Genomic DNA, 54,422 nt, shown 5'->3' with positions numbered 1-54,422 from the left:
CGGGGCGGTCGAAGCAGTTCCGCAAGGGCATCACGCAGCTCGAGCAGGAGGGCGTGGTGCAGGTGCTCGTCTCGGAGGTGCGCGGCGACGGCAACCCGATCCTCGCGGCCGTCGGCCCCCTGCAGTTCGAGGTCGCGACGTTCCGTATGGAGCACGAGTTCTCCGCGCCCATCCGGATGGAGACGCTCGGGCTGGGCCTCGCCCGTGAGGTCGCCCCGGCCGACCTGGACACGGTGGCCGCCTACCCGGGCGTCGAGGTCGTGCGTCGTGGCGACGGCACGCCGCTCGTGCTGCTGCGCGACGTCTGGCACGCCCGCGCGTTCGAGCGCGCGCACCCCGGCGTGCCGCTGATCCCGCTGGTGGCCAGCGGGGTCTGACCCGGGCCCGGCGCGTCCGGCCCTGCCTGCCGTGGCGTGTCGGTGGTGCGCACTACGGTCGTGCCATGACGACGCCCCACCCGACGCCGTACCGGCCCGCGGCCGAGCCGCCGCCGGGCACGCCCGGCTCCGCCCGCCCGCCGCGCTGGCTGCCGCGCGCGCTCGTCATGGCGGTCGTCGCCGTGTTCCTCGGCATCTTCGTGTGGAACGCGATGGGCGCCCTCGAGGGGCTGTTCGTCAACGTGCTCATCGCCGTGTTCATCGCGCTGGCGCTCGAGCCGCCGACCGTGTGGCTCGTGCGGCAGGGCTGGCGCAGGGGGCTCGCCGCCGCGACGACGCTCCTCGGCTCGCTCGTCGTGGTGATCGTGCTGATCGTGCTGTTCGGCAACCTGTTCGTGCAGCAGCTCGTGGCGCTCGCGCAGTCCGTGCCGCGGCTCTACGCCGGCCTGCAGACGTTCGTCGCCGAGCGGTTCGACATCGTGGTGCCGAGCTCCGACAACCTGCTCCGCCAGGCGATCGACGAGTTCGGGGACGACGTCGCCTCCGGGGCGCTCCTCGTCGGCACGACGCTGGTCGGCGGCCTGCTCGCGACCCTGACCATCCTGCTCGTGTCGTACTACCTGCTGGCCGCCGGACCGCGGTTCCGGGTCGCCGTCTGCGGGTGGCTCACGCCCGCGCGGCAGCAGGAGGTGCTGCACCTCTGGGAGGTCACGCAGGGCAAGGTGTCGGACTACATCGGCTCGCGCGTGCTGCTCGCCGCCGTCTCGACCGTGGTGACCTTCGTCTTCCTCGCGATCCTGCAGACGCCGTACGCCGTGCCGCTCGCCGTCTTCGTCGGCGTGGTGTCGCAGTTCGTGCCCACCATCGGCGCGTACCTCGGCGGCGCGCTGCCCACCATGGTGGCGCTCACGGCCCAGGGCTGGCCGCAGGCGGTCGCTGTGCTCGCGTTCGTCATCGCCTACCAGCAGTTCGAGAACCTGTACCTCGCGCCCAAGGTGTCGGCGCGGGCCCTCGAGATGAACGCCGCGGTCAGCCTGCTCGTCGTGCTCGCGTTCGGCGCCGTCTTCGGCGTGCTCGGGGCGTTCCTCGCGCTGCCCGTCGCCGCGACGATCCAGGCCGTCGCGACCACGTACTTCCAGCGGCACGAGCTCATCGAGTCGCACATGTTGCACGACCCGGAGTCGGTCCGCGGAGACTGACCCCCACCCACCGAGGTAGTCACCTGGCGAGGTAGTCATGCGGGGCGCCTCGGCAGGCCGCCCCGCCGGGTAGAGTCTCCTGCGGCCCGCGTCCTGCCGACGCGGCCTCCCTCACCTCGTGCGCAGTGCCGCGTGCTCCGTCCTGTCCACCCGGGACCGGGCCTCGCGGCCGCGGTCCCCGGGGCGTGCGCGCCCTGACCCGCCCGGAGGAACCGCGTGTCCGACTCCGCTCCAGACGCCCCCGTTCGCACGCCCGCGCCCGGCTCGTTCCGTGCCGCGTTCCGCTCCGCGCGGACCCTGCGCACCGAGGTGCTCGGCGGGCTCGTGGTGGCGCTCGCGCTCATCCCCGAGGCGATCGCGTTCTCGATCATCGCCGGCGTCGACCCGCGGGTCGGCCTGTTCGCGTCGTTCACGATGGCTGTCACCGTGGCGTTCCTCGGCGGGCGCCCCGCGATGATCTCGGCAGCGACCGGCGCCGTCGCACTCGTGGTCGCGCCCGTGGTGCGCGACCACGGCGTCGACCACCTGATCGCGACCGTGCTGCTGGCCGGCGTCATCCAGGTGGCGCTGGGGCTGCTCGGCGTCGCGCGGCTCATGCGGTTCATCCCGCGGTCGGTGATGGTCGGGTTCGTCAACGCCCTCGCGGTGCTGATCTTCCTGTCCCAGGTGACACACCTGGTCGGCGTGCCGTGGATCGTCTACCCGCTGGTCGCCGCCGGCATCGCGATCATCGTGCTGCTGCCGCGCTGGACCACCGTCGTCCCCGCGCCCCTGGTCGCGATCGTGCTGCTCACGGGCGCCGTCGTGCTGGCGGGCATCGACGTGCCGACGGTGGGTGACGAGGGCGCGCTGCCGGAGTCGCTGCCGAGCCTCGTGCTGCCCGACGTGCCGGTCACGCTCGAGACCCTGCGCGTCATCGCGCCGTACGCGCTGGCCATGGCGCTCGTCGGGCTGCTGGAGTCGCTGCTCACCGCCAAGCTGGTCGACGACATCACCGACACCCCCTCCGACAAGAGGCGCGAGGCCTGGGGCCAGGGCGTCGCCAACGTCGTCACCGGGCTGTTCGGCGGCATGGGCGGCTGCGCCATGATCGGCCAGACCATGATCAACGTGAAGGCCTCCGGCGCGCGCACCCGCCTGTCGACGCTGCTGGCCGGCGTCTTCCTGCTCGTGCTCGTCGTGGGGCTCGGTGACGTGGTCGCGATCATGCCGATGGCCGCGCTCGTCGCCGTCATGATCATGGTCTCGGTCGGCACGTTCGACTGGCACTCGGTCCGGCCCTCGACCCTGCGCCGGATGCCCCGGTCGGAGACCGCCGTCATGCTCGCGACCGTCGGCGTGACGGTGGCGACGCACAACCTCGCGTACGGCGTCGTGGTCGGCGTGCTCGTCGCGACGGCGCTGTTCGCCCGCCGCGTCGCCGGGCTCACCACGGTGATGCGCGAGCAGCGGCCCGACGCCGAGGGTCGCCAGGTCTACGTCGTGCGCGGCGAGCTGTTCTTCGCCTCGTCCAACGACCTCGCCGACCGGTTCGACTACGCCGGCGACCCCGACGAGGTCGTGATCGACCTCAGCGCGGCCCACGTCTGGGACGCGTCGACCGTCGCGGCCCTCGACGCGGTGCGCACCCGCTACGCGGCCCGGGGCAAGACCGTGGTCGTCACCGGGATGAACGACGACTCGGCCGCTCGCCACGAGCGCGTGGCCGCGGTGCTGGGCGCCGGGCACTGAGGGCCGGCGCCCGCGTCACGGGTGCGTCGAGGTGACCTCGATGATCGAGTCGAGGTGATCCAGCGCGACCTGGAGCTCGGCGATCTTGCCGCGGATGCGGTCTCGCTCGGTGTGCAGCATCGCGCGCTGCTCGGCGTCGGTGTGGCCGGTGTCGAGGCACGGCAGCAGCTCGGCGATGTTCTTGCTGGTCAGGCCCGCGGCGTACATCTGCTGGAAGAACCGCACGTTCTCGATGGCCTGGCGCAGGTAGAGCCGTTGGCCCGACGGGCTGCGCCGGGCGGTGAGCAGGCCCTGCTCCTCGTAGTACCGCACCGCACGCACCGACACCCCTGCGCCCCGCGCGACCTCGCCGATACGGATCAGCCGCTCGTCGGCCGGTGCGTCCCTCCGCCCGGCCGCGGTCTCCACGATGGTCATGCCCGCACCCTCCTGCTGGCCCTACCTCTGACGTCTACGTCATCATCCTAGGCCCCGCAGTCAGCGGGTGGTGGGGTCGAGGAAGGCCAGGAGGCGAGTCGTGAACCAGGTGGGGCGCTCCAGCGGCAGGCCGTGGCCTGCGCCGGGGACGATCTCCAGCTCGGCGCCGGGCAGCTGCTCCTGGAGGGCCCGCAAGCCGCGGACGAGCGGCTTCACCTCGCGGTCCCCGGCGAGCAGGAGCGCCCTGCCGGGGTAGGCCGACCACGTCTGCGGGGCTCGGAACGCGGCGTTCGCCGCGAGCACCGCGACGAGGTCGCGCGTCGGCAGGGCGCGCACCGTCCGGAGGTAGTCGTCGACGAGGTCGTCCGGCACGAACATCGACCGCGCCTGGAGCCGCGCGAACCAGCGCTGCCTGCCGAGCGGCGCCGCGGCGCGCACCAGGGCGCGGCTCGCGGCCTCGAGCGGCATCGCCGCGGTGAGCGCGCTCACCGCGACCACGTGCCGCACCAGGTCGGGGTGCGACGTCGCGAGCGCGAGGGCGAGCTGGGCGCCGTACGAGAACCCGACGACGGCGACCTCCCGCCCCCGCGCGTGGGCGCGGACGAGGCGCGCCAGGTCCTCGACCAGCTCGGCCGACGAGGTGAAGGGGACCCCGGCGCTGTGGTCGTGTCCGGGCAGGTCGGGCGCGATCACCCGGTACCGCTCGCGGAGCACCGCGACCTGGTCGCGCCACATCCATGCGCCGACGCCGGCACCGTGCAGCAGGAGCATCACCGGTCCGTCCGGCGGCCCCTCCTGGGTCGACCACAGCTCCGCCACGTGCGCCTCCACCCCGGTCCGACGACTCCGTCGGTCAGCCTAGTGGCAGGTCAGACGAAGATCTCGCCGTCGCGGGCGACCACGCGGCCCCGTGCGAGGACCAGGGCCCGGCGCGGGGCGCGCACCACGGCGTCGGGCACGTTCTCGGCGTCGACCAGGACGACGTCGGCCGGCGCGCCCGGGACCAGGTCGTGCACGTCCCGGCCGACGAACCGGGCGGCGTCGCGGGTCGCGACCTCGGCGGCGGTCGTCAGGTCGCCGTCGTACCGGAAGCCGGACAGGCGCGCGAGCTGCGTGGTGAGGGCGAGCAGGTCGCCCGTGCCGTACGGCGACCACAGGTCGCGGATGCCGTCGGTCCCCAGGCCGACGGCGACGCCGGCGTCACGCAGCGCGTGCAGGGGCAGGGGTGCCGCGCCGATCGGGGCGACCGTGGTCATCGTGACGCCCGCCTCGCCCATCGCGGCGACCAGGTCGGCCTGCCGTGCCGGCGCGAGCTGGCCGACGGCGAACCCGTGGGCCACGTTGACCCGCCCCTGGAGGCCCGCGCGCAGGGTGCGCTCGACGATCAGCTCGATCTGGAACGCGCCGAGCTCGCCGCCGTCGTGCAGGTGGACGTCGACGCCGACGCCGTGCCGCTCCGCGATGCCGAACAGGCCGTCGAGCTGGCCCACGGGGTCACGGTCGATCGAGGCGGGGTCGAGGCCGCCGACGTGGTCGGCGCCGGCGGCGGCCGCCTCGTCGAGCAGGTCGAGCACGCCCGGGCGGCGCAGCACGCCGTCCTGCGGGAACGCGACGATCTCGGCGTGCACGGCACCGTCGAGCGTGGCGAGCGCCTCGCGCACCACCTCGATGCCGCGCAGCCCGACGCCGAGGTCGACGTCGACGTGGGTGCGGACCGCCGTCGTGCCGGTGCGGACGAATTCGCGCAGGACGGCGAGCGTCACCTCGACGCCCGGGATGCCGAGCTCGTCGCGGTGCGCGCGCTCGTGCGCGATGCGGCCCTGCGTGCCCGGCTCGCCGCCGTAGCTCACCCAGGGCTTGCCCCACCACGACTTGTCGACGTGGGCGTGGGCGTTGACCAGGCCGGGCAGGGCGAGCAGGCCGTGGCCGTCGAGGTCGGTGCCCGACGCCGCGGCGGCCGGGTCGTGCGGCACGACGGCGGTGATGACCCCGTCGGCGAGGTGGACGTCGGACCGGTCGCCACCCCAGGGGCGGACGTCGCGCAGGACGGTGGGGGAGGAGGGCATGGCACGATGGTATACCAAATGCCTGTCGGCCCCGGAGGTCTGGGAGGATGGCTGCATGCCCACGTCGACGCCCCTGCCGGACGACGGGTTCGCGCCCGAGTCGGTGCGCGTGGCGGGCGTCGTGCGCGAGCAGATCGTCGACGGCACCCGCCCGCCGGGCAGCCGGCTGGTCGAGCGGGACCTGGCCGCCGAGCTCGGCGTGAGCCGGATCCCCGTGCGCGACGCGCTGCGCACGCTCGTCGCGGAGGGGCTGGTCACGCCGCGTCCGCGGAGCTGGGCGGTGGTGCGTGAGTTCACCGACGCCGACGTCGAGCAGCTCCAGGAGGTCCGCGAGGCGACCGACCCGCTGCACTTCCGCCTCGCCGCGCTGCGCCGCACGCCGGACCAGCTCGCCGACCTCACGACCGCGTGGGAGCGCGAGGCCGACGCCGCCCGCCGCGGTGACGCCCCGGCGGCGCGCCGTGCCGCGGCGGACTTCCACGAGGCCGCGGTGCGGGCGGCCGGGAACCCGGTGCTCGCCGAGCTCCACGCCGTGACCGCGAGCCGGGTGCGCTGGCTGCTGGCGCAGCACGCGGATCTCGTCGCCGTCGCCGACGAGCACCGCGCGCTGCTGGAGGCGGTGCGGGACGGCGACGCCGAGGGCGCGGCACGCCTGGCGCGGGAGCACCTCCGGACCAGCCGCGCGGAGGCGGCGCGGCGGGAGTGAGGGGGGCGGCTCAGCCCCGCAGCGCCGCCTCCGTCTCCGCCGTGACCAGGTGTGCGTTGATGTGGGCGCCCGCGAGGGCTCCGGCCGCCGCCGACGAGCCCACCTGCGCGGACGGGTCGGTCACGTTGCCCGCGACCCACACGCCCGGCACCTCGGTGGTGCCCGCCTGGCCGCTGACGACGTGGCTGCCCAGGTCGTCCGGCAGGTCCTGCACCGGCAGCCCGAGCGCCTCGAGCCCGTCCAGGCGCGCGTGCATCCGCGTGGCGACGGCGAGCACGCGCCGCGCCACGAGCTGCCCGTCGGCGAGGACGACGCCGGCGAGCCGGCCCTCGGCGTCGGACAGCACGCGGTCGACCGGCGTCTCCACGATCCGGACGCGGCGGGCGGCCAGTCGCGCGCGGGCGTCGTCGTCGAGCGGCGTGCCGTTCGCCAGGTAGACGAGATCGTCGGTGAGCTGGCTGAACAGCAGCGCCTGGTGCACCGACGCCGGGCCGATCGCCAGCACGCCGATCGGCTCGTCGCGCACCTCCCAGCCGTGGCAGTACGGGCAGTGCACGACGGCGCCGCCCCAGTGGGCGGCGAGCCCCGGCACGTCGGGCAGCACGTCGCGCAGGCCGGTGGCGACCAGGAGGCGGCGGGCGGTGAGCGTGTCGCCGTCGGCCAGGGTGATGCTGAAGCGCAGGTCGCCGTCCGGCCCGGGCGCGGCGGGCTCGGCCTTGACGACCTCACCGGACCGGATGACACCGCCGTACCGGCGGACCTCGGCGCGACCCTGCTCGAGCAGCTCGGCCGGGGGCGTGCCGTCGCGGGCGAGCAGGCCGTGCACCGCCGCGGCAGGGGCGTTGCGTGGCTCGCCGCCGTCGATCACGACCACGGACCGGCGGGACCGGGCGAGCATCAGGGCACCGTTCAGCCCGGCGGCGCCGCCGCCGATGACCACGGCGTCGACGAGGGTGGTCTCAGGCATGTCTCTCCTCTCGGGTCCGGGCGCTCGGGGTGGGCGCGGGGACACGGTCGACGGTAGGCGCGCATTGCCGCAGGAACATAGTCTCTTGCGTATGACGCAAGAAGATGGCGAGCTGGACAGCCTCGTGCGCAAGCGGATACGCGGGCTGCGGCTCGCGCAGGGCTGGTCGCTGGAGGAGCTGGCCCGCCGGGCCCGGGTCAGCCAGTCCACGCTCAGCCGCATCGAGAACGGGCAGCGTCGGCTGGCCCTCGACCAGCTCGTCACCCTGGCCCGCGCCCTCGACACCTCCCTCGACCAGCTCGTCGAGACGGGCACCGACGACGTCGTCGTCAACCCCACGATCGACGCCGCCCGCGACCTCAAGCGCTGGCCCGTCCGGGCCGACCCCGGCCTGACCGTCGTGCGGCAGCGGCTCACCCGGCCCGCCCCGGCCGACGCCTCGCGACTGCGCGCCCACCCCGGGCGGGAGTGGCTCGTCGTCCTCAGCGGGACGGCGATCCTGCTGCTCGGCAACCGCCGCCTGCGGGTCGAGACCGACCAGGCCGCCGAGTTCCCGACGATGCTGCCGCACGCGATCGGGGCCGAGGGCGGGCCGTGCGAGATCGTCGCGATCTTCGACCGCGACGCGCGGCGCGGCCACCGGGACCTCCACGCCTGACCCGGCCCCAGAAGGTCCCCCGCGACCAGGTCAGGCACTGGGCAGGCCGTAGGCTCGGCGCCCGTGATCGTCACCGCGCTCGACGGGCTGCCCGTGCGGCTGCGGGAGCCCCACGACCTCTCGTTCACCGCACGCTGGGGCACCGCCTTCGCCGTGCTCGACCAGCAGGACTCCGGCAACCTCTGCCTCGGTGTCGACGGCCCCGAGGGCCGTGTCTTCGTGAAGTACGCGGGCGCACCCACCGCCCGCTACGACGGCGACGTCGCCACCGCCGTGGCCCGCCTGCGCCGGGCCGGCCACGTCTACCGCGACCTGGCCCACCCCACGCTCGTCCCGCTGCGCGAGGCGGTCGACGTCGGCGCGGGGCACGCGCTCGTCTTCGACTGGACCGACGCGACACCGTTGGGACGCCAGTACGGGCGCAGCGCCGTGGTGCGCACCCTCCCGACCTCCGTCCGGACGGACTGCGTCCAGCAGGTCTACGACTTCCACGTGCACGCGGCGGCACGTGGATGGGTCGCCGTCGACCTCTATGACGGGTCCGTGCTGCTCGACGTCGCCCACGGCCGCGTCGTGCTGTGCGACCTGGACTTCTACGAGCGCGCACCGCTCGTCAACCGCATGGGTCGCATGTGGGGTTCGACGCGGTTCATGGCGCCCGAGGAGCTCGAGCTCGGCGCCGTCCTCGACGAGGCGACCACCGCCCACACCCTCGGGGCGCTCGCGCACACCTTCCTCGGCGACGACGCGACCAAGGACCGCTCGGCCTGGGCGGGTTCGTCCGCGCAGCTCGAGGTCGCGGCGCGGGCGCTGCGCCCGCGCCGGGAGGAGCGGTGGCCGTCCGTCGCCGCGCTCGCGGAGGCGTGGCGTACCGCGTCGTGAGGCGGCACGCGGGTCGACAATAGGCGCCATGCCTCGTCGCCGGTCACGCCGCCAGGACCCCGCCAACCTCAGCGACGCCGAGAAGGAGGAGCTCGCCGAGCGGCTCAGGGAACGTGTCTACGTGACGTTCGCGGTGCTCGCCGTCGTCCTCACGCTCCTCGCCCACGCCCACGGGCTCACGGCAGGCACCGCGGCGACGTCGCTGACCATCACCGCCGTCGGCACCGTCGCCGCCGCCTGGCTGGCGCAGCTCATCGCCCAGCTCGCCGCGCACGGCGGGTTCCCCGACCGCGCGCACCTCGTGGCCATGACCCGCACCAGCGCCGGCGCGCTCGTCACCCTGGTGGCGCCACTGCTGGCGCTCGCGGGCGCGGGTCTCGGGTGGTGGGAGGTGACGACGGCGCTCCGCGTCGGCACGGGCGTGCTGATCGCCTCGCTCGTGCTCATCTCGTGGCTCGGCGTGCGACGGGTGCAGGTGCCGTTCCCGGCGCGGGTCCTCGCGCTCGGGGTGCTCGCGCTGCTGGCCGTGGGGGTCGTGGCGCTGAAGCTGCTGGCGCACGGGTGACACCCTCGTCCGGAATCCGCTAGCCGTCCCACCCCGCACGGGGCGAGGATCGACCCGTGACATCCTCTCCCCGCTCCGGCGCCCTGGCCTTCTGGTCGAACCTCCCGACCGACGGCCGCTGGCTGCTCTCGACCGTGGTCGTCCAGTTCTTCGGCCGCGGTCTGACGCTCCCGTTCACGATCATCTACCTGCACGAGGTCCGCGGCTTCTCGCTCGGTCTCTCGGGCACGCTGATGGGCCTGATCGCGGTCGTCGGCCTGCTGATCACCGGGCCGGCCGGCGCCCTCGTGGACCGGTACGGCGCACGGCGCGTGATGCTCTTCGGCCTGGCGTTCGCCGTCGCGGGGTACTCGGTGCTCGCGTTCGCCACCACGCCGTGGGTCGCGGCGGCCGGCCTCGCGCTGTTCGGCGTGCAGCTCGGCATCGGGTGGCCGTCGGTCAACACGCTCGTGGCGACCATCGTCGAGGGCGACCTGCGGCAGCGGTACTACGGCGTCAACTTCGCGCTGCTCAACCTCGGGGTCGGCGTGGGCGGCGTGGTCGGCGGGCTCGTCGTCGACGTCGAGCGGCCCGGCACGTTCGTCGCCGCCTTCCTCGTGAACGCCGCGACCTTCCTCGCGCCCGTCGTCGTGCTGCTGGGCCCGCTGCGCCACCTGGACGGCCGCGTCGAGCGGCCCGACGACGCCGCACCGGCCGAGGGCTACCTGACGATCCTGCGGCGCCCCGAGGTGCTGTGGCTGTCGGGCCTCGGGCTGCTCGCCGCGTTCGTCGGCTACGGGCAGATGGAGGGCGGCTTCCCGGCTTTCGCGCGCCAGGTCGCCGAGGTCTCGACCCGCACCGTCGGGTTCGCGTTCGTGGTCAACACGGTCGCCATCGTGGCGCTGCAGTTCTGGGTCATGAACCGCGTCAGCGGACGCCGCCGCACCCGCGTGCTCGCCGTCATGGCCGGGGTGTGGGCGCTCGCGTGGCTGCTGCTCGGCGTCACGGGGATCTTCCCCGGCGGCACGACGGCGGTCGTCATCGTGCTCGCCTTCCACGGCATCTTCGGGCTGGGCGAGACGCTCATGCAGTCGACCCTGCCCGCCCTCACCAACGACATCGCGCCCCCGCACCTGCGCGGCCGGTACAACGCGCTCGGGTCCGGCGCGTTCCAGGCCGGCACCATCGTGGGCCCGGTCGCGGCGGGGTTCCTCCTCGAGCACGGCCTGGCCGGCGGGTTCATCGGCGTGGTCGTGGTCGGGTGCCTCGGCATCGGCGCCATGTCGTTCGCCGTCGGACGGCGGATCACGCCCGAGGTGAACGGGGTCCGCCCGGAGACGTCGCCGACGTCGGCCTGACGTCACCGACCGACAGGCTCAGGCCCTGCCGACCACCAGGTGCCGGGCCCGGAAGCCCAGCAGGCGCTCGGCGGGCGCGAGGTCGATCGGCACCTCGTGCCCCACGAGCGGACGGGTCAGCGGCACGTCCGGGTGGTACCGCCGCACGAGCTCGGCGGTCGGCACCGGGGACAGGGTGTCGGGCGCGGCCACGTAGACCACGCGGGCACCGCCGCCGTCGTACCGCAGCGCGAGCCACGCGGCCTCGGCGGCGTCCCGCGTCTCGAGGTAGGCCCAGAGGTTGCGTGCGCCGAGCCCGGGGTCGCGCGCGACCTCGTCCGCCCGCGCCTGCAGCCGCTCGTCGACGCCGCCCACGAACGGGTACCGCAGCGCCACCACGGACAGCCCGTACCGGCGCGCCACCATGTCGGCGGTGAGCTCGTCGGTGCGCTTGGACAGCGCGTACGGGTCGGCGGCCTGGTCGGGGGTGTCGGCGTCGACCGGGAGGGAGACGGGGTGCAGCTCGAACGGCGCGAAGGCGGTGCCCCACGCGGACTGGCTGCTCGCGATGACGGCGTGGCGCACCCCGGCGCGGCCCGCGGCGTCGAGCACCGCGAACGTCGCCAGGGTGTTGGTGCCGAACACCACGTCCGCCGGGTCGTGCATCGGCGTCGGGATCGCGGCGAGGTGCACGACGGCGTCCGCACCCTCCACCGCGCGCGCCGCCACCGCGGGGGACCCGGCGTCGCCCACGACGACCCGGTCAGCCGCCAGGTCGCCGGGATCCTCCAGGACGAGGGCGGTCGCGGCGACGCGCTCGCGAGCGAGGACGTCGAGGACGCCCCGCCCGATCCGCCCCGCCGCGCCGGTCACGAGAACACGCTGCAGATTGCTGATGACGTCCTCCTCCGAGAGCCCGAACCCGCAGGCTACGCCCCGCCGCGCGACACGCCCCCTGCGCCGCCCCGGACGTCAGGGCCGGAGCCGGAAGATCGGGAACACACGACCCTCCGCCGTCTTCTCGTACTCGGCGAAACCGCTCGACATCACCTTGAACTGCTCCCACAGCGTGTCCCGCTCCGCGCCGGTGACCTCCTCGACCGTGGCCTGCAGCGTCTGCACGGGCTCGCCGGGCACCTCGATGTCGACCTTCTCCGCACGGCGCAGGCCGTGCACCCAGGCCGGGTCCTTGGGCGAGCCGCCGGCGGAGCCCACCACGTGGTAGGCGCCGTCCTGCCGCAGGCCGGCGAGCGGCGCGACCCGGATCGTGCCGTCCTTGCGCGGCACGTGCACGAGCACGAGGCCGTCGCCGAACGGGGGGTTGTCCACGTGGCCGTTGTTGGCCCGGAACGTGTCGATGATCTGCTGGTTGAAGTCCATGCCGTCGCCAACACCCCTGTCGGCAGGCTTCATCCCGGCCCGCTCGATGCGTAGGGGTGGATCCCTGACTTTCGTTGCCCTTTTCGCCCGCCCTCTCCAGGCTGTGTCCAGGCACCACGCTCGTGGGCCTGTGGTTGCGCTCCCGCTCGGGCGCGCTTGCACCCCGGAGGCAAGAATGCACAGTCGCATGTCAGCCAGAAGCGCGCCGATCGCCCTCGTGGCGGTCGGCGCTCTTGTCGCGACGACAGTGGGCGTGGCACCTGCGCTCGCGAGCACACCCTCGACGGCGAGCCCCCAGCCCGCCGTCGCCACGGACGTCCCCGAGCGGGCCGCCGACAAGATCTCGCCGGCGGTCCAGCAGCGGTTCGAGGCGAAGCGGTCCAGCGACTTCTGGATCCAGTTCGCCGACACGCCCGACCTGGCGCCCGCCAAGGACATCGCGGACTGGGCCGAGCGCGGGCAGTTCGTCTACGACGCGCTGACCAGCACCGCCAAGGAGTCCCAGGCCGGTGTCGTCGCGGACCTCGAGGCCGCGGGCGTCGAGTACGAGTCCTACTGGATCACCAACGCCATCCTCGTCGAGGACGGCACGGCGAAGCTCGCCACGAAGGTCGCGGGCAGCCGCGAGGTGGAGCAGGTGCACGAGCGCTTCTCCGCCCAGCAGATCGAGCCGGTCGAGCGCAAGGAGCCGACGAAGAACGCGCCGCTGGCCACCGAGTGGGGTCTCGACGCGATCAACGCGCCCGACGTGTGGGCGCAGGGCTACACGGGTGAGGGCATCACCGTGGCCAACATCGACTCGGGCGTCGACGTCGAGCACCCGGCGCTGCTGCAGCACTACCGCGGCTACCTGGGCGACGACGGGCTGAGCAACGACTACAACTGGTTCGACGCGGGCGGCTTCTGCGACGGCGCGCCCTGCGACGTCGACGCGCACGGCACGCACGTCATGGGCACCATGGTGGGCGACGACGGCGAGGGCAACCAGATCGGCGTCGCTCCCGACGCGGACTGGATCGCGGCCAACGGCTGCGCGAGCTGCTCGGACACCGACCTGCTCGCCTCCGGGCAGTGGATCCTCGCGCCGACGCGCGCCGACGGCTCCGACCCGGACCCGGCGCAGCGCCCGCACATCGTGAACAACTCGTGGGGCCAGGTGCAGCCGGGCCTCATCGACGACTTCATGTCCGAGGAGATCGACGCCTGGGAGGCCGCGGGCATCTTCGGCGCCTGGGCAGCGGGCAACGCCGGCGAGGCGGGCTGCCAGTCGACGTCGTCCCCCGGTGCGAACCTGGCCACCTACGCGTCGGGCGCGTTCGGACCCGACGGCGAGATCGCGACCTTCTCGTCACGCGGCCCGGGTGAGGACGGCGAGACCAAGCCGAACATCGCGGCCCCCGGCGACGGCGTGCGCTCGTCGGTGCCCGGCGGTGACTACGCCGAGTTCAGCGGGACGTCGATGGCCTCGCCGCACCTGGCGGGCGCCGTGGCGCTGCTGTGGAGCGCGGCACCGGCCCTGATCGGCGACATCGAGGGCACGCAGGCCCTGCTCGACTCGACGGCCGTCGACGTCGACGACGACTCCTGCGGCGGCACGCCCGCGGACAACAACGTGTGGGGCGAGGGCAAGCTGGACGTCGAGGCTCTCGTCTCGAACGCGCCGATCGACGGCTTCGGCTTCCTCACCGGCACCGTGACCGACGCCGACGGCGAGCCCGTCGCCGGCGCGAGCGTCCTGGTCGGCGAGCGCTCCGACACGACCGACGCGGCCGGCGCGTTCCGGCTCGGGCTCGAGGAGGGCTCGCACGAGGTGACGGTGTCCGCGTTCGGCTTCCTCGACGCGACCGAGACCGTCGAGGTCGTCGAGGGCGAGGAGACCACGCTCGACGTCGCCCTGGAGACCGCGCCCACCACGACCGTGACCGGCACCGTCACCGACGGCTCCGGGCACGGCTGGCCGCTCGACGCGCAGGTCACCGTGCAGGGTGCGCCGAGCAGCGTCGCCGCCTGGACGGACCCGTTCACCGGCGAGTACTCGATCGAGCTGCCGCAGTCGGCCACCCACACCCTCGTGGTGCGCCCCGCCGTGACGGGGTACGGGACCCTCACGACCGAGGTCGCGGTGGGCACCGAGCCGACCACCGCCGACGTCGCGCCCGAGGCGCTCGCCGAGTGCACCGCGCCGGGCTACGCCATGACGGGTGCCGGTGCCACCGAGGAGTTCGAGTCGGGTGACGTGCCCGAGGGCTGGACGGTCGAGGACCTCGAGGGCACCGAGCAGGTCTGGACGTTCGACGACCGGTTCGGTGCGACCAACCAGACCGGCGGCGAGGGTCTCTTCGCCGAGGTGAACAGTGACGGCTACGGCCCGGACGGGACGCAGGACACGACGCTCACGTCGCCGTCCTTCGACATGAGCGGGCTCGAGAAGCCGCTGCTGACGTTCGACCAGTCGTACGGTGCGCTCGGCGACTTCGCCGACGTCGACCTCAGCCTCGACGGCGGGGAGACCTGGGAGACGGTGCTGCACCAGACGTCCGACGCGCTCGGGCGCACCGTGGTGGCGCTCCCCGGCGCGGGCGGCCGGTCCGACGTGCAGGTGCGGTTCCACTACGGCGACGGCGCCTGGGCCCTGTGGTGGCAGATCGACAACGTCGGGATCGGCTCGTGCGAGCCGGTCGAGGGTGGCCTCGTGGCCGGTTTCGTCAACGACCTCAACACGGGCGACGGCGTCGACGACGCCACGGTGACCGCGGGCGAGGCGAGCACGACGTCGTCCGACCCGGAGAACCCGGGCGTGGGCTCGGGCTACTACTCGCTGTTCACGCCCGCGGGCGAGCAGCAGGTCACCTACGCGGCCAAGGACTACACCGACGGCGCGGCGACGGTCACCGTGACCGCCGACGCGATCACGCGCCAGGACGTGGAGCTCGCCGCCCCGCTGCTGAGCGTCTCGCCGGGCTCGATCGAGCGTGAGGTCCGGCTGGGCGGCACCCGCTCGGGCCGGTTCACCGTGACGAACGAGGGCACCGCTCCCGCGGACGTCGAGGTGGCACCGCGGTCGTCCGACTTCGAGATCCTCGGGTCGACGTCCCGCACCGGCGTCATCCAGGGCGCCACGCAGGACGTGACCGAGGTGAGCACGGCGACGTCCGGCACGTCGTCCAGGGCCGCACGGGGTACCGACGGGTTCGGCCGGCACGGCACGGCGGGGCAGGCGGTGACGCCGGCCGCGCCGCCGTCGCTGCTGGCCGACGGCACGACGATCACCCACTCGTCCTCGCAGGACGTCGCGCCGGGCAACTCCGTGGCCTGTACGGGCGGCCAGACGAAGTGGCTGCGGACGTTCACCCTGGAGGACTTCGACATCCAGGGTGAGTTCGCGGTGACGAACGTGTCGTTCGGCGTGGAGACCGTGTTCTCCGCGACCGAGGGGACCGTCAACCTCTACGAGCTCGACGGCGACTTCGAGTACGCCAACATGGAGCTCCTCGGCACGGCCGACGTCTCCCTGGAGCCGCAGGAGCTCACGATGGTCGACGTGCCGGTCACCGGGACGGCGTCGGCGGGCAGCACGCTCGTCGTGGAGGTCGTCGACGAGGCCGGTGCCTGGTTCATCGGGTCCAACGCCGAGCCGGAGACCGCCCCGTCGTACATCGCCTCGGACGACTGCGGCACGCCGGAGCCGACCGAGGTCGCCGACCTCGGGTTCCCGGACATGCACACCGTCATGAACGTGACCGGCGAGACGACGGTCGACGTGCCGTGGCTCGACGTCCAGCCCCCGGCGTTCTCGCTCGAGCCGGGCGAGTCGGCCACCGTGCTCGTCGACCTCGACAGCAGCCGGGTCGACCAGCCGGGCACCTACACCTCGGGGGTCGTGGCCGATGGCGGCACGCCGTACTCGGAGCCGCGCGTCGACGTGTCGCTGACCGTCACGCCGCCGCCGAGCTGGGGCAAGATCGCCGGCACGGTCACGGGCGTGACCTGTGACGACGAGACCGTCCCGCTCGAGGGCGCGTTCGTGGTCATCGACGGGTCGGAGTACGACGTGACGCTCGTGACCGGCCCTGACGGCGGGTACGCCCGCTGGATGGGCGTCTCCAACAACCGGCTGAGCCTGCTCAGCTCGGCGACGGGGTACCCGCCGGAGTCGAAGAACGCGCGCATCGTCAAGGGGCAGACGGTCGTGCACGACTTCGAGCTCGACGAGTACTGCGGCTGACCGTCGCGTGCGCTGAGCTCTGCTGCATCAGGGCGCGGCCCGGGGGGCTTGACCCCGGGGCCGCGCCTTGTCCGTCGGCTCCGCCGGTCCGCTTCGAGAACGACCTCAGGGACAGGTTTCGGGCCCCGAGCGTCCCCCAGGTCGTTCTCGAAACGGACCGTACCGGGTGAGGACGGCTAGATCGCGTCCCAGGGGACCGCGGCCAGGCGGGCGGTCAGCGGGGCCAGATGGCGGGCCGGGTCGGGGAGGGGCACGTCGTCGACCGAGGCGACCGGGACCACGCCGATCGAGTTGACGAGGAACGCCCCGGCGAAGCCCGGCAGGTCCGCGGGCAGCACGCGGCGGCGGGACGACGGGGTCGTGGCCTCGACGAGGCGCATCGCCGTGCCGTGCAGCTGCGGGCCGTCCGGCCAGACCACCGAGCCGTTCGCCTCCAGGAACCCGATGTTGGCGATCGAGGACTCGGCGACGGCACCGTCGGGCGCGGTGAGCAGCGCATCGTCGAACCCCTCCTGGCGCGCACGGCGGGCCCACTCGAGCTGGGCGAACGAGCCGAGGTGCTTGAGGTGGGGAAAGGGGCGCAGGTAGGGCACGGTCCGCAGCCGCTGCGGCGCCGTGGGCGGCTCGTGGGGCGCAGCGACGGACACGACGACATGCTCGGCGTCGCGCAGCATCACGCGCACCGAGGCGTCCGCCGTGCCCGCCAGCGCGTGTCGCACGAGGCCCCGGACGCGGTCGCCCGGCAGCGGCCGAGCGAACAGCTCGCGGTGCGCGGTGTCGAGCCGGTCGAGGTGGTGCTCGAGGCCCTGCACCGCGCCGCCGCGCACCTGCATCGCGGTGAAGTGGCCGTAGGTGCCGAACAGGTCCTCCGGTGCGGCGGGGCGGCCGTCGGTCTCGATACGCACGCACGCGACCCTAGGGCACGCGCGCGACGTCAGCCGAGGATCCCCAGATGGAGCGCGCGGAGGACGGCGTTGGTGCGATCCCGTGCCGCGAGCTTGAGCAGGATGGCAGAGACATGGTTCTTGACCGTCCCCTCGACCAGGCAGAGCGCCCGTGAGATCTCGCGGTTCGACAACCCCTCGGCCACCAGGCGGAGCACCTCGAGCTCCCGCTCCGTGAGCGGCTGGGCCGCGGGCGCGTCGTCCGCTGTCGTCGGCCGGGAGCGCAGGGCGCGCAGCATGCGGCTCGTGATCGACGGCGCGACGAGGGTCCCGCCGTCGGCCAGCGTGCGGACCGCGCGCGTGAGCTGATCGACCGTCACGTCCTTGAGCAGGTACCCGCGCGCGCCCGCCCGCAGGGCGTCCAGCACGAGCGTGTCGTCGTCGAACGTCGTGAGCACCAGCACGGGCACCTCGACGCCTCGCTCCTGCAGGGTGTTCAGCATCCAGAGCCCGTCGTAGCGCGGCATGCGCAGGTCCAGCAGCACGACGTCGGGCTGCGTCGCCGCGACGACCTCCAGACCGGCCTGGCCGTCGTCCGCCTCGCCGACGACCTCGACCTCGGCGATCTCCAGCAGGGTGCGGATGCCGTGCCGCACCAGCGTGTGGTCGTCGACGAGCACCACCCGGGTCACGTCGGCACCCGCGCGGTGACCCGGAAACCGTCCGAGCCGTCGAGCTCCACCGCGCCGCCCAGCGCCTCGAAGCGCTCGGTCATGCCCCGTAGGCCGTTGCCCGGTGTCAGGTCGTGGAACCCACGACCGTCGTCCGCCGCGGTCAGCACCAGACCGGGCGGGCGTGCCGCGACCTCGATCCGCAGCGCCCGGGCCTCGGCGTGCCGCAAGGTGTTCGTGACGATCTCCTGGACCGCGCGGACCACCGCGGACGTCTGCTCCTCGTCCGCCCGCACCTCCGGCTCGACGTCGACGCTCACCTCCAGGTCCGGCAGGTCGCGCACCACCTCGTGCAGTGCCTCCCGCAGGTCGGACGACGCGGCCCGCAGCTCGCTGACGGTGTGCCGCACGTCGGCGAGCAGGTCGCGCGCCACCTGGTTCGCGCGGTCGACGTGCGCACGCGCCTGCTCACCCTCCCGGTGCCGTGCGGCCTCCAGCTCGAGGGTGAGCACCGTGAGCTGGTGACCCAGGAGATCGTGCAGGTCGCGCGAGATGCGCAGGCGCTCCGCCGTCCGTGCCGACTCCGCGAGCAGCACCGTCGCCGCACGCAGGTCCACGTGCGCCCGCGTCAGCTCCTGCCGCAGCCGCTGCTCCCGGAGGAGGGTCGCCGAGCTCAGCATCGTCGCGACCTGGATCAGCAGGTAGAAGCCGACCGTGACCAGCGTGTCGAGCGGGTCCCGGTCCGCGCGCACCATGGCCGTCGCGATCACCACCGTGCTCAGCCCCGCCACCACGAACCCGACCCGCAGCGGCACGACGTACACGCTCAGCGCCGCGACGACGACCAGGAGGATCGGGAGCAGCCCCAGCCGCGGCGCGGTGAGCACCACCGCCCAGGCCGCGACCACGCCCACCCCGAACACGACGTACCGGGCCCGCCCCTTCTCGAGCACGATCGAGACCAGCAGGGCGAGGATCAGGACGCCGAACAGCAGCGTCCACGCGGCGCGCGGGATCGCGAGGTCCACCGCGCCGAACAACGCCGGCGCGCCGACCCCGACCGAGACGGCCAGCATGGCCAGTCCCGACCACTCGTCCGTCGTCAGTCGTCGCATGCCGACAACCGTACGGTCGCCGGCGCCCGTCGGCAGGTGCCAAAAGTCATGCTGTGGATACCTGACCATCGGCACAGGTGGAGGGCGCTCCCCGCCACATAGCGTCGCCGCCATGAGCACACCGGACACCAGCACACCGGCCGTCGTCGCCACACGGCTCCGCAAGCGCTACGGCGGCACGACGGCGGTCGACGACGTCAGCCTGCGGATCGAGCAGGGCGAGGTCGTGGGCGTGCTCGGCGTCAACGGCGCGGGCAAGACCACCACCGTCGAGCTCGTCGCCGGGCTGCGCCGACCCGACAGCGGCAGCGTCCGGGTGCTGGGCCTCGACCCGCACCGCGAACGCGGCCGCGTCCGCCAGGTACTCGGCGTCCAGCTCCAGCATGCCTCCCTGCACGCCGCGCTCACCGTCGCCGAGCTGGTCGGCCTGTACCGCACCTTCTACCCGCAGCCACGACCCACCGCCGAGCTGCTCGAGCTCGTCGGCCTGACCGAGCAGCGGACCGTCCGGTTCGAGAGGCTGTCCGGCGGTCAGCAGCAGCGGCTCTCCATCGCGCTGGCGCTCGCCGGCAGGCCGCGCGTCGTGGTGCTCGACGAGCTCACGACCGGCCTGGACCCCCGGGCGAGGCGCCGGATGTGGGCCGCCGTGGAGAGCCTGCGCGACGAGGCGGTCACCGTCCTGCTCGTCAGCCACACCATGGAAGAGGTCGAACGCCTCTGCGACCGCGTGCTGCTCCTGGACGCGGGCCGCGTCGTCGCGTCGGACACCCCGGCGGGCCTCGTCGCGTCGTCGGGTGCGGACACCCTCGACGACGCCTTCGTCGCCCTCACCGGAAAGAGCCTGGAGGTCGTCGAATGAGCACCACCCACCCGCACACCACGACGGTGTCCGGCACCCCGCCCGCGTGGCGGCCGGGGCTCCGGTCCTGGCTCGTCCTGACCGTCTGCGAGGCGAAGATGGTCGTGCGCGACACCGCGGGCCTGGTGGTCCCCCTGGTGCTGCCGCTCCTGATCCTCGTGATGAGCGCGGCACCGGCGGCCGACCAGCCTGTCACGGGTGGCTACACGGCCCTGGACGTCTACGTGCTGCCGCTCGTGCTGACGGTCGTGCTCGGCACCATCGGCGTCATCAACATGCCGAGCTTCCTCGCCTACTACCGGCGCACCGGCATCCTGCGCAGGCTCTCGGCGACACCGGCCTCCCCGGCCATGGTGCTCGTCGCCCAGGTGGCGGTGAGCGCGGTGCAGGCGCTGATCGGGCTCGCCGGGGCGCTCGCCGTCGCGTTCGGCGTCTTCGGCGCGCACCGTCCCGCCCACCTCGGCACCGCCGTCGCCGTCTACCTCCTCGCGATGGGTGCGATGTACGCCGTGGGCATGGTCGTGGCGGCGCTCGCCCCGACGCCGAACGCCGCGGTCGCGATCGGTCTCGTCGCCTTCTTCGCCCTCGGGGCCCTCGGCGGCATGTTCGGCGGCGTGTCGAGCCTCCCTGCTCCGCTCGCGACCGTGGGCGAGTGGCTGCCGTTCGGTGCCACGGTCGCAGCCCTCGGCTCCGCCTGGGTGGGCGCACCCGTCGACCCGGCGCACCTGCTCGCGCTCGCGGCGACCGTGGTGCTCGGCTCGGGCATCGCCGCGACGTTCTTCCGGTGGTCGTGACGTGACGGCGACGCACGTCGTGGACGATGGTCCGATGAACGACGAGTTGGTGCTGCGCGGGGGCCTGGTGGTCGACGGGAGCGGACGCGAGCCGGCGCGCGGCGACGTGCTCGTGCGCGGCGGACGCATAGCGCAGGTGGGCGGCCGTGCCGACGCGCCCGGCGCGCGCGTGGTCGACGCCGACGGGCTGGCCGTCGCCCCGGGCTTCGTGGACATGCACGCGCACTCCGATCTCGCGGTCCTCGCGGACAGCGAGCACCTCGCCAAGGTGACGCAAGGCGTGACCACGGAGGTGGTGGGGCAGGACGGGCTGTCGTACGCGCCGGTCACGGACACGAGCATGGCCACGCTGCGCGCGCAGATCGCCGGCTGGAACGGCGAGCCCCCGGGGGTGGACTTCGCCTGGCGCACGGTGGCGGAGTACCTCGCCGAGGTCGACCGGCGGGGGAGCGCGACCAACGTGGCCTACCTCGTGCCGCAGGGGACCGTCCGGATGAACGTCGTGGGCACGGAGGACCGCCGGGCCACGCCGGACGAGATCGAGCGCATGCGCGCCCAGGTCGACCAGGGCATGCGTGAGGGGGCGTTCGGTCTGTCGTCGGGACTCACCTACGTGCCAGGGATCTTCGCCGACACCGACGAGCTGGTCGCGCTCGCCGAGGTGGTCGCGCGGCACGGCGGGTTCTACGCGCCCCACCAGCGCTCCTACGGCGCGGGTGCGCTGGACGCCTACGCCGAGATGGTCGACGTCGCCCGCCGGGCCGGCTGCGCGCTGCACCTGACCCACGCCACGATGAACTTTCCCGAGAACCGCGGCCGGGCCGGTGAGCTGCTGGCGCTCGTCGACCGTGCGCTCGAGGACGGCGTCGACGTCACGCTCGACACCTACCCCTACCTCCCGGGGTCCACCACGCTCTCGGCGCTCCTGCCCAGCCGCGCGGCGGTGGGCGGACCCGAGCGGACCCTGGACCGGCTGCGCGACCCGGCCGAGCGCGCGTGGATCGCGCACGAGGTCGAGGTGGCGGGGAGCGACGGCTGCCACGGCGTGCCGGTCGACTGGGACACGATCGAGATCGCCGGGGTGCGAGATCCCGCGCTGGGCGGCCGGGTGGGCCGGACGGTCGCGGCGCTCGCACGCGACGAGCAGCGGCCGCCCGTCGAGGTGTTCTTCGACCTGCTGCTCGCCGACCGGCTCGGCACGAGCATCCTGCAGCATGTCGGTGACGAGCAGAACGTCCGAGAGATCATGGGGCACCGTCGGCACACGGGCGGCAGCGACGGCATCCTCGTCGGCGCCAAGCCGCACCCGCGTGCCGCCGGGACCTTTCCGCGCTACCTCGGTCGGTACGTGCGCGAGGAAGGGGTGCTGTCGCTCGCGGAGATGGTCGTCCACCTCGCGACGCGCCCGGCCGCGCGCCTCGGGCTGGGCGACCGAGGGCGGGTCGCGGAAGGGTTCGTCGCCGACCTGGTCGTCTTCGATCCCGACACGGTGGCCGACCGGGCGACGCCGGACGAGCCGCGCCGGACCGCTGCGGGCATCCCGTGGGTGCTCGTGGGCGGCACACCGGTGATCGAGGACGGGGCGCGCACCACGGCGCGGCCCGGGCAGGCGCTGCGGCACGGTGCGTAGACCTTCCACCCGCGCTCCCGCATGCAATATATTGCATGTGTCGCCGACCCGGAGGAGCACCTATGGCCCTGTCCGACTTCCCCCGTCACCCGCTCACGTTCGGGCCCAGCCCCGTGCATCCGATGCCGCGCCTCACCGCGCACCTCGGCGGCGGCGTCGAGATCTGGGCCAAGCGCGAGGACTGCAACGCCGGGCTCGCCTACGGCGGCAACAAGACCCGCAAGCTCGAGTACCTCGTGCCCGACGCGCTCGCGCAGGGCGCCGACACCCTCGTCTCGATCGGCGGCTACCAGTCCAACCACACGCGGCAGGTTGCCGCCGTCGCCGCGTCGCTGGGGCTGCGGGCGGTGCTCGTGCAGGAGAACTGGGTCGACTGGCCCGACACGGTCGCCGACCGCGTGGGCAACATCCTGCTCAGCCGCGTCATGGGCGCCGAGGTGCGGCTGGACCCTGCCGGCTTCGGCATCGGGTTCAAGGACTCGTGGGCGCGCGCCGTCGCGGAGGTGACCGAGCGAGGCGGCACGCCGTACGCCATCCCGGCCGGCGCGTCGGACCACCGGCTCGGGGGCCTCGGCTTCGCGCGATGGGCGTACGAGGTGCAGGAGCAGGAGCGCGAGCTCGGCGTCTTCTTCGACACGATCGTGGTGTGCGCGGTCACGGGCTCCACGCAGGCGGGCATGATCGCCGGGTTCGCCGCGCTCGAGGAGGCCGGCGGCCCGCCGCGCCGGGTCGTCGGCATCGATGCGAGCGCGAAGCCGGAGGAGACGCGCGACCAGGTGGCGCGGATCGCGCGCGCGACCGCGGAGCTCATCGGTGTGGGGCGGCCGCTGCGGGAGGACGAGATCACCGTGCTGTCCGGCTGGGCCGGGAACGCGTACGGCATCCCCGTCGAGTCCACCCTCGAGGCCATCCGGCTCACCGGGCGGCTCGAGGGCGTCATCCTCGACCCGGTGTACGAGGGCAAGTCGATGGCCGGCCTCGTCGACCTCGTGACAGCGGGCGAGGTCCCCGCCGGCAGCACCGTGCTCTACGCCCACCTGGGCGGGCAGCCCGCGCTCAACGCGTACAGCGGCCTCTTCACCGAAAGCCTCACCGGCGGCGAGGCCTAGAATCGCGTCAGTGACGGCGACGCCGCCGCCCGCCGGCCCGACGTGAGGACGCGAACGATGAGCACCGACTGCACGCACCTCGACCAGATCGCCGTGCCGGAGCCCGAGAGCACCGGGGACTGCCCGGAGTGCGTCGCCGTGGGCGGTACCTGGGTGCACCTGCGCGCCTGCCTCGTGTGCGGGCAGGTCGGCTGCTGCGACTCGTCGCCCGGCAAGCACGCGACCGGCCACTACGAGAAGACCCGCCATCCGCTCATGCGGTCGGTGGAGCCCGGCGAGGGCTGGGGCTGGTGCTACGTGGACGAGGAGACGATCTCGACCGCGGAGCTGGCCGCTCGGCGCTGACCGGGGGAGCGCCCCCGGTCAGCCTGCGGGCGTCGCCAGCCGGCGCAGCTCGGCCAGCACCGCGCTCGCGATCTCGGTGAGGGGGCGCTCCTCGCCGTCGCGCAACCACTGGGCGAACGCGACGGCGAACGCGGTGCTCGCCGACTCGGCGGCCAGCCGGGCGGCGGTCTCCTCGACGCCGCGGGCGTGCAGGGCGTCGCGGATCTCCGCGGCGACGTGCGACATCTTGTGCTGCTCGCGCTCCTGCAGCGCGGAGTGCTGGTCGATGACGGTCTGCCGCCGCCGCGAGCGGGGCCGCATCTCGTCGGTGAACACGGTCGCCGCCGAGGCGATCGCTGCCTCGATCAGCTCCCACGGCGTCGCGCCGTCCGGGGACTCGTCGATGCCGCGCAGGAAGGCCGCGCCGAGCATCTCCTGCCCGTCGAAGAGGACCTCGCGCTTGTCCGCGAAGTGCCGGAAGAACGTGCGTTCCGTGAGACCGACCGCCGCGGCGATGTCCGCCGCCGTCGTCTGCTCGTAGCCGCGGCTCACGAAGAGGTCGAGGGCGGCGTCCTGCAGTCGTCCGCGCGTTCCGGGTTGCCATCGGGCCATGGGTCCAGTCTATGTGATGACAGTGACTGACTTGAGGCGTACAGTCATGTCTGTGACTGACGTCAGTCACAGACATCACCGGAGGTATGACCATGCATGTATTCGTCACCGGAGGCTCCGGCTGGATCGGCTCCGCGTCCGTGGACCAGCTCCTCACCGACGGCCACACCGTGACGGCGCTCGCCCGGTCGGACGCGTCGGCGTCGGCCCTGGAGGCCAAGGGCGCCACCGTGCTCCGCGGCGACCTGGACCAGCTCGAGGTCCTGCGCCGCGGGGCCGACGCCGCCGACGCCGTGCTGCACCTCGCGAACAAGCACGACTTCGCGAACCCGGCTGCCACGAACGCGGCCGAGCGGGCCGCCGTCCAGACGCTCGGCGACGCGCTCACCGGCAGCGGCCGCCCCTTCCTCGTGGCGGCGGGCATCGCGGGGGTCGTGCAGGGCCGTCCGGCCACCGAGGCGGACGCCTCGCCCTTCCACGGCCCGGACTCTCCGCGCGGCGGCAGCGAGAACCTCGCGCTCGAGATGGTCGAGCAGGACGTGCACGCCGTCGCGCTGCGGTTCGCGCCGACCGTGCACGGTGTCCTCGACCACGGGTTCATGGCGGTGCTGCACGACACCGCGCGCCGCACCGGCGTCGCCGCCTACGTGGGCGACGGCACCGACGCGTGGGCCGCCGTCCACCGGTCCGACGCCGCCCGGCTCGTCTCGCTCGCGCTGTCCAAGGCGCCCGCCGGCGCCAGGCTGCACGCGACCGCCGAGGTGGGCGTGCCGACCCGGGAGATCGCCGAGGCGATCGGCCGCGCGCTCGACCTGCCCGTCGCGTCGGTGCCGCAGGAGCAGGCGACCGAGCACTTCGGGTGGATCGGCGCGTTCTTCGGCCAGGACCTGCGCGCCACGAGCACGACGACACGGCAGCAGCTCGGCTGGGAGCCCACCGGCCCGACGCTGCTGGAGGACATCGCCGCGGGCGCGTACACGGCGGGCTGAGCCTCAGCGACGGAGCGCGAAGCGCGGCGAGGGCTATCGTCAGAAGATGGGCCGTGATCCCCACATCCCGGACGCGTTCGACGTCGTGACCGTCGTCGTCCTGCGGCGTCCCGCCGACGCGCCCGCGATGTCCGACACCGCGCTCGACACGCTCCAGGCCGAGCACCTCGCGTACCGGGCGGAGCTGGTCCGGGGCGGGGTGCTCGTCGCGAACGGCCCGTTCGGCGAGCAGAGCGACGAGGCGTACCGCGGCATGTCGATCTTCGCGTGCGGTCCCGCCGAGGCGGCACGTCTGTCGGAGGCCGACCCGTCGGTCGTCGCGGGCCGGCTGGTCTACGACGTCATGGAGTGGTGGGTCGCCGCGGGCACCCTGGCGTTCCCCGCGGCGAGCACCCCGGTCGCCACCCGCCGCTCCCTCCCGGACTGACCGAGGGTGCCGTGCCCCCGTACGCTGAGCGCATGGGGATCCCCTCCCGTGCCGCCACGCCGCGCGAGGCGGACAACCTGCGCCTGCTCCGGGTCCGCGACGCCATCGACCGGGGCTACGCGGAGCCGCTCGATGTGGCGGCGCTGGCCGCCGTCGCGCACGTGTCGCCGTCGCACCTCATCCGCGCGTTCAAGGCCGCCTTCGGGGAGACGCCGCACCGGTATCTGCAGCGGCGTCGGATCGAGCGGGCCATGGCGCTGCTGCGCGAGACGGCCACGCCCGTGACCGAGGTGGCGTTCGCGGTGGGGTTCCAGAGCCTCGGTACGTTCAGCCGAACGTTCAGCGAGATCGTCGGTTCGTCGCCCACCACGTACCGCCGGACCGCCGCGCCGCTGCTCGCGCCGGGCTGCTTCACGCGCGCCTGGACCCGTCCGGCGACGGGAACCGCGCGGGGCTGACGGGCGCGGGATCGAGCAGTTTCGGAGAAGCGCCCCGGCCCGGCTGCGACCACGATGGGCCCATGCTGACTTCCATCGCCATCACCCCAGTTCGCGTGCTCGACCAGCAGGAGGCCCTCGACTTCTACGTCGGCAAGCTCGGGTTCGAGGTGAGCGCCGACGTCGACATGGGCTTCATGCGCTGGCTCACGATCTCGCTGCCCGCCGACCCCGACCGCCACCTGCTCCTGGAGGTACCCGCGCCGCCCGCGCTGAGCGAGGACTCGGCCGCACAGGTCCGTGACCTGCTCACCCGGGGCGCCCTCGGCGCCGCCTGCATCCTCAACACCGACGACTGCCAGGCCGAGTACGAGCGCCTCACCGCGCTCGGCGTCGAGTTCACCGAGCTGCCGACCCGGCAGCCCTACGGCATCGACGCCGCGCTGCGCGACCCGTTCGGCAACCACATCCGCCTCACCGAGCCGGCGCGGGGTCCGGTCGAGGTGACGCAGGAGGACATCGAGCGCTGGAGCAGGGAGGCCCCCCAGCGCTGAGCTGCGGCCTTCGACCTCCCTGGATCGTCTTCGAGACCGACGTTGCTCGGCTTTGACGACGCTCAAAGCCGAGCAACGTCGGTCTCGAAAGCGATCAGCGGCAGCCGCCCGCTGCGTCAGGCGGGCCGGTCCGCCGCCACGTCCAGGATCCACGTCACGCCGAAGCGGTCCGTGAGCATGCCCGACGCCGGCGCCCATGCCGACGGCCCGTACTCCTCGACGACGGTCGCGCCCTCGGCCAGGCCCTTCCACAGCGCGCCGACCTCCTCGACACCGTCGCCCCGTACCGACACGAAGAACGGCTCGTCGGTGAGGGTCGCGCCGTTCTCGCGGCGGGTCGTCGGCGTGCCGACGGGGCGGTCCTCGCCCGGGACGTCGTAGGCCATGATGCGGAAGCCGTTCTCGGCGACGACCTGGCCGAACACGACCCTGTCGGCGCCGGGCGCGTCCGCGGGCACGCCGACGTCGCCGTAGGTGGTGACGAGCAGCTGCCCCCCGAACACGGCGTGGTAGTGCTCGAGGGCTGCCCGGGCCTGACCGCGGAAGTTCAGGTGGGGCACGGTGGTGATCGACATGTCGACCGTCCTTTGCGGAGAGGGGGACGCCGCCGGAGGTCCCGGCGACAGACCCACCCTCCCGGCAGTTCCGGACAGGGAACGTCCGGTACTCGTGACAGTCTGGACGGCATGCCGATCGCCGACGCGACCACGACGTCGTCCCGCCTGCTCGCCCTGCTGTCTCTGCTGCAGGCGCGCCGGGACTGGCCGGCGGAGCGCCTCGCCGGCCGGCTCGGCGTGAGCGAACGCACCGTGCGCCGCGACGTCGACCGGCTGCGCGAGCTCGGCTACCCGGTCCAGGCGACCAGAGGGCCGGAGGGCGGTTACCGGCTCGGTGCCGGTTCCGAGGTCCCGCCCCTCCTGTTCGACGACGAGCAGGCCGTCGCCCTCGCCGTCGCCCTCCGGACCGCCGTGACCACGGGGGCCGACGTCGAGGACGCCGCCGCCCGCGCGCTCGCGACGTTGCGCCAGGTGCTGCCGTCGAGGCTGCGGCAGCGGGTCGACGCGCTCGAGCTGTCGGCGGGCCGCCCGGCCGGTGTGTCCGTCGGCACCGACGTCCTCGTCGCGCTGAGCGCCGCCGTCCGCCGTCGGGAGGAGGTGCGGTTCGACTACCGCGCGCCCGGCCGCCCGGACGACGGCGACGGCCCGCCGCGCCGGGTCCAGCCGCACCACGTCGTGGCCCGCGACGGGCGCTGGTACGTCGTCGGCTGGTCGCCCGCGCGGGACGACTGGCGGGTCTACCGCGTCGACCGGATGGAGCTCCGCGTGCCCAACGGCCCCCGGTTCACGCCGCGGGAGGTGCCCGGCGGGGACGTCGCGGCCTTCCTGACGGCGCGCTTCACGGGTTCGGGTGACCCCGGGCCCCGCGCCGCGGGGTGGGCGTGCCGCGGCGAGGTGGTGCTCGACCTGCCCGTCGAGCGGGTGGCACCGTTCGCGCAGGACGGCGTCGTCGAGGCGCTCGGCCCTGACCGGACACGGCTCGTGGCGGGTGCCTGGAGCTGGGCGGCGCTGGCCGCGAGCCTGCTGCGGTTCGACGCCGACGTCGAGGTGGTCGGCCCGCCCGAGCTCCGCGCGGCGTTCGCGGACGTGGCGGTCCGGGCGAGCCGCGCGGCGTCGTCGGGCGGCGGCTGATCCTGTCGCGAACGTGCCTCGAGGCCGGCGCCTCCCGGGTCCGCGAGCACGCAGGACCGAGAGACGCCGACCTCGAGGCGGGGGCGACGCCGACGCGTCAGGCGACCGTGGCGTCCACCGTCACGTCGATGTTCCCGCGCGTCGCGTTCGAGTACGGGCATACCTGGTGGGCGGCCTCGACGAGGCTGTCGGCCGTGGCCTGGTCCACCCCGGAGAGCTCGACGTGCAGTGCGGCGCTGAGGCCGTAGGCACCGCCCTCGGTCGGGTGGATGCCAACCTCGGCGATGACGGCGGAGTCGGCGATCGTGATCTTCTGTGCGGCCGCGACGCCCTTGAGGGCGCTGTGGAAGCAGGAGGCCCAGCCGGCGGCGAAGAGCTGCTCGGGGTTGGTGCCGCCGCCGGGGCCGCCCATGGCCTTCGGCACGGCGAGCGTCAGGTCCAGCACGCCGTCGTCGCTCGCGGCGCGGCCTCCTGCGCGGCCGTCGCCGGTCGAGGTCGCCACTGCGGTGTAGATGCTGTCAGCCATGTTCCGCTCCTTGGTCGCGTCGCTTGTAGACGAACTAGTACGTCCACTCTACGGTGAGGAGCGTCCCGGCACAAGCGCGGTGCGCGGCTCAGCCGAGGTCGTCGCCCACGATGGCCTTCGCCGCCAGCCTCTCCTCCTCGCCGACCTCCCACACCTCGTGGCTCGCATGCAGGGCGAGCAGGATGATCGCGCAGCCCAGCACCAGGTCGGGCCAGCCCGATCCGGTCTGTGCGGTGAGCAGACCCATCGCGATGATCGCCACGTTGACCACCACGTCGTTCCGTGCGGAGAGGAAGGCGGCGCGGCCGAGGGCCCCGCCCTGGTGGTGGCTCCGTGCCAGGAGCCAGGCGCTCACGCCGTTGACGACGATCGCGCCGGCCGAGGCCACGACCAGGGGGAGCGCGTCGGGCGGCGTCGGCGACCCGAAGCGCTGCACGGCCTCCCACGCTGCCGCCGCGGCGGGCAGCAGGATCAGCGCGGCCATGACCCGGCCCATGCGGGCGCGCCGGGCGAGGGGCCACGTGAGAGCGAGCGCGACGAGCAGGTTGATCGCGGTGTCCTCGAGGAAGTCGACGCTGTCCGCCAGGAGGGCGACCGATCCGGCGCCGAGCGCCACGGTCAGCTCGACCACGAAGTACGCGAGGTTCAGCGCGGCCACGACGAGGACGGTCCGGCGAAGGCTCGCCGTGTGCCTGCTGGTCATGGCTGCGAACCGTCACGCACGGCGCGCCAGCATGCTGAACGAGTTCGGGAGCCGCCCATCCCACGCGGCGGCGTCAACGCCGCCGGGCCGCCAGAACGGCTCGGGGTGCTCCGCGAGGTTCTCGAGCAGGAATCCCGAGCGGAGGCCTGCCGTGACGATGTCCGCAAGGGTGTGCTGCTGCTCAACCGCACCCCGCCCGGGAAACGTGTCGTTGACGTGCGAGGCGGCGAAGTACCCGCGGTCGGGTCGGATCCGTGGTTCATCGGCGTCCCAGGTCCACAGCGGGACCAAGGGATGCGCCTCGTAGACGTAGAGCCGACCACCTGGGCGCAGCAGGCGGTACGTCTCCGCGAGGAAGGCGTCGAGATCGGCGAGCCAGATGAGTGCGCCCTTGCCCGTGTAGACGAGGTCGGCGCACGCGTCCGGCAGGCCGCTGTTCGGCAGTGTCGACTGCGTGTAGCGGCACGGAAGGCCGAGCTCGTTCGCTCGCCGCTGGGCGCTCGAGACGGCGGCCTCGCTGTAGTCGAGACCATGCACCGTGCGTGCGCCGAGGCGGACGAGGGCAGCGTCGTCCAGGCCGTGACCGCTGAGCGGGTGAACCACGTCCGCGCCCGGCACGATATCCGCAAGGGCGTCCAGCTCAGGGGGAAGGAGTACGGCGGTTCGGGCGGCTTCGAGGTGTGCGGCGTACTCGTCCTCGTACTTGCGCGCCGCCGCGGCCCACGCGGTCCGGGTCTGGTGGTCAGTACTCATTCGCCCAGCGTCGCAGCGGGCGAAGAGATCGCGACAGTCCGAACCGCGGTGACCCTCCGCATGATCGGCGCTCCGGCCTCCCGCTGACCGCAGCGGCGGGTCTAGCATGCTTTCCATGCCGCAGATGAGGATCCGCGACGCCGCCACCTACCTCGGCGTCAGCGACGACACCGTGCGCCGCTGGATCGACCGCGGCATGCTCACCGCGGGCACCGACGCGTCGGGCCGCAAGGTGGTCGACGGCTACGAGGTGGCGTTGGTCGCACGCGAGCAGGCGACGCCGCCCGGTCCGCCCGGCGGGGTGGCCAGCTCGGCGCGCAACCGGTTCGTCGGCATCGTCACCGACCTGCGGGTCGACACCGTGATGGCCCAGGTCGAGCTCCAGTGCGGTCCGTTCCGCGTGGTGTCGCTCATGAGCAGCGAGGCGGTGCGCGACCTGCGGCTCGAGCTCGGCTCGGTCGCGGTGGCGGTCATCAAGTCGACGACCGTCATCGTCGAGACCGCGGCGGAGGAGTCATGAGGCGCGTCGTGCCGGCCGCGACGGCGGTCCTGCTGCTCACCGCGGGGTGCGCGTCCGGCGACGCCGACGCCGCCACCGGCGAGACCACGCTGACCGTGTTCGCCGCGGCGTCCCTGACGGCGACGTTCGAGGAGATCGGCGAGGAGTTCGAGCGCACCCACGAGGGTGTCGAGGTGGCGTTCAGCTTCGCCGGGTCGTCGGACCTGGTCGCGCAGGTCCAGGAGGGCGCGCCGGCCGACCTGGTCGCGTCGGCCGACGAGGCGACCATGGAGCGGCTGACCGCCGACGGGCTGGCGGGCGCCGACCCGGTGGCCTTCGCGTCCAACACGCTCCGGATCGCCGTGCCGGCGGGCAACCCGGCCGACGTGTCCGGCCTCGCGGACCTGGCCGGCGACCTCGACGTCGTCGTCTGCGCCCCGGAGGTACCGTGCGGCGCCGCCACGCAACGGGTCGCGCGGCGGGCGGGCGTCGAGCTGTCCCCGGTCAGCGAGGAGCGGTCCGTCACCGACGTGCTGGCCAAGGTGACGACCGGCGAGGCCGACGCGGGCCTGGTGTACGTCACCGACGTCGCCGCGGCGGGCGGCGCGGTCGAGGGCGTCGCGTTCCCCGAGGCGGCCGCGGCGGTGAACGTGTACCCGATCGCGGCCGTCGCGGGGAGCCCGCACGCCGAGCTGGCCGCAGAGTTCGTCGACCTCGTCCGCGCCGGGCCCGGGCAGCGCATCCTGCGCGACGCCGGGTTCGCGCCCGCACCCTGATGTCGAGCTCGCCCGGCCGGGTCGGCGTCCCCGCCTGGATCGTCGTCCCCGCCGTCGCGGGGGCGGCGTTCGTGCTGCTCCCGCTCGTCGCGATCGTGCTCCGCACCCCGTGGAGCCGGTTCCTCGACCTGCTCCTGTCGCCCGCCTCCGCCGACGCGCTCGCGCTCAGCCTGCGGACCTCCGCCACGAGCACGGTGCTGTGCGTGCTGCTCGGCGTGCCGATGGCGCTCGTCCTGGCCCGGACGAGCTTCCGCGGGCAGGGCGTGCTGCGCTCGCTCGTGCTCCTTCCGCTCGTGCTGCCGCCCGTGGTCGGCGGCATCGCGCTGCTGTACACGTTCGGCCGGCGCGGGCTGCTCGGGCGGACGTTCGAGGTGCTGGGCGTGCAGGTGGCGTTCTCGACGACGGCGGTCGTGCTCGCCCAGACGTTCGTGGCGCTGCCGTTCCTCGTGGTCAGCCTCGAGGGCGCGCTGCGGACCGCCGGGCAGCGGTACGAGGTTGTCGCCGCCACCCTGGGTGCGAGCCCGACCACCGTCTTTTGCCGCGTGACCCTCCCGCTCGTGCTGCCCGGCCTGGTCTCGGGCGCGGTGCTCGCGTTCGCCCGGTCCCTGGGCGAGTTCGGCGCCACGATCACGTTCGCGGGCAGCCTGCAGGGTGTCACCCGCACCCTCCCGCTCGAGATCTATGTCCGCCGTGAGACGGACGCCCCGGCCGCCGTCGCCCTCTCGCTCGTGCTCGTCGTGGTGGCCGTGCTGGTCATCGGCCTCACCCGTCAGGGGAGGACGGGACCGTGAGCTTCCGGTACGACGCCGCCGTGGCCGCCCGCGACGTCGACGTTGCCCTCGAGATCGAGCGCGGCGAGACGCTCGCGCTGCTGGGCCCGAACGGCGCGGGCAAGTCCACGGTGCTGGCCGTCGCCGCGGGCCTGCTGCGCCCCGACTCCGCACGTGTCGAGCTCGACGGGCGTCCGCTGACCGTGAGCGGGGCTGGACGGCGCGCGGTGCACGTGCCGCCGCACGACCGGCAGATCGCCCTGCTGTCCCAGGAACCCCTGCTGTTCCCGCACCTCAGCGTGCTCGACAACGTCGCGTTCGGGCCTCGCAGCCGGGGCGCGAGCCGCGCCGCCGCGCGCGCGACGGCTCGCCACTGGCTCGCCGAGGTCGGCGTCGAGGAGCTCGCGGACCGCCGTCCCGCCCAGGTCTCGGGCGGGCAGGCGCAGCGTGCGGCGGTGGCCCGCGCGCTGGCGGCCGACCCGGGCCTGCTGCTCCTCGACGAGCCGATGGCGGCGCTCGACGTCGCCGTCACACCCGACCTGCGCCGCACGCTGCGCCGCGTGCTCGCCGACCGGACGGTGCTCCTGGTCACCCACGACGCGCTCGACGCCCTCGTGCTCGCCGACCGGGTCGCCGTCCTCGAGGGCGGCCGCGTCGTGGACCACGGCGAGACCGCGCGCGTGCTGTCCCAGCCCCGCAGCAGGTTCACCGCGCAGCTCGCGGGCCTCAACATGGTCACCGGCACGTGGCAGGACGGCGCGGTACGCACCGCCTCCGGCCTGCGCCTCGAGGGCATGCCCGACGGCGACCCGCAGCCGGGCGACGCCGTCGTCGCGGTGTTCCCGCCGCGCGCGGTGTCGGTGTTCCGTGAGCCCCCGGGCGGCAGTCCGCGCAACGTCCTGCGCGTCACGCCCACCCAGCTCGAGCCCCACGCCGGCCAGGTGCGGGTGCGGACGGCGGAGCTCAGCGCCGACATCACGCCGCAGGCCGCCGCGGAGCTCGACCTCGCCCCGGGCGCGCGCGTCTGCTTCGTCGTCAAGGCCGCGGAGATCACGGTGTACGCCGTCTGAGGCGCGGAGTTCCCGGCCGAATCACCCGGGTATTTCCCGCACCCGGCGCGCGCCCGGCCGGTCGTGGCTCCATCCTGGCTGGAGGGGGCCGGGTCCATGCACGTCGCTGGATCTGGGGCAGCTTTCGCTGCGGGGGCCGCGCCCCCGCACCCGTGAACGGAGTCAGATATGCCGAGCATTGTCACGAACGACGGGGTGGAGATCTTCTACAAGGACTGGGGGAGCGGGCAGCCGATCGTGTTCAGTCACGGCTGGCCGTTGTCGTCGGACGACTGGGACTCGCAGATGTTGTTCTTCGTCCGGCAGGGCTTCCGGGTCATCGCGCACGACCGGCGGGGTCACGGCCGTTCGACCCAGGTGGCTGACGGGCACGACATGGACCACTACGCGGACGACCTGGCGGCGCTGACGGCCCACCTGGACCTGCACGACGCCGTGCACGTGGGGCACTCGACCGGTGGTGGTGAGGTGATCCGCTACATCGCGCGGCACGGTGATGCGCGGGTGGCCAAGGCGGCGATCATCGCCGCCGTCCCGCCGTTGATGGTGCAGACGGACGTCAACCCGGACGGGTTGCCGATCGGGGTGTTCGACGACCTGCGGTCGCAGCTGGCGGCGAACCGGTCGGAGTTCTACTGGAACCTGTCGGCGGGTCCGTTCTACGGGTTCAACCGGCCGGGGGTGGAGCTGCGTGAGCCGCTGGTGCTGAACTGGTGGCGGCAGGGGATGGCCGGTGGTGCGAAGGCGCACTACGACGGCATCGCGGCGTTCTCGGAGACCGACTTCACCGAGGACCTCCGGGTGGTGCAGGTGCCGGTGCTGGTCATGCACGGTGATGACGACCAGATCGTGCCGTACGCGAACGCGGGTCCGAAGTCGGCCGAGCTGCTGCCGAACGGGACCCTGCGGACGTACGAGGGGTTCCCGCACGGTATGCCGACCACGCATGCCGAGGTGATCAACGCCGACCTGTTGGACTTCATCCGCTCCTGACCCGGACCCGCGCCGCTGCCTTGCGCGTCCACGCCGTCTGCCGCGCGTCGATGAACGCGCGGATGCAGCGTGGGCAGCCGTCCATGTGCGACTCGAACCGGCGCACGCGCCGGGCCGGCAGGCGCCGGTCGAGGTAGTCGTGCATGACGGCGCGCGTGGAGCGGCACTCGACATCCCGCAGGTCGTGGACGACGGCGTCGCGCGACGATCGTGCCTCGCGCGGTCTGGTATGGCCCGCAGTCACCCGGATCTGCCCCCTGTGCACGCAATCACCCGGTTTGGACCGGCTGGCATCATTCTCGCCGTCGATGTGGATGCATCGAAATGCCCTTGTGATATGCGGTTCGCGATATGCGCTTGCTCAAGAGCCGCCCCGACCCGCCACCAGCCGCCGAGGTAGTCACCTGGCGAGGTAGTCAGTTGGCGAGGTAGTCACGCAGCGAGGTAGTCACCTGTGTGGTGATCCTGCCGCCGGGGTATGGCTGTCAGGGCCGGCGCGAGGCAGAGCGCAGGCGAGGCTCTCGGCCTGCGCCGGGCCTCGCCCCGCTCCGTCAGGCGAGGAACAGGAGGGCCGAGCTGATCAGGACGACGGCGGCGGTGGCGAGGTGCACGCCGAACGCGACGGCCTTCGACCCGCCGTGGCGCAGCACGATGAAGGTGTCGCCGATCGGTGCCAGCGCGACGGCGAGCATGTACCAGGCCTCGGCCTGCGCCCCGGCGAAGATCAGCAGCACGAGGCCTACGACGCCGAACGTCGTGTCCCGCACGCCCTTGATCTCCAGGTAGGCGCGGTCCTGCGTAGCGGGGACGCCGTAGCCGGCGGCCGCCGCGAAGGGCTGCAGCAGGAAGCGCACGCCGATGAACAGGATGAAGACGTTGAGGACGGCGGCGAGCGTGTAGGCGGCGATGGTCATGGAGACTCCCTGCTAGCGGTGACAGTGTTGATAGCAACGCTAGCAGAGCGTCGGTAGGATTCCTAGCGTTGCTAGGATGGGCGCATGGCGACAGGCAACCGGCGCGAGCGCGAACGTGCGCAGCGCGAGCAGATGATCGTCCGCGCGGCACGCGAGCTCGCCGAGGCCGAGGGCTGGGACGCCGTCACGACCCGACGCCTCGCCGCCGAGATCGAGTACAGCCAGCCCGTGCTCTACAGCCACTTCAGCGGCAAGGCCGCGATCATGACGGCGGTCGCGGCCGAAGGCTTCGAGGAGCTCGCGGTCGCGCTGCGCACGGCGCGGACGGCGGTGTCGGGCGTGCGGGCGTCGCTCGCCGCCGTCGCACGGGCGTACACGGACTTCGCGCGCGAGCGGCCGGCGCTCTACGACGCGATGTTCACGCACGCCGTCGAGCTCCGGTTCGCCAGCCCGGACGCGCCCGATGCGCTGCAGGCGGGCTTCGCCGAGTTCCTCGAGGTGGTCGGGCCGGTCGCGGGGGATGACGCCCCCGGCCTCCTCGCCGAGACGTTCTGGGCCGGCCTGCACGGGCTCGCGCTGCTCGAACGCAGCGGCAGGCTCCCGGAACAGGCGCACGACGAGCGCCTGACCCTCCTGATCGCCCGCCTCGCCCCGCCGAGGTAGTCAGCTGGCGAGGTAGTCACGTAGCGAGGTAGTCACATAGCGAGGTAGTCACATAGCGAGGTAGTCGCCCAGCGAGCGCCACGTGACTACCTCGCCACGTGACTACCTCGCCACATGACTACCTCAGCGGGAGGGGCGGGGGAGGAGGTCTTCCGCCTGGAGCTGGGCGCGGACCGCCAGCTCCGCGGCCTTGAGCGCGTGCTCCTGCGTCATCGCGTTCTCGGTCCGCTCCAGGCAGTCGAGCACGAGCTGGCCGAAGTACGGGTACCCGACCTTGCCGTGCACGTCGAAGTGCGTCTCCTCCTCACCGTTGGCCAGGAAGAGGTGCCCCGGGCCGTCCTGCGTGCCGAGGTTCATGTACTTGCGCTGCTCGATGAAGCCCTCGGTGCCGAGGATGAAGGTGCGGCCGTCGCCCCAGGTCTGCAGACCGTCCGGCGTGAACCAGTCGCAGCGGAAGTAGCCCGTCGCGCCGGTGTCGGTGGTGAGCATCGCGTCGCCGAAGTCGTCGAGACCGGGGTGGTCCGGGTTGGCGTAGTTGGCGATCTGGCTGCGCACCACCGTCGCGTCGGAGGCGCCGGTGTAGTGCAGGATCTGCTCGATCTGGTGGCTGCCGATGTCGCACAGGATGCCGCCGTACTTCTCCTTCTCGAAGAACCACGCGGGCCGCGACCCGGCGGACAGGCGGTGCGGGCCGGTGCCCATGACCTGCACGACACGACCGATGGCGCCTGCCTCGATGAGCTGCGATGCGAAGACCGCCGTCTCCACGTGGATCCGCTCGGAGTAGTAGACGGCGTACTTGCGGCCCGTGGTCGCCGTCGCCTCGCGGACGGCGGCGAGCTGGTCGAGCGTGGTGAGCGGGGCCTTGTCGGTGAAGTAGTCCTTGCCCGCGGCGATGACGCGCAGGCCGAGGGCGGCGCGCTCGGACGTCACGGCGGCACCGGCCACGAGGTGGACCGCGTCGTCGTCGAGGACCTCCTGCTCGCTGCGGGCCACCCGGACGTCGCCGAACCGCTGGACGAACTGCTCGACCTTGGCCGGGTCGGGGTCGTAGACCCACTTGAGGGTCGCGCCCGCGCCGATCAGGCCCTCGCACATGCCGTAGATGTGGCCGTGGTCGAGGCCGACCGCCGCGATGACGAACTCGCCGGGGCCGACGACGGGCGCCGGCATGGCGTCGGGGGAGTAGGTGCCGCCGAATGCTGTGCTCATGGGTCTCTTTCGCTCGGTGGGTGGTGGGGCCGGGGCGCGTCAGCGCGCCTCGCCGCCGACGGAGATGGTGCCCTCGAGGTCGTCGATCGACCGCGCCTTGGTGAAGTAGCGCGGGGCGTTCTCCAGCACGCCCTCGCCCGTGTAGTACGGGCTGTCCGCGGGGATCGGCAGGTCGACGGTGCGGCGCTCGATCGCCGCCTGGTAGATCGCGGTGACGACCTCGACGGTGCGGCGGCCGTCGGCGCCGCCGATCGCGGGCGCGCGGCCGGTCTCCAGCGCGGCGAGCACGTCGTCGACCTGGCCCGTGTGGCCGAGGTGGGCCAGCTTCTCGTGGGCGGCCGCGAGCTCCTCGAGGCGCGCGACGAGCGCGGTGTCGCCGTTGGACGTCGGGAAGCCGTTGGGCTGGGTGGTCTCCGAGCGCACCTTCCAGGGCTGCGCGACGGACGCGTCGCGGCCCTGGACCACGATCTCCTGCTCCTCGCCGTGGTGCACGACCGAGCTCGTGAGCTGGGCGACGGCGCGGTCGTACTGCAGCAGCGCGACCGAGAGGTCCTCGACCTCGGCGTTGTCGTGCCACGCGTTGGTCATCATCGCGGCCACGGCCTGCGGCGCCCCGAGCATCCAGAGCATGAGGTCGATGTGGTGGATCGCGTGGTTGAGCGTGGGGCCGCCGCCCTCCGACTGCCACGTGCCGCGCCAGGACAGGTCGTAGTACGGCACGCCGCGCCACCACGCCGAGTCGGTACGCAGGTGGGCGACGGGCCCGAGAAGGCCGGAGTCGAGCGCCTCCTTGAGCACGGCGATGTCGTCGCGGAACCGGTTCTGCGCCACGACGGACAGGACCTTGCCGCTCTCGCGCTCGGCCCGGAGCATCGCGTCGCAGTCGGTGAGCGAGGGCGCCATCGGCTTCTCGACCAGGACGTTCTTGCCCGAGCGCAGCAGGTCGATCGTGATCGGCGCGTGCGTGGACGGCGGCGTGCACACGCTCACCAGGTCGATGTCCTGCCGGTCCAGCAGCTCCTCGTGCGAGGCGACCACGACGGCGTCGTCGAGCCCGAGCTCCTGCTTCCTCGCCTCGGCCCGCTCGGGCACGACGTCGCACAGGGCGACCACGCGGCACCGCTCGGGGAACTGCAGGTAGGCCCGCAGGTGGGAGGCGGAGATGTTTCCGGTGCCCACCAGGGCGACGTTCAGCATGCGTGCTCCTCGGTTCTGACGCCGGGGTGCCCGGGAGCCCGTGCGGACCGCACCGTCCACCTCCACCGTCGCTGTCGAAACATTTCGCCGAAAAATTTCAGGATCCGGCAGAAACCGCGTTGTACGCTAACGGCCCGTTGTTCCGCTGTAAAGGGCCTCGAATCGGTCCGAGGTGGCCGGGGCGGCCCGCTGGCGGAGGCGCTTGCGACTCTTGTGATTTTCGAGGATCCGGGATACAAACTGACCGGACGAGGAGGGCTGGCGTGACGAAGAAGACCGGGGCCCCGCGCCCCAACCTGGCGGCCGTCGCCGCGCACGCCGGCGTGTCCACCGCGACCGCCTCCAAGGTCGTCAACGGTCGCCCGGACGTCGCCGAGGGCACGCGCGAGCGCGTCGAGCGCGCCATCGCCGAGCTCGGCTACCGCGGCCCCACCCGGGTCAGTACGGCGACCACCGTCGAGCTCATGGTCGACGTGCTGGACACCACCTACGCGACGCAGATCCTGCGTGGCGTCGTGCTGGCGGCCGAGGAGCTCGACCTCGACGTCGTCGTGGGCCGCGTGCGCCGGCGGTCCGCGCGCGGCGTGCCGGAGTCGAGCGCCGCGTGGGCGCAGCGCCTCGCCGCCGCCGAGCGCGTCGGAGCGATCGTGCTGACCTCGGGTCTCGGCCCCGACGTCTACGGCAGCCTCGCGCGCGCCCGGCTGCCCGTCGTCGTCATCGACCCCCTGGACTTCACGCAGGAGGGCGTCGTCTCGGTCGGCTCGACCAACTGGCTCGGCGGGCGCAGCGCCGCCGAGCACCTGGTCGGCCTGGGGCACCGGCACATCGCCGTGGTCGCGGGGCCCGCGGAGTCGCTGAGCGCGGTCGCGCGTCTGGACGGCTTCCTCACCTACTGCCGGCAGAGGGGCGTCGAGGTCGACCCCGAGCTCGTGCGGCCCATCCGGTTCGACCACGACCAGGCCGTCGAGGTCGCCGAGCGCTGGTTCCGCCGGCCGGACCCGCCCACGGCGGTGTTCGCGGGCAGCGACGCCCAGGCGATGGGTGTCCTCGAGGCCGCCCGCCGCGCGGAGCTGCGGGTCCCGCAGGACGTCAGCCTCGTCGCGTACGACGACACGCCGCTCGCCTCGTGGGCCAACCCGCCGCTGACCGCGGTACGCCAGCCGCTCGAGGAGATCGGGCGGCGCGCCGTGCACACGGTCCAGCAGCTCCACGAGGGCAGGCCCGTCGACTCCCACCACATCGAGATCGCCACCACGTTCGTCGTGCGTGACTCGACCGCAGAACCCCGCACCACCCTGCTCCGCACCGCGCGGGGCTGACCAGCCGCCGGGGCCACGGCACCGGCGGGCACCCACGACCAGCCGCCGGGCGTACCGGTCCGGCGGACCGACCGAGACGCCGTGCGGGCAGCCGCACGACGTCCCCGATCGACGGAGATCACCATGCGCACAGCCGACGACTGGCCCATCGCGGCCAACATGCTTTCCTTCGGGTCGACGACGCCGGACGGCACCCCCAACGTCGACGCCCCCGCCGAGTCCTGGCGCGGCCAGCTCCAGCAGGTCGCCGACCTGGGCTTCGCCCACGTCGACCCCACCGACGCCTGGCTGTCGATCGGCGAGCTGAGCGACGCCCGGTTCGAGGAGCTGCTCACCGTGCTGCAGGAGACGGGGCTCACGGTCCCGTCGGTCTCGACCACCCGCCGCAGCGTCGTCGACGCCGAGCGCGGCGAGGACTACCTGCGCTTCGGCCACACCATCATCGACCGCGCCCCCGCGCTCGGCGCCGAGGTCGTCAACTTCGGGTTCATGCAGGCGCTCACGCCTGCCCAGGAGAAGGCGCTGTGGTTCTGGCTCGCCGAGGGGCACCACGACGACCTCGACGACAAGGAGGGCTACGACCTGGCCGTGGCCCGCATCCGGGAGCTCGCCGACCACGCCGGCGAGGTCGGCGTGCAGGTCAGCCTCGAGATGTACGAGGACACGTACATCGGGACGCCCGACCTGGCGGTGCGGTTCGTGCAGGACGTCGACCGCGACAACGTCGGTATCAACCCCGACCTCGGTAACCTGGTACGCCTGCACCGTCCCATCGAGGACATCCCGACGATGTTCGAGAAGGTCCTGCCGCTGACCAACTTCTGGCACATCAAGAACTACACGCGGGACGAGGACCCGGCGACGGGTTCGTACGCCACGCACCCGACGCCCCTGGTCCAGGGCGTCGTGAACTACCGCGCCGTGATCCGCCGGGCCCTCGAGCTGGGCTTCGAGGGGGTCTTCGTGTGCGAGCACTACGGCTCCGACAGCCTCGGCGTCGCCGCCATCAACCGCGAGTACATCCGCGAGGTGCTCCGCGGCGCCGGGCGCTGACCCCGCAACCCCCAGGTTCCCGAGCAAAGGTGCAGGTGAGATGACCTTCGTCCACAACCGACCGGAAAACTTCGTCCCCGAGGCCCTGAGCGGTCTCGTCAAGGCCCACCCGGGCAGGCTCCGTGCCGTCCCCGGCGGCATCGCCCGCGCGGACGGCACCCGCCCGGGCAAGGTCGCCGTCGTCGTCGGCGGCGGGTCCGGGCACTACCCGGCCTTCGCCGGCCTGGTCGGCGACGGCCTGGCCGACGCCGCCGTCTGCGGCGACATCTTCACGTCCCCGTCGACCCGCCAGGTGCTCGACGTGTGCCGCGCCGCCGACGCGGGCGCAGGCGTCTTCGTCACGTTCGGCAACTACGCCGGCGACGTGCTCAACTTCGGTGCGGCCGCCAGCCGCCTGCGCGCCCAGGGCACGGACGTCACCATCCTCCTGGTGACCGACGACGTCGCCTCCGCGCCCGCCGACCGGCACCACGACCGCCGCGGCGTCGCGGGAGACCTCGTGGTGTTCAAGCTCGCGGGCGCTGCCGCGGAGGAGGGCGCCGACCTGGCCGAGGTCAACCGCCTCGCCGCCCACGGCAACGACCGCACCCGCTCGTTCGGCGTCGCCTTCGACGGCTGCACGCTGCCCGGCCACGACCACCCGCTGTTCACGCTCGAGCCGGGCGTCGCGGCCTGGGGCCTCGGCATCCACGGCGAGCCGGGCATCGGCGAGGAGGCCCGGCCCAGCGCCGCCGCGCTGGCCACCGAGCTCGTCGACCGCGTGCTCGCCGAGCGCCCCGCCGACGCCGACGGCCGCGCCGCCGTGCTGCTCAACGGGCTCGGCAACGTCAAGTACGAGGAGCTGTTCGTCCTCTGGGACACGGTGCACGACCTGCTCGTCGAGCGCGGCGTCACGATCGTCGCCCCGCTGGTCGGCGAGTACGTGACCAGCCTCGACATGGCCGGCTGCTCGCTCACGGTCACGTGGCTCGACGACGAGCTCGAGCGCCTCTGGCTCGCACCCGCCGACGCGCCCGGCTTCCACCACGGCAGCTGGCGGCCCGCGCCTGCCACGACGCCCGCGCCCCTGCCGAGCGAGCCCGAGACCGAGCTCGTGCGCGCCACCACGCCCGAGGGCATCGCCGCTGCGGGTACCGTCGCGAGCCTGTTCCACCGCGCCCAGGTCGCGCTGCACGACGCCGAGCAGGTGCTCGGCGACCTCGACGCCGTCGCCGCCGACGGCGACCACGGCCGCGGCATGTGCCGCGGGATCGACGCCGCCGTCGCGGCCGCCGACGACGCCGTCCGCGCCGGGGGAGACGCCCCGTCCGTGCTGCGCCGCGCGGCCGACGCGTGGGCCGACAAGGCGGGCGGCACCTCGGGCGCGCTGTGGGGCGTCGGCCTGCTGGCCCTCGCCGACGCGCTGCCCGCCGACGCGGCGCTCACGATCGAGCACGTCGCCGCGGGCATCGTGGCGGCGCGGGACCAGATCCAGGAGGTCGGCGGCGCGCGCGTCGGCGACAAGACGCTCGTCGACGCGCTGCACCCGGCCGCCGAGGCGCTCGCCGCGGCCGTCGCGGGAGGCGCGGCGCCCGCCGACGCGTGGCGTGCCACGATCGAGGCGGCGGACCAGGGCGTCGAGGCGACGAAGGACATCGCGGCCCGCCGGGGTCGCGCACGGGTGCTGGGCGACAAGAGCCTCGGCGTCCCGGACCCGGGGGCGACGTCGCTCGCCCTGCTGCTGAAGGAGGCGGGCGCCGAGGCCGGTGTCCCTGCCCCCACGACGACGGAGGTGGACTCATGACGGACGGGCTGCGGCTGGTGGTCGGCGCGGACGACGCCGGCTACGAGTACAAGGAGATCCTCAAGCGGGACCTCGAGGCGGACCCGCGGGTGGCGTCGGTGGTCGACGTCGGCGTGGGCGACGACGAGCACACCGTGTACCCGAAGATCGGGGCGGCGGCCGCGCGGCTCGTCGCAGCGGGCGAGGCCGACCGGGCGCTGCTCGTGTGCGGTACGGGCCTCGGCGTCGCGATCTCCGCGAACAAGGTGCCCGGCGTACGCGCGGTCACGGCGCACGACTCGTTCTCGGTCGAGCGCTCCGTGCTCTCCAACGACGCGCAGGTGCTGTGCTTCGGCCAGCGCGTGGTCGGCATCGAGCTGGCCCGGCGCCTCGCCCGGGAGTGGCTGGGGTACCGGTTCGACCCGAGCTCGGCGTCGGCCCCCAAGGTCGCCGCGATCGGGGAGATCGAGGAGGGCCTGGTCGAGGGCGAGGTCACGCCCGGCGCCTCCTGCTGACTCCCGTCACCCCACACGTTCCAGGAAGGACATCATGGTCACGAGCATCACCTCCGTCGCCGTCGTCGGCGCCGGGTACATGGGCGGGGGCATCGCGCAGTCGTTCGCGCTGGCCGGGCTGCCCGTCACGATCGCCGACGCCTCGGCCGACGCCACGCAGGCCGCCTACGAGCGGCTCCTGGCGGAGTCGCAGGAGTTCGAGGACGAGGGCCTGTACGACGCGGGTGCGACGGAGGCGATCCGCGGCAACCTGCGCACCGCGGCCTCGATCGAGGAGGCCGTGGCGGACGTCGACTTCGTCGAGGAGGCCGTCTTCGAGTCGGTCGAGGTCAAGCACGACGTGCTGGGCCGCATCTCCGCGGCGGCGCGCCCCGATGCGATCATCGGCAGCAACACCTCGACGATCCCCGCGCGCGTGCTGGCCACGGCCGTGACGAACCCCGAGCGGTTCCTCACCGTGCACTTCTCCAACCCTGCGCCGTTCATCCCCGGCGTCGAGCTGGTGCCGAGCGAGAGCACCGACCCCGCCGTCGTGCCCGTGGTGCGCGAGCTGCTGGGCAAGGCGGACCGGCAGGGTGCCCTCGTGGCGGACGTGCCGGGATTCGTGCTCAACCGCCTGCAGTACGTGCTGCTCAAGGAGGCGATGTCGATCGCCGAGGAGGGCATCGCCTCGCCCGAGGACATCGACACCGTCGTCCGCACGACGTTCGGGTTCCGTCTCGGGTTCTTCGGCCCGTTCGCGATCGCCGACCAGGCGGGGCTCGACGTCTACGCGGGCGGGTTCCGCACGTTCGAGGAGAACTTCGGCGAGCGGCTGGCCACGCCGCGCCTCGTGCAGGAGGCCGTCGAGAACGACCGCAAGGGCGTGAAGAACGGCAAGGGCCTCACGAAGGACTACACGCCGGAGGAGGTCAAGGCGCTGGTGGCCTACCGCAACAAGGCCTACAGCGAGATGGGCCGCCTGCTGCGCACCCTGGGCCCGTCGCCGGCCTGAGCCGACGTCACGACCTCGGCGCCGTGGCGGACCGTTCGGTGAGGGCACGCTCGGCGTCGAGGTAGACGTCAGGACGCTCGTAGTGCACCAGGTGGCCGGAGGCGACCTGCACGAGCTCGGCGTCCGGCAGCAGGGTGAGCGCCCGGTCGGCGTCGTCGGCGTCCATGGCGGCCATGAGGATGCCGTCCTGGTAGGCGCTGCCGCGGGCCTGCTCGAAGTAGTTCGTGTGGATCAGCGTGGTGGGCACGTCCACGGCGGCGAGGCTCGCCGCGGCGTCGAACCCGTCGTACCAGCGGTCCGCGACCCAGGCGGCGCCGAACGCAGGGTCGTACTCGACGAGACCCTCGAAGTAGACGCTGACCAGCGGCGGCAGGTAGAAGACCCGCAGCGGCTCGTCCGGGTGGTCGTCGATCCACCGCAGCGAGTAGTCGACGATCGGCCCCTCGGCCGGGCCGAAGAACGCGAAGTAGTCGCTGCGCTCGACGAACCAGCGCTGGAAGTCCGTGCCGCCGGCGCCGTCGGGGTGCTCGGCGAGGTAGTCCCGGGCGATGGTCGGCAGCCCGCCGCCCGTGGTCTCGAGCAGGCGTGGCATCTCCGACGAGAACAGTGGCGGGTCCTCGAGCAGCAGGCCGGTGACGAGGTCCGGGTGCTCGGCCGCGACCTGGAGCACGAGCAGGCCGCCGGACGAGTGGCCGGAGAGCAGGGCGGGCTCGCCGACCACCTCGTCGACGAACCTCGCGAGGATCTCCGCGACCTCGGCGTTGGTGTAGCGCTCCGCGGGGAGACGGCCGGAGCCGCCGTGGCCCGGCACGTCGACGGCGAACACGTGGTGCCGCTCGGCGAGGTCGGGCAGCACGAGCGCGTGGTCCTCCCAGCGGGAACCCTGACCGTGCACGAGCACCAGCGGCGAGCCGTTGTCGGGGCCCTCGCCGTAGGTGAGCGCCAGGTCGTCGACGGTCGCCTGCTGCTCGGTGAACCCGGCGTCCCGGACGGCCGCGGTCTCGCGGTCGCGTGCCGTCGCGTTGTTCCAGAGGTACCCGGCGACGGCGAGGACGACGAGGGCGACGACCACCCCGAGGGCGATCAGGAGCACGCGGCGAACCAGGCGTCGACGAGGGCGGGCTGTGGCGGTGGGAGCTGTGATGGTCACTGGTCCTGGTCGGGGGTGTCGGGGGTACCGGGCTGGTCAGGGGCGGTGTCGTCCGGGCGGTCGTCGGAGCGGTGCTCCGTGGTGCCGGTCGTGGTGGTGCCGGTCGTGCCCGGGGCCGAAGAGGGCGCCAGGGCGAGGCCGATGCCGATGCCCACCGGGCCGAGCGACGGGACGAACGCGAGTCCGATGCCGATCCCGATGATCGCTCCCCAGACCCAGGGTGACCAGGGCCGGGCCGGTCGGCCGCCGGGGTCGGGACCTGTGCCGGGTTCGTGGGTGGTCATGGGCCCACCATAGGGGGGACGGCGTGCCGGTGCCCGTGAAGTCCGCGCGACCTCGCCGCAGCGCTGTTGCTCCGAGCAGCCGTTGTCTCCTCCCTGTGACGGGCGCGACGGGCATCCCGGACGTCACGCGTCCCGTGGCTCGGGGGCGGTCCCGTCCGCGGTCTCGTCGCGGATCCAACGCAGGTACTCGGGGTTGCCGCCGATCAGGGGCGTCACCACGACCTCCGGCACCTCGTACGAGTGCTCACGGACGAGGTGCTCGGTGAGGCGTTCGGCCAGGGCCGCCGTCGTCTTGAGGACGACGCGCCACTCCGTGTCGGTCTGCACGGCGCCGTCCCAGCGGTACACGCTCGTGATCGGGCCCTCGGTCTGCGCGCACGCCGCCAGCCGTCTCCCGACCGCCGACGAGGCGATCGCCTGCGCCGCCTCCACGGTGTCGACGGTGGTCGCCACCTGCACGAGCTCGACGTCACGCCACTCCATGCCGACGAAGCGTACCGGCGCAGAGGCCGTCGTCACGCGCGAGCGCCGCGCACGGCCGCGACCGCCTCGTCGTAGAGGTCGAGGAGATCGCCCTCGCCGTCGTGGTCGAGCCAGGTGGCCATGGCGGCGTCGAAGCAGCCGAAGACCGTGCCGAGGACGGCGCGCGCCCGGGTCGTGGCGGAGCCCGCGGCCGGGACGGACCCGTCGAGCCGCGCCTCGACGAGCGGGACGAGCTCCTCCTGCAGGCGCACGCGCTTGCCGAGATAGGCGGCGCGCAGGGATGCCGTGGTGTGGATCAGCCGGAACCGCGCGAGCGCGTCGAGCGGTGTGGCGTGCACCGACAGCGCGGCCGCGAGGGCCTCGCGCAGGGCGGTCCAGGCGTCGACGTCGTCGGGCTGCTCGCGGAGCGTGGTGCCGACGAGCGCGACGAACTCGTCCTGCGCCCCGCCGACCAGGTCCTCCTTGGTGCCGAAGTAACGGAAGAGGGTGCGCTGCGAGACGCCGGCCTCGTGGGCGACCTGGGCGATGGTCGTCGCCTCGAAGCCCTGCTCGGTGAACAGGCGCAGCGCGGTGTCGAGGATCTCCTGGACGGCGAGCTGCCGCGTGCGGTCGCGCAGGTTCATGGCGGCAGCGTAACGCCCGTGGCGGTCAATGACTAGTTGGCAGTCGCTGCCACAGAGGCGTACGCTGCCACGCACCACCCTCCGAGCGAAGGACACGACATGAGCACGAAGACCGCATTCATCACCGGCGGGACCAGCGGCATCGGCAAGGCGACGGCGGAGCTGCTCCATGCGCGCGGCTGGCGCGTCATGGTCACCGGCGTGACCCACGTCGGCGACGCCGACCTGCCCGACGGCGTGCGCGCCGTCCGTGCCGACCTGGCGTCGCTGAGCGACATCGACGCAGCCGCCGAGCAGGCGCGCGAGCACCTCGGCTCGATCGGGCTGCTGTTCCTCAACGCCGCGGCGTTCCGCAGCGGGCCGTTCGAGTCGACGTCGGAGGAGGACTTCGACGTCGTCTTCGACGTCAACGTCAAGGGCAGCTTCTTCACGCTGCAGCGGACGCTGCCTCTCCTCGGCGAGGGGTCGTCGGTCGTCTTCACCGTCGGCGCGGGGGAGGGGACCGGCGCCGCCATGATGGCCGCCAAGAACTCGCTGCTGCCGCTCATGCGCTCGCTCGCGCTCGAGCTCGCGCCCCGCGGGATCCGCGTCAACGCGGTGAGTCCCGGCGTCATCGACACCCCGGTGTACAGCCGGATGGGCATGGCGCCCGAGGCGCTCGCGGCCTGGGGTGCGGAGGTGCCGCTCGGCCGTGTCGGCACGACGACGGACGTCGCGGAGGCGGTCGCCTACCTCGCGTCCGACGCCGCGGGCTACGTCACGGGCGAGGACCTCGTGGTCTCCGGTGGCATGGGCGTCCACCCCCGCACAGCCTGACCCCGCGCGCCCCGCCGAGGTAGTCAGTTGGCGAGGTAGTCACTAGGCGAGGTAGTCACGTAGCGAAGTAGTACTACCTCGCCACGTGACTACCTCGCCAACTGACTACCTCGGCAGGGGGCTAGCGGGTTGTCAGGCGGGTCGGGACGAGGGTCGCCGCGGTCGCGATGAGCACGACCGCCGCCGCCAGGGCGCCGTAGACAGACCAGTCGAACGCCGGGACGGCGGTGCCCAGCATCCCGTACGCGACGCCGACCAGCGCCGGCAGCACGGCCAGCGTCCCCAGCACCAGGGCCGTCCCGGCGACGAACGCCGACTCGACGCCGACCATCGCCGTGAGCTGGCGCCGCGTCGCGCCGACCCGGCGCAGCAGGGCGAGCTCCGGACGGCGTGCGCTGGTCAGCATGACCAGGGTGTTCGCCGCGGCGACCGCGATGAACACGATGAGCACGAGCAGCAGCACGGTGCCGAGCTCCTGCTGTGCCGCCGCGCCGGACACGGTCGTGTCGACGTACTCGTCCACGGTGAGCACCTCCAGTCCCGCGACGGCGAAATCGGCGGGACCGCGCACGTACAGCGCGGCCGCGGGGACCGGCTCCGGGAGCGCCACGGCGTCCACCAGGTAGTCCCCGAAGCCCAGGCCACGGTCGTAGACGGCGACGATCGTCGGCGAGGTCTCGCTGTCGCCGAGCCGCACGTCCACGGTGTCGCCCACGCCCTTGCCCGTCGCGAACAGGCTCTCCGCGCTGACCGCGACCGTGCCGGGGCCGGTCAGGTCGGACAGGGAACCCGCGGTCACGCCGACGTCGACCAGGCCGGCGGCGTCCCCGGAGAGGGCCGTGAGGGCCGACGGCTCCCACGCCAGGCCGCCGAGGTCGTCGTCCGGGTCCGTCCGCACCTCGGCGGGGACCGACGCGGTCGCGAGCACGGCCTCGACACCCGGCGTCGTCGTGACGGCGTCCACCTGCTCCGGCGTGAGGCTGCCGGGCGCGGTGACCACGGCGTCGGCGGAGACCCCCGTGCGGAGCTGTGCGGCTGCGGCGTCGACGATGCTGCCGTTCACCCCCGTCTGCACCGTGCCCAGCGCGAGGAACAGGGCGAGCGGCACGATCGCCGTCGTGAGGCGGCGGGCGAAGCCACGGCTGTTGAGCAGCGCGAGCAGTGTCGCGGCGTGCCGTGACGTCCGGGAGGCGTCGACCGCCCGACGGGCCGCCGCCCCGACCAGCGCGGGTCCCGCCAGGGCGGCGGCGCTGATGAGCAGGAACGCCGACGTCGCGCCCGCCGCGCTGCCCAGGAGGCCGGGCAGGACGAACGGCGTGCCGGCCAGGAGCAGGCCCGAGACCAGCAGGACGACGGCCCACGCGCGCCGCGCGGCCGACAGCCCGGCGGGCTCGGCGGCGGTGCCGCGCACGGCTGCCGTCGGGCTGACGCTCGTGACCGACCGGGCGACGAGCCGCGCCGCGAGCAGCGCCGTCGGGAAGAGCAGGGCCAGTGCGCCGAGCACGGGCAGGGGCGTGACGACCAGGTCGAGCCCTTCGGGCACGATGCCGCCCGACGCGAGCAGCGGCGTGAACAGGTGCGCGGCGAACAGGCCGGGCACGGCGCCGACGGGGGCCGCGACGGCGAACACGAGGCCGACCTCCGCCGTCACCATCGAGCGCACCTGCGCGGGAGTGGCGCCGACGGCGCGCAGGAGTGCGTACTGCTCGGTGCGGCGGCGCAGCGCCGCGGCGAACGTGGAGGCGACGACGAGCACAACGACGAGGACGGCCGTGCCGGCGAACGAGCCGGCGACCGTGGTGAGCATCGGGGCGTCGGCGCGCAGACCGCTCTCCATGAGCACACCGTTCGCGGCGAGGAGCGCGGCGGCGGCCACGACGACGAGGAAGCTTCCGGCGAAGCTCGCCGGGTTGGCGCGGACCGCGGAGCGGGCGAAGGACCACATGGTCGTCACCGCCCCAGCTCGACGAGGCGGGCGACGACCTGGTCGGTGGTCGGCGCGACGAGCCCGCCGGCGAGCAGGCCGTCGGCGAGGAAGAGCACGTCGTCGGCGGCGACGGCCACGGACGGGTCGTGCGTCACGACGACCAGCGTCTGGCCGAGCTGCTTGGCGGTGCCGCGGAGCACGTCGAGCACCTGGTCGCCGGTGCGGCGGTCGAGGGCGCCGGTGGGCTCGTCGGCGAAGACGACGGTCGGCCGCGTGACGAGCGCGCGGGCGATCGCCACGCGCTGCGCCTGCCCGCCGGACAGCTCGCGCGGCAGGCGGTCGGCCATGCCCGCCAGCCCGACGGACTCGAGCAACGTGTCCTGCCACCTCGGGTCCGGGCGGCGCCCGTCGAGCAGCAGCGGGAGCTGGACGTTCTCGGCGACCGTGAGGTGGCCGACGAGGTTGTACGCCTGGAACACGAAGCCGATGTTCCGGCGGCGGAAGCGCGTGACGGCGTCGGCCGACAGGGCGGTGAGGTCGGTGTCGCCGATGTGCACCCGCCCGCTCGTCGGCGTGTCGAGGCCCGCGGCGACGTTGAGGAACGTCGACTTGCCCGAGCCGGAGGGCCCCATGATCGCGGTGAACGCGCCGGGCCGGACGGCGAGCGACACGCCCCGCAGCGCGGCCACCTGCTCGGGGCCGTTCGGGTAGGTCTTGGTGAGCTGGTCGAGGCGCACGGCGGTGTCGAGCCGGGGCGGTGTGTCGATCGCGGTCATCGGAGCGACCTTTCGGTGAGGAGGACGTCTTTCTTCCTCCACCGACGCTATGGACGGCGCGCAGCAGGCTCTACGGGCCTTCGGATGGTCCGCGGGGGTTGCATCGTTCGATGGAGCCCGTGCCGTGGCCGGCGTGTCGCCCGGCGTCCGACGAGCGCGCCACCCGCGTCTCAGCGCAGGGCCACGCCCGTCTCGCGCTCCAGCGCGGCCACCAGGCGGTTCTGGAAGGCGACGTCGAGGGCGGAGGCGTGCGGTTCCTCACGCTCCTGGTGGTACCAGTAGCCGCCCGCCGTCAGCGCCGCGGCGTCGTCGCTCGTCGCCAGCCACTCCTGCGTGACGTGGCCCAGGTCGAGATCGTCCGGCGCGCCCGCTCCGCCCATCCGCGTCGGCACCCAGCCCGGGTCGACGGCGTTGCTCAGCACGCCCGGGCGCAGCCGCGCGACGGCGAGCGCGAGCGCCGTCACGAACAGCTTGCTGTCACCGTAGGAACCCGGTGTGCGGCCCTCCCAGTCGACGCCGTCGAGCACCGGGCGGCCGCTGAAGTGCGAGCCGCTGCTCAGGTAGACGAGGCGGCGCGGCCCCGGCACCAGGGCCGTGAGCAGGTACGGCGCGACGACGTTGACGGGCATGATCGCCGGACCGCGGTAGACACCGGCGTTGTGGATCACGGCGTCGAGCGGCTCGCCGTCGGCCAGGGTCGCGGCGAGCTCGTGGACGGACCTCCGGTCGGCCAGGTCCGCCACGACGAGCCGGGCGCCCCGGTCGACGAGCGGGTCCAGCGCCCGCGCTCGGTCCGGGTTGCGCGCGTGGACGACGACGTCGTACCCGTCGCCCAGGAGGGTCTCGGCCGCGAGGCGGCCCAGCCCGTCGGCCGAGCCGGTGACGAGGATCCGGCGCACCGTCGCATGGTCCATGCCTCGATGGTAGGCGCGGGCGCGTCCGGACGACGGCGACCCGGGCTACTGCGCGGCGGGCATCCCGAGGCGCTCGCGGAGGCGGACCCCCGCCGCGAAGCGGGTGGGCGCGTCCAGGAGCTCGAGCACCGTCGCGATGTCGGCGCGCACGGTGCGGACGCTGACGTCGAGCCGGTGGGCGATCTCCTCGTCGGTGGAGCTGGTCAGCATGAGGGTGACGATGCGGCGCTGGCGCGGGGTGAGCTCGGTCAGGGCGGCGGTCTCGGCGTCGCAGGGGTAGGTGGTGGCGAGGACGGCGTCCCAGTAGGCGCGCGCCGCGGTGAGGCAGCCGGCGTCGCGGACGTCGATGACGGTCGGGCTGCCGCAGACCGTTGGCCCGTCGAGGAGCACGCTGGTGCCGTCGATGATCTTCATCTGGAGGGGCGCGAAGCCGAAGAGGTAGACGGACGGGTCCTCGCCGGCCAGGACCAGGCGGGCGTCCGGGTCGAGGCCGGAGTGGTTCCAGACGCTGGTCATGCGCAGGCCCGCGTCGAGGAGGATCGCGTTGTTCGGCAGGCTGGTCCTGAGCTGGCCGACGGTGCCCGAGTGGCGGATGGACTCGAGCGTCCGCCAGGTGCTCGCGGTGCGGACGAGGGCCTGGTTGATCCCCTTCGGGCCGCGACCCACGATGCGCGCGGCGACCCGTTGACGGCGCTCGAGGGCGCCGACGATCCGGGCGCGCTCCTCCTGCAGGTGCGCCATCGCCTCGAAGACGCGCTGGGTCCGCTGCCACGACAGGGTGCCCGTACCCGTGTAGGCGGAGAAGTCGAGAGAGAAGGCCGGCCAGCCGCCTGCCCCCTGTGCTGTCGCTGTACCGACCATCGTGACCACCCCCGACACAGACGTCCCGTCCCCCGCACGACTCTAGCGGGGCGAAAAGTCGGACGCCGCAAATATGGTGCCGGGGCGATCGTCCGCCTGGCCGATCACGACCAGGCGGACGATCGGGTCAGCCCACGAGCTCGCGGAGGAAGCCCGTGATCTCGTCGTACGCGCGAACCACCCAGCCGCCGACCGCGGTCGTGTCCGCGTCCGACGTCACGTCGGGCAGCGGGTGGTCGACGTCGAAGTCCCAGCCGGTCAGCGTCTCGAACGCCGAGTTCCAGCTGCCCCGCAGGGGGTCGTCGTGCAGCAGGGTGACGGCGCTGGCGGGGTACGGGAGCTTGCTGATCGCCGTCGAGATCGCCCAGGTGCCGATCTCCTGCTTCATCGCAGCGCTGTGGTAATCGGTGTACTGGGCGCGGGCGATGATCTCGCCGAGTCCGGCCACCGTGGAGATCGTGCCCAGTGCCTGGCCGATCAGCGCAGCCGGCGCACCGAAGCCGACCTTGGGGACCCAGGCGAGCCAGGCGCTGAAGCCCCCGGCCGTCGAGCTGACGTTGTCGGCGACCCAGGCCCAGTCCCGCGGGTTGGTCACGTCCTTGGGGATGATGCCGAAGGGGTCGGCGTACTCGCCCTCCTCTGCGGGCGGTGAGCCGGCGAGCACCTCCTGGAACTGCTGGAACGCGAGACCGATCGTATAGACCCAGGCCTCGTCCGCGGCCCGCCGCGCCGCGACGGCGTCCTGACCGGCCGCGATGGCGTCCGCGTGGGCGCGGGTCGCCGAGGCGCGCGCCGACCAGGCGAACGCGGACGCCCGCCCGGCCGATCTCATGGCGCGCATCACCGAGCCGTCCGCCGCGACGGCGGCGGCTCGCGCCGTTGCCGCGGCGTCCTTCGCTGTGACCGCCAGCTCCTGGGCGCGTGTCGCCGACCGCGTCGCGAGGTCGGCGAGCCGCTGGGCCTCGGCCTTCGCAGCGCGGGCGGCCTCGTACGACTCGTTCGCCCGCTGCGCCCACTGCTGGGCCTCGTCCCGTGCGTCGTTGGCGATCCGGGCCGCCTCGCAGGCCTTGGCGGCGTCCCGCATCGCGGTGTTCGCCAGATCAGCGGCTCTGTTGATCGAGGCCCGGATCGCGTTGACGTGCGACTCCCGGTCGTGGTCGAGGAGCTCCGCCTGGTACCGCAGGCTGGCGACGAACCGTCGTCGGGACGCATGTGTCCCCTCGAGCGCCACCTCCGCGGCGGCCTGGGCATAGATCCCGCCGGAGTCGAGGATCCGGAAGGCCTCCGCGGTGTCGTCGGCGGTCACGGCCTCGGCGAGGTCGGTGGTGAAGAAGGTCTTCAGCGCCTCGGCGGAGCCGTCGTCGAGTGCTGCCTCCGCCGCGCCTCGCACGGCGGTCCCGGGTGAGGCGCCGAGGATCTGCAGGATCGCTGCCCGGTTGTCCTCCGCGGCCGCCTGGACCACACCGTGCGTGAGAAAGGCCCGAGCCTCGTCCGGATCCTCCGTCTGGAGCACGGCCAGCGCGGCGGACCTGACACGCTGCGTCGACGTCTCGCCGAGGCCCGCGACGACCATCTGGTCGTCCTGCCCCTGCGCGGCCGCCCGGCCCTCGGTGATCCAGCGGACCATGTCGTCGTCCGTGCCGGCCAGGGCGAGCTCGGCGGCTGCCCGCGTCCACGCGCCCGGTGTCGAGGTCGCCGCAGTGATCTTGACGGCCGCCTCCCGTGCTGCCCGAACGGCTTCGTCGACGGCGTCCGCCTGCAGCGCCTCCTCCGCCGCGGCGATCAGCGCCAGGACCTCGTCGGAGTACCAGGACTCCCGGGTCTGCTCGCGTCGCACGCGTTCCAGGAGCTCCGCCTCCGCCAGCGCGCTGACCCGGGCCACGGTGATGGCGGCCTCCTTCTCGATGGCGAGCCGTGACGTCTCGGCCTCTCGCGCTTCCGCCTCCACCGCACGGGCTTCCTCGACGGCCTCGACGGCCGCTGTCGCAGCCTCGACCGCCGCGTCGGCCGCGGCCTGGGACCGCTGGGCGAACTGTGCAGCGTCCCACGCGTGGTCGGCGGCTTCCTCTGCTGCTGCGCCCGCGGCCAGGCAGTGCTCGCCCGCGGAGCGGGCTCGGACGCGGGCCTCCCGCGCCGCCGCCTTGGCTCTGTCGGCGAGCCGCTGGGTGGTGGCTGCCGCACGTCGGGCCAGGTCTGCCGCAGCGGCGGCCTCGGCCGCCGCACGTCGTGCCTCAGCCACCTCCGCGTGCGCGGCACCGGCAGCCGCGGCCGCGTTCGCGGACTCGGC

General features: G+C 73.6%; 58 protein-coding genes (1 of these 58 running past the window's edge). 31 read left to right on the top strand and 27 right to left on the bottom strand.

Features of this window, described 5'->3' with window-relative positions:
* From HLB15_RS02195 to HLB15_RS02185, 3 genes are all read left to right on the top strand, one after another.
* Positions 1 to 377 carry the final stretch of a peptide chain release factor 3 gene (locus HLB15_RS02195; protein WP_171103255.1) on the top strand. Its footprint begins 1,216 nt before the window's first position, so the window shows 377 of its 1,593 coding nt (coding positions 1,217-1,593); its start codon lies off the left edge, out of view; it ends in the stop codon at positions 375 to 377.
* 65 nt (positions 378 to 442) lie between these two features.
* On the top strand, positions 443 to 1,576 hold the full coding sequence (locus tag HLB15_RS02190) for an AI-2E family transporter (protein ID WP_229785537.1): 1,134 nt from the start codon (positions 443 to 445) through the stop codon (positions 1,574 to 1,576).
* 216 nt (positions 1,577 to 1,792) lie between these two features.
* Entirely contained in the window at positions 1,793 to 3,307 is a 1,515-nt protein-coding gene (locus HLB15_RS02185; RefSeq protein ID WP_171103253.1) for a SulP family inorganic anion transporter, read from the top strand.
* 15 nt (positions 3,308 to 3,322) lie between these two features.
* On the opposite strand, the gene HLB15_RS02180 is transcribed toward HLB15_RS02185, so the two are convergent.
* Genes HLB15_RS02180 through HLB15_RS02170 form a run of 3 tightly spaced genes read right to left on the bottom strand, consistent with a single transcriptional unit; the run spans position 3,323 to position 5,790 of the window.
* Positions 3,323 to 3,724, bottom strand: a complete 402-nt coding sequence (locus HLB15_RS02180) for a MerR family transcriptional regulator (RefSeq protein ID WP_171103251.1) — start codon at positions 3,722 to 3,724, stop codon at positions 3,323 to 3,325.
* A 60-nt stretch (positions 3,725 to 3,784) separates the two neighbouring features.
* On the bottom strand, positions 3,785 to 4,543 hold the full coding sequence (locus HLB15_RS02175) for an alpha/beta fold hydrolase (protein WP_229785536.1): 759 nt from the start codon (positions 4,541 to 4,543) through the stop codon (positions 3,785 to 3,787).
* A 50-nt stretch (positions 4,544 to 4,593) separates the two neighbouring features.
* The gene (locus HLB15_RS02170; RefSeq protein WP_171103249.1) at positions 4,594 to 5,790 is read right to left on the bottom strand and encodes an amidohydrolase; all 1,197 of its coding nucleotides are present in this window, start codon (positions 5,788 to 5,790) and stop codon (positions 4,594 to 4,596) included.
* 55 nt (positions 5,791 to 5,845) lie between these two features.
* Between HLB15_RS02170 and HLB15_RS02165 the strand changes: the two genes are divergently transcribed.
* Positions 5,846 to 6,496: a GntR family transcriptional regulator gene (locus tag HLB15_RS02165; RefSeq protein ID WP_171103247.1), complete on the top strand. Its 651-nt coding sequence runs from the start codon at positions 5,846 to 5,848 to the stop codon at positions 6,494 to 6,496.
* A 10-nt stretch (positions 6,497 to 6,506) separates the two neighbouring features.
* Here the strand turns inward: HLB15_RS02165 and HLB15_RS02160 are convergent, their stop codons facing one another.
* On the bottom strand, positions 6,507 to 7,463 hold the full coding sequence (locus HLB15_RS02160) for an NAD(P)/FAD-dependent oxidoreductase (RefSeq protein ID WP_171103246.1): 957 nt from the start codon (positions 7,461 to 7,463) through the stop codon (positions 6,507 to 6,509).
* Between the two features lie 91 nt (positions 7,464 to 7,554).
* Here HLB15_RS02160 and relB point away from each other — a divergent pair, with 91 nt between their 5' ends.
* The 4 genes from relB (at position 7,555) to HLB15_RS02140 (ending at position 10,905) form a co-directional block, all read left to right on the top strand.
* A complete protein-coding gene (relB, locus tag HLB15_RS02155) occupies positions 7,555 to 8,121 on the top strand; it encodes a type II toxin-antitoxin system RelB family anti-toxin (protein ID WP_171103244.1) in 567 nt (188 codons plus the stop codon).
* Between the two features lie 63 nt (positions 8,122 to 8,184).
* The gene (locus tag HLB15_RS02150) at positions 8,185 to 9,003 is read left to right on the top strand and encodes a protein kinase family protein (RefSeq protein ID WP_171103243.1); all 819 of its coding nucleotides are present in this window, start codon (positions 8,185 to 8,187) and stop codon (positions 9,001 to 9,003) included.
* A 28-nt stretch (positions 9,004 to 9,031) separates the two neighbouring features.
* Complete coding sequence (locus HLB15_RS02145) at positions 9,032 to 9,568, top strand: hypothetical protein (RefSeq protein ID WP_171103241.1); 537 nt, start codon at positions 9,032 to 9,034, stop codon at positions 9,566 to 9,568.
* A gap of 56 nt (positions 9,569 to 9,624) precedes the next feature.
* Positions 9,625 to 10,905: an MFS transporter gene (locus tag HLB15_RS02140; protein WP_171103239.1), complete on the top strand. Its 1,281-nt coding sequence runs from the start codon at positions 9,625 to 9,627 to the stop codon at positions 10,903 to 10,905.
* 18 nt (positions 10,906 to 10,923) lie between these two features.
* Here HLB15_RS02140 and HLB15_RS02135 read toward each other — a convergent pair whose 3' ends face one another.
* Together HLB15_RS02135 and HLB15_RS02130 are read right to left on the bottom strand one after the other, a co-directional pair.
* Positions 10,924 to 11,757: an NAD-dependent epimerase/dehydratase family protein gene (locus HLB15_RS02135; RefSeq protein WP_212759394.1), complete on the bottom strand. Its 834-nt coding sequence runs from the start codon at positions 11,755 to 11,757 to the stop codon at positions 10,924 to 10,926.
* A 99-nt stretch (positions 11,758 to 11,856) separates the two neighbouring features.
* Positions 11,857 to 12,297, bottom strand: a complete 441-nt coding sequence (locus HLB15_RS02130) for a nitroreductase/quinone reductase family protein (protein ID WP_212759393.1) — start codon at positions 12,295 to 12,297, stop codon at positions 11,857 to 11,859.
* Positions 12,298 to 12,451: 154 nt separating this feature from the next.
* On the opposite strand from HLB15_RS02130, the gene HLB15_RS02125 reads away from it, so the two are divergent.
* Entirely contained in the window at positions 12,452 to 16,489 is a 4,038-nt protein-coding gene (locus tag HLB15_RS02125; protein WP_171103237.1) for a S8 family serine peptidase, read from the top strand.
* A 176-nt stretch (positions 16,490 to 16,665) separates the two neighbouring features.
* Here the strand turns inward: HLB15_RS02125 and HLB15_RS02120 are convergent, their stop codons facing one another.
* The 3 genes from HLB15_RS02120 to HLB15_RS02110 are packed head-to-tail and all read right to left on the bottom strand — an operon-like array spanning position 16,666 to position 19,159.
* Positions 16,666 to 17,394: an aminotransferase class IV gene (locus HLB15_RS02120; protein WP_171103234.1), complete on the bottom strand. Its 729-nt coding sequence runs from the start codon at positions 17,392 to 17,394 to the stop codon at positions 16,666 to 16,668.
* Positions 17,395 to 17,423: 29 nt separating this feature from the next.
* Entirely contained in the window at positions 17,424 to 18,065 is a 642-nt protein-coding gene (locus tag HLB15_RS02115) for a response regulator (protein ID WP_171103232.1), read from the bottom strand.
* A complete protein-coding gene (locus tag HLB15_RS02110; protein WP_229785535.1) occupies positions 18,062 to 19,159 on the bottom strand; it encodes a sensor histidine kinase in 1,098 nt (365 codons plus the stop codon). Before HLB15_RS02110 ends, HLB15_RS02115 begins: the two co-directional genes overlap by 4 nt.
* Before the next feature lie 112 nt (positions 19,160 to 19,271).
* Between HLB15_RS02110 and HLB15_RS02105 the strand changes: the two genes are divergently transcribed.
* The 5 genes from HLB15_RS02105 to HLB15_RS02085 all read left to right on the top strand — a co-directional run bounded on the left by HLB15_RS02105 (position 19,272) and on the right by HLB15_RS02085 (position 23,896).
* Positions 19,272 to 20,018, top strand: a complete 747-nt coding sequence (locus HLB15_RS02105; RefSeq protein WP_171103230.1) for an ABC transporter ATP-binding protein — start codon at positions 19,272 to 19,274, stop codon at positions 20,016 to 20,018.
* Positions 20,015 to 20,812 carry an ABC transporter permease gene (locus HLB15_RS02100; RefSeq protein WP_171103228.1) on the top strand — a complete coding sequence of 266 codons (798 nt, stop codon included), beginning with the start codon at positions 20,015 to 20,017 and terminating at the stop codon, positions 20,810 to 20,812. The genes HLB15_RS02105 and HLB15_RS02100 overlap by 4 nt, the downstream gene beginning before the upstream one ends.
* A 34-nt stretch (positions 20,813 to 20,846) precedes the next feature.
* Positions 20,847 to 22,442 carry an N-acyl-D-amino-acid deacylase family protein gene (locus HLB15_RS02095; protein WP_171103226.1) on the top strand — a complete coding sequence of 532 codons (1,596 nt, stop codon included), beginning with the start codon at positions 20,847 to 20,849 and terminating at the stop codon, positions 22,440 to 22,442.
* A gap of 62 nt (positions 22,443 to 22,504) precedes the next feature.
* Positions 22,505 to 23,551, top strand: coding sequence for a 1-aminocyclopropane-1-carboxylate deaminase (locus HLB15_RS02090; protein ID WP_171103224.1), 1,047 nt, complete (start codon positions 22,505 to 22,507; stop codon positions 23,549 to 23,551).
* Between the two features lie 57 nt (positions 23,552 to 23,608).
* The gene (locus HLB15_RS02085; RefSeq protein ID WP_171103222.1) at positions 23,609 to 23,896 is read left to right on the top strand and encodes a UBP-type zinc finger domain-containing protein; all 288 of its coding nucleotides are present in this window, start codon (positions 23,609 to 23,611) and stop codon (positions 23,894 to 23,896) included.
* Positions 23,897 to 23,914: 18 nt separating this feature from the next.
* Here the strand turns inward: HLB15_RS02085 and HLB15_RS02080 are convergent, their stop codons facing one another.
* Entirely contained in the window at positions 23,915 to 24,487 is a 573-nt protein-coding gene (locus HLB15_RS02080; RefSeq protein WP_171103220.1) for a TetR/AcrR family transcriptional regulator, read from the bottom strand.
* An 86-nt stretch (positions 24,488 to 24,573) separates the two neighbouring features.
* Between HLB15_RS02080 and HLB15_RS02075 the strand changes: the two genes are divergently transcribed.
* The 4 genes from HLB15_RS02075 to HLB15_RS02060 all read left to right on the top strand — a co-directional run bounded on the left by HLB15_RS02075 (position 24,574) and on the right by HLB15_RS02060 (position 26,894).
* Positions 24,574 to 25,476, top strand: a complete 903-nt coding sequence (locus tag HLB15_RS02075) for an SDR family oxidoreductase (RefSeq protein ID WP_229785534.1) — start codon at positions 24,574 to 24,576, stop codon at positions 25,474 to 25,476.
* Between the two features lie 46 nt (positions 25,477 to 25,522).
* Positions 25,523 to 25,903, top strand: coding sequence for a YciI family protein (locus tag HLB15_RS02070; protein WP_171103218.1), 381 nt, complete (start codon positions 25,523 to 25,525; stop codon positions 25,901 to 25,903).
* Positions 25,904 to 25,935: 32 nt separating this feature from the next.
* Positions 25,936 to 26,361: a helix-turn-helix transcriptional regulator gene (locus HLB15_RS02065; RefSeq protein ID WP_171103216.1), complete on the top strand. Its 426-nt coding sequence runs from the start codon at positions 25,936 to 25,938 to the stop codon at positions 26,359 to 26,361.
* Positions 26,362 to 26,423: 62 nt separating this feature from the next.
* Complete coding sequence (locus HLB15_RS02060; protein WP_171103215.1) at positions 26,424 to 26,894, top strand: VOC family protein; 471 nt, start codon at positions 26,424 to 26,426, stop codon at positions 26,892 to 26,894.
* A gap of 116 nt (positions 26,895 to 27,010) precedes the next feature.
* On the opposite strand, the gene HLB15_RS02055 is transcribed toward HLB15_RS02060, so the two are convergent.
* The gene (locus HLB15_RS02055; RefSeq protein ID WP_171103213.1) at positions 27,011 to 27,469 is read right to left on the bottom strand and encodes a VOC family protein; all 459 of its coding nucleotides are present in this window, start codon (positions 27,467 to 27,469) and stop codon (positions 27,011 to 27,013) included.
* A gap of 111 nt (positions 27,470 to 27,580) precedes the next feature.
* Here HLB15_RS02055 and HLB15_RS02050 point away from each other — a divergent pair, with 111 nt between their 5' ends.
* Positions 27,581 to 28,582 (top strand): helix-turn-helix transcriptional regulator, encoded by a 1,002-nt coding sequence (locus tag HLB15_RS02050; RefSeq protein WP_171103211.1) that lies wholly within the window; start codon positions 27,581 to 27,583, stop codon positions 28,580 to 28,582.
* Positions 28,583 to 28,679: 97 nt separating this feature from the next.
* Here HLB15_RS02050 and HLB15_RS02045 read toward each other — a convergent pair whose 3' ends face one another.
* The 3 genes from HLB15_RS02045 to HLB15_RS02035 form a co-directional block, all read right to left on the bottom strand.
* Positions 28,680 to 29,108: an organic hydroperoxide resistance protein gene (locus HLB15_RS02045; protein ID WP_171103209.1), complete on the bottom strand. Its 429-nt coding sequence runs from the start codon at positions 29,106 to 29,108 to the stop codon at positions 28,680 to 28,682.
* Between the two features lie 88 nt (positions 29,109 to 29,196).
* Positions 29,197 to 29,811 carry a cation efflux transmembrane domain-containing protein gene (locus HLB15_RS02040; protein ID WP_171103207.1) on the bottom strand — a complete coding sequence of 205 codons (615 nt, stop codon included), beginning with the start codon at positions 29,809 to 29,811 and terminating at the stop codon, positions 29,197 to 29,199.
* A 12-nt stretch (positions 29,812 to 29,823) separates the two neighbouring features.
* Entirely contained in the window at positions 29,824 to 30,564 is a 741-nt protein-coding gene (locus HLB15_RS02035) for a class I SAM-dependent methyltransferase (RefSeq protein ID WP_171103205.1), read from the bottom strand.
* 115 nt (positions 30,565 to 30,679) lie between these two features.
* Between HLB15_RS02035 and HLB15_RS02030 the strand changes: the two genes are divergently transcribed.
* From HLB15_RS02030 to HLB15_RS02010, 5 genes are all read left to right on the top strand, one after another.
* Positions 30,680 to 31,084 (top strand): TOBE domain-containing protein, encoded by a 405-nt coding sequence (locus HLB15_RS02030; RefSeq protein WP_171103203.1) that lies wholly within the window; start codon positions 30,680 to 30,682, stop codon positions 31,082 to 31,084.
* Positions 31,081 to 31,839 carry a molybdate ABC transporter substrate-binding protein gene (gene modA / locus HLB15_RS02025; protein WP_171103201.1) on the top strand — a complete coding sequence of 253 codons (759 nt, stop codon included), beginning with the start codon at positions 31,081 to 31,083 and terminating at the stop codon, positions 31,837 to 31,839. Before HLB15_RS02030 ends, modA begins: the two co-directional genes overlap by 4 nt.
* On the top strand, positions 31,839 to 32,630 hold the full coding sequence (locus HLB15_RS02020) for an ABC transporter permease (protein WP_171103199.1): 792 nt from the start codon (positions 31,839 to 31,841) through the stop codon (positions 32,628 to 32,630). Before modA ends, HLB15_RS02020 begins: the two co-directional genes overlap by 1 nt.
* Positions 32,627 to 33,679, top strand: a complete 1,053-nt coding sequence (locus tag HLB15_RS02015) for a sulfate/molybdate ABC transporter ATP-binding protein (protein WP_171103197.1) — start codon at positions 32,627 to 32,629, stop codon at positions 33,677 to 33,679. Before HLB15_RS02020 ends, HLB15_RS02015 begins: the two co-directional genes overlap by 4 nt.
* 168 nt (positions 33,680 to 33,847) lie before the next feature.
* A complete protein-coding gene (locus HLB15_RS02010) occupies positions 33,848 to 34,672 on the top strand; it encodes an alpha/beta fold hydrolase (RefSeq protein ID WP_171103195.1) in 825 nt (274 codons plus the stop codon).
* Here HLB15_RS02010 and HLB15_RS23915 read toward each other — a convergent pair.
* Positions 34,659 to 34,916, bottom strand: a complete 258-nt coding sequence (locus HLB15_RS23915) for a zf-HC2 domain-containing protein (protein ID WP_171103193.1) — start codon at positions 34,914 to 34,916, stop codon at positions 34,659 to 34,661. The two genes, HLB15_RS02010 and HLB15_RS23915, sit on opposite strands and share 14 nt — an antisense overlap.
* Positions 34,917 to 35,223: 307 nt before the next feature.
* Positions 35,224 to 35,586 carry a DUF4267 domain-containing protein gene (locus tag HLB15_RS02000; protein WP_171103191.1) on the bottom strand — a complete coding sequence of 121 codons (363 nt, stop codon included), beginning with the start codon at positions 35,584 to 35,586 and terminating at the stop codon, positions 35,224 to 35,226.
* Between the two features lie 84 nt (positions 35,587 to 35,670).
* On the opposite strand from HLB15_RS02000, the gene HLB15_RS01995 reads away from it, so the two are divergent.
* Positions 35,671 to 36,249: a TetR/AcrR family transcriptional regulator gene (locus tag HLB15_RS01995; RefSeq protein ID WP_171103189.1), complete on the top strand. Its 579-nt coding sequence runs from the start codon at positions 35,671 to 35,673 to the stop codon at positions 36,247 to 36,249.
* Positions 36,250 to 36,372: 123 nt separating this feature from the next.
* Here HLB15_RS01995 and HLB15_RS01990 read toward each other — a convergent pair whose 3' ends face one another.
* Positions 36,373 to 37,461 carry a Gfo/Idh/MocA family protein gene (locus tag HLB15_RS01990; RefSeq protein ID WP_171103186.1) on the bottom strand — a complete coding sequence of 363 codons (1,089 nt, stop codon included), beginning with the start codon at positions 37,459 to 37,461 and terminating at the stop codon, positions 36,373 to 36,375.
* Between the two features lie 39 nt (positions 37,462 to 37,500).
* Positions 37,501 to 38,658, bottom strand: coding sequence for a Gfo/Idh/MocA family protein (locus HLB15_RS01985; protein ID WP_171103185.1), 1,158 nt, complete (start codon positions 38,656 to 38,658; stop codon positions 37,501 to 37,503).
* A gap of 263 nt (positions 38,659 to 38,921) precedes the next feature.
* On the opposite strand from HLB15_RS01985, the gene HLB15_RS01980 reads away from it, so the two are divergent.
* The 5 genes from HLB15_RS01980 to HLB15_RS01960 all read left to right on the top strand — a co-directional run bounded on the left by HLB15_RS01980 (position 38,922) and on the right by HLB15_RS01960 (position 44,301).
* A complete protein-coding gene (locus HLB15_RS01980; protein WP_171103183.1) occupies positions 38,922 to 39,977 on the top strand; it encodes a LacI family DNA-binding transcriptional regulator in 1,056 nt (351 codons plus the stop codon).
* 123 nt (positions 39,978 to 40,100) lie between these two features.
* A complete protein-coding gene (locus tag HLB15_RS01975; protein ID WP_171103181.1) occupies positions 40,101 to 41,030 on the top strand; it encodes a sugar phosphate isomerase/epimerase family protein in 930 nt (309 codons plus the stop codon).
* A 40-nt stretch (positions 41,031 to 41,070) separates the two neighbouring features.
* Positions 41,071 to 42,813, top strand: coding sequence for a dihydroxyacetone kinase family protein (locus HLB15_RS01970; protein WP_171103179.1), 1,743 nt, complete (start codon positions 41,071 to 41,073; stop codon positions 42,811 to 42,813).
* Positions 42,810 to 43,307, top strand: a complete 498-nt coding sequence (locus tag HLB15_RS01965) for a ribose-5-phosphate isomerase (protein ID WP_171103177.1) — start codon at positions 42,810 to 42,812, stop codon at positions 43,305 to 43,307. The genes HLB15_RS01970 and HLB15_RS01965 overlap by 4 nt, the downstream gene beginning before the upstream one ends.
* A gap of 34 nt (positions 43,308 to 43,341) precedes the next feature.
* Complete coding sequence (locus tag HLB15_RS01960) at positions 43,342 to 44,301, top strand: 3-hydroxyacyl-CoA dehydrogenase family protein (RefSeq protein WP_171103175.1); 960 nt, start codon at positions 43,342 to 43,344, stop codon at positions 44,299 to 44,301.
* Positions 44,302 to 44,308: 7 nt separating this feature from the next.
* On the opposite strand, the gene HLB15_RS01955 is transcribed toward HLB15_RS01960, so the two are convergent.
* The 4 genes from HLB15_RS01955 to HLB15_RS01940 all read right to left on the bottom strand — a co-directional run bounded on the left by HLB15_RS01955 (position 44,309) and on the right by HLB15_RS01940 (position 46,841).
* Positions 44,309 to 45,394: an alpha/beta hydrolase gene (locus tag HLB15_RS01955; protein ID WP_171103173.1), complete on the bottom strand. Its 1,086-nt coding sequence runs from the start codon at positions 45,392 to 45,394 to the stop codon at positions 44,309 to 44,311.
* Between the two features lie 53 nt (positions 45,395 to 45,447).
* Positions 45,448 to 45,735 carry a hypothetical protein gene (locus HLB15_RS01950; protein ID WP_171103171.1) on the bottom strand — a complete coding sequence of 96 codons (288 nt, stop codon included), beginning with the start codon at positions 45,733 to 45,735 and terminating at the stop codon, positions 45,448 to 45,450.
* Between the two features lie 123 nt (positions 45,736 to 45,858).
* Positions 45,859 to 46,218, bottom strand: a complete 360-nt coding sequence (gene cutA, locus HLB15_RS01945) for a divalent-cation tolerance protein CutA (protein ID WP_171103170.1) — start codon at positions 46,216 to 46,218, stop codon at positions 45,859 to 45,861.
* A 32-nt stretch (positions 46,219 to 46,250) separates the two neighbouring features.
* Positions 46,251 to 46,841: a TetR/AcrR family transcriptional regulator gene (locus tag HLB15_RS01940; protein WP_171103168.1), complete on the bottom strand. Its 591-nt coding sequence runs from the start codon at positions 46,839 to 46,841 to the stop codon at positions 46,251 to 46,253.
* A gap of 99 nt (positions 46,842 to 46,940) precedes the next feature.
* On the opposite strand from HLB15_RS01940, the gene HLB15_RS01935 reads away from it, so the two are divergent.
* Positions 46,941 to 47,657, top strand: a complete 717-nt coding sequence (locus tag HLB15_RS01935; RefSeq protein WP_171103166.1) for an SDR family NAD(P)-dependent oxidoreductase — start codon at positions 46,941 to 46,943, stop codon at positions 47,655 to 47,657.
* Between the two features lie 121 nt (positions 47,658 to 47,778).
* Here HLB15_RS01935 and HLB15_RS01930 read toward each other — a convergent pair whose 3' ends face one another.
* The 5 genes from HLB15_RS01930 to HLB15_RS01910 form a co-directional block, all read right to left on the bottom strand.
* Positions 47,779 to 49,602: an FtsX-like permease family protein gene (locus tag HLB15_RS01930; RefSeq protein WP_229785539.1), complete on the bottom strand. Its 1,824-nt coding sequence runs from the start codon at positions 49,600 to 49,602 to the stop codon at positions 47,779 to 47,781.
* Positions 49,603 to 49,607: 5 nt separating this feature from the next.
* A complete protein-coding gene (locus HLB15_RS01925; protein ID WP_171103162.1) occupies positions 49,608 to 50,360 on the bottom strand; it encodes an ABC transporter ATP-binding protein in 753 nt (250 codons plus the stop codon).
* Positions 50,361 to 50,530: 170 nt separating this feature from the next.
* Positions 50,531 to 51,259 carry an SDR family NAD(P)-dependent oxidoreductase gene (locus HLB15_RS01920; RefSeq protein WP_171103296.1) on the bottom strand — a complete coding sequence of 243 codons (729 nt, stop codon included), beginning with the start codon at positions 51,257 to 51,259 and terminating at the stop codon, positions 50,531 to 50,533.
* 60 nt (positions 51,260 to 51,319) lie between these two features.
* Positions 51,320 to 52,135: a helix-turn-helix transcriptional regulator gene (locus HLB15_RS01915; protein ID WP_171103160.1), complete on the bottom strand. Its 816-nt coding sequence runs from the start codon at positions 52,133 to 52,135 to the stop codon at positions 51,320 to 51,322.
* Positions 52,136 to 52,262: 127 nt separating this feature from the next.
* Positions 52,263 to 54,422 (bottom strand): ALF repeat-containing protein (locus tag HLB15_RS01910; RefSeq protein ID WP_212759391.1); only part of this gene is annotated, 2,160 nt, incomplete at its 5' end.

Source organism: Promicromonospora citrea (assembly GCF_013004695.1).
Lineage (GTDB): Bacteria > Actinomycetota > Actinomycetes > Actinomycetales > Cellulomonadaceae > Promicromonospora > Promicromonospora citrea.
This window is presented reverse-complemented; position numbering and strand designations above follow the sequence as displayed.

Coding starts and splice junctions, on each gene's coding strand:
- HLB15_RS02190 (WP_229785537.1), top strand. CDS start 443: ATGACGACGCCCCACCCGACGCCGTACCGGCCCGCGGCCGAGCCGCCG.
- HLB15_RS02180 (WP_171103251.1), bottom strand. CDS start 3,724: ATGACCATCGTGGAGACCGCGGCCGGGCGGAGGGACGCACCGGCCGAC.
- HLB15_RS02170 (WP_171103249.1), bottom strand. CDS start 5,790: ATGCCCTCCTCCCCCACCGTCCTGCGCGACGTCCGCCCCTGGGGTGGC.
- HLB15_RS02165 (WP_171103247.1), top strand. CDS start 5,846: ATGCCCACGTCGACGCCCCTGCCGGACGACGGGTTCGCGCCCGAGTCG.
- HLB15_RS02160 (WP_171103246.1), bottom strand. CDS start 7,463: ATGCCTGAGACCACCCTCGTCGACGCCGTGGTCATCGGCGGCGGCGCC.
- relB (WP_171103244.1), top strand. CDS start 7,555: ATGACGCAAGAAGATGGCGAGCTGGACAGCCTCGTGCGCAAGCGGATA.
- HLB15_RS02145 (WP_171103241.1), top strand. CDS start 9,032: ATGCCTCGTCGCCGGTCACGCCGCCAGGACCCCGCCAACCTCAGCGAC.
- HLB15_RS02130 (WP_212759393.1), bottom strand. CDS start 12,297: ATGAAGCCTGCCGACAGGGGTGTTGGCGACGGCATGGACTTCAACCAG.
- HLB15_RS02125 (WP_171103237.1), top strand. CDS start 12,452: ATGTCAGCCAGAAGCGCGCCGATCGCCCTCGTGGCGGTCGGCGCTCTT.
- HLB15_RS02110 (WP_229785535.1), bottom strand. CDS start 19,159: ATGCGACGACTGACGACGGACGAGTGGTCGGGACTGGCCATGCTGGCC.
- HLB15_RS02105 (WP_171103230.1), top strand. CDS start 19,272: ATGAGCACACCGGACACCAGCACACCGGCCGTCGTCGCCACACGGCTC.
- HLB15_RS02100 (WP_171103228.1), top strand. CDS start 20,015: ATGAGCACCACCCACCCGCACACCACGACGGTGTCCGGCACCCCGCCC.
- HLB15_RS02095 (WP_171103226.1), top strand. CDS start 20,847: ATGAACGACGAGTTGGTGCTGCGCGGGGGCCTGGTGGTCGACGGGAGC.
- HLB15_RS02090 (WP_171103224.1), top strand. CDS start 22,505: ATGGCCCTGTCCGACTTCCCCCGTCACCCGCTCACGTTCGGGCCCAGC.
- HLB15_RS02085 (WP_171103222.1), top strand. CDS start 23,609: ATGAGCACCGACTGCACGCACCTCGACCAGATCGCCGTGCCGGAGCCC.
- HLB15_RS02080 (WP_171103220.1), bottom strand. CDS start 24,487: ATGGCCCGATGGCAACCCGGAACGCGCGGACGACTGCAGGACGCCGCC.
- HLB15_RS02075 (WP_229785534.1), top strand. CDS start 24,574: ATGACCATGCATGTATTCGTCACCGGAGGCTCCGGCTGGATCGGCTCC.
- HLB15_RS02070 (WP_171103218.1), top strand. CDS start 25,523: ATGGGCCGTGATCCCCACATCCCGGACGCGTTCGACGTCGTGACCGTC.
- HLB15_RS02065 (WP_171103216.1), top strand. CDS start 25,936: ATGGGGATCCCCTCCCGTGCCGCCACGCCGCGCGAGGCGGACAACCTG.
- HLB15_RS02060 (WP_171103215.1), top strand. CDS start 26,424: ATGCTGACTTCCATCGCCATCACCCCAGTTCGCGTGCTCGACCAGCAG.
- HLB15_RS02055 (WP_171103213.1), bottom strand. CDS start 27,469: ATGTCGATCACCACCGTGCCCCACCTGAACTTCCGCGGTCAGGCCCGG.
- HLB15_RS02050 (WP_171103211.1), top strand. CDS start 27,581: ATGCCGATCGCCGACGCGACCACGACGTCGTCCCGCCTGCTCGCCCTG.
- HLB15_RS02045 (WP_171103209.1), bottom strand. CDS start 29,108: ATGGCTGACAGCATCTACACCGCAGTGGCGACCTCGACCGGCGACGGC.
- HLB15_RS02040 (WP_171103207.1), bottom strand. CDS start 29,811: ATGACCAGCAGGCACACGGCGAGCCTTCGCCGGACCGTCCTCGTCGTG.
- HLB15_RS02035 (WP_171103205.1), bottom strand. CDS start 30,564: ATGAGTACTGACCACCAGACCCGGACCGCGTGGGCCGCGGCGGCGCGC.
- HLB15_RS02030 (WP_171103203.1), top strand. CDS start 30,680: ATGCCGCAGATGAGGATCCGCGACGCCGCCACCTACCTCGGCGTCAGC.
- modA (WP_171103201.1), top strand. CDS start 31,081: ATGAGGCGCGTCGTGCCGGCCGCGACGGCGGTCCTGCTGCTCACCGCG.
- HLB15_RS02020 (WP_171103199.1), top strand. CDS start 31,839: ATGTCGAGCTCGCCCGGCCGGGTCGGCGTCCCCGCCTGGATCGTCGTC.
- HLB15_RS02010 (WP_171103195.1), top strand. CDS start 33,848: ATGCCGAGCATTGTCACGAACGACGGGGTGGAGATCTTCTACAAGGAC.
- HLB15_RS02000 (WP_171103191.1), bottom strand. CDS start 35,586: ATGACCATCGCCGCCTACACGCTCGCCGCCGTCCTCAACGTCTTCATC.
- HLB15_RS01995 (WP_171103189.1), top strand. CDS start 35,671: ATGGCGACAGGCAACCGGCGCGAGCGCGAACGTGCGCAGCGCGAGCAG.
- HLB15_RS01990 (WP_171103186.1), bottom strand. CDS start 37,461: ATGAGCACAGCATTCGGCGGCACCTACTCCCCCGACGCCATGCCGGCG.
- HLB15_RS01985 (WP_171103185.1), bottom strand. CDS start 38,658: ATGCTGAACGTCGCCCTGGTGGGCACCGGAAACATCTCCGCCTCCCAC.
- HLB15_RS01975 (WP_171103181.1), top strand. CDS start 40,101: ATGCGCACAGCCGACGACTGGCCCATCGCGGCCAACATGCTTTCCTTC.
- HLB15_RS01970 (WP_171103179.1), top strand. CDS start 41,071: ATGACCTTCGTCCACAACCGACCGGAAAACTTCGTCCCCGAGGCCCTG.
- HLB15_RS01965 (WP_171103177.1), top strand. CDS start 42,810: ATGACGGACGGGCTGCGGCTGGTGGTCGGCGCGGACGACGCCGGCTAC.
- HLB15_RS01960 (WP_171103175.1), top strand. CDS start 43,342: ATGGTCACGAGCATCACCTCCGTCGCCGTCGTCGGCGCCGGGTACATG.
- HLB15_RS01950 (WP_171103171.1), bottom strand. CDS start 45,735: ATGACCACCCACGAACCCGGCACAGGTCCCGACCCCGGCGGCCGACCG.
- cutA (WP_171103170.1), bottom strand. CDS start 46,218: ATGGAGTGGCGTGACGTCGAGCTCGTGCAGGTGGCGACCACCGTCGAC.
- HLB15_RS01940 (WP_171103168.1), bottom strand. CDS start 46,841: ATGAACCTGCGCGACCGCACGCGGCAGCTCGCCGTCCAGGAGATCCTC.
- HLB15_RS01935 (WP_171103166.1), top strand. CDS start 46,941: ATGAGCACGAAGACCGCATTCATCACCGGCGGGACCAGCGGCATCGGC.
- HLB15_RS01930 (WP_229785539.1), bottom strand. CDS start 49,602: ATGTGGTCCTTCGCCCGCTCCGCGGTCCGCGCCAACCCGGCGAGCTTC.
- HLB15_RS01925 (WP_171103162.1), bottom strand. CDS start 50,360: ATGACCGCGATCGACACACCGCCCCGGCTCGACACCGCCGTGCGCCTC.
- HLB15_RS01915 (WP_171103160.1), bottom strand. CDS start 52,135: ATGGTCGGTACAGCGACAGCACAGGGGGCAGGCGGCTGGCCGGCCTTC.